Source organism: Pseudomonas sp. WC1 (assembly GCF_050586565.1).
Classification (GTDB): Bacteria; Pseudomonadota; Gammaproteobacteria; order Pseudomonadales; family Pseudomonadaceae; genus Aquipseudomonas.
Map to the genome: position 1 here is coordinate 1 of NZ_JBOBDQ010000028.1, position 57671 is coordinate 57671.

Sequence of the window (57671 nt, forward strand, 5' to 3'; positions counted from 1 at the left end):
TCTTTTTTTTCTTTCTTCTTCCCCCCCAGGGCCGGTAAAGGAAACCTCACACTCTAGGGACCACCATGAACCACCGCACCGCCCTCGGCGCCCTGCATATCGGCGCGCTGTTCTTCGGCCTGACCGGCGTCTTCGGCAAACTGGCCGCCAGTGCCAGTCCTACGATCATCGTCTTCGGCCGGGCCATGTTCGCCGTCCTGGCCCTGGGCCTGTTCGCCGGCCTGGCGCGCCAGGCCTGGCAACCACTGCGCGGCCAGGACCTGCGCCGGCTGCTGCTGGGGGGTGTGCTGCTGGCCGGGCATTGGGTGAGCTTCTTCATCGCGGTCAAGGTCGGCGGCGTGGCCATCGCCACCCTCGGCTTCGCCAGCTTCCCAGCCTTCACGGTGATCCTCGAAGGCTTGTTGTTCCGTGAACGCATCCGCCGCAACGAGGCTGTGCTGGTGCTGTTGGTGAGCATCGGCCTGGTGCTGGTCACCCCCGCCTTCGACCTGGCCAGCGAGGCCACCGGCGGGCTGCTCTGGGCGTTGCTCTCAGGCCTGCTGTTCTCGCTGCTGTCGCTGACCAACCGTGCCGGTTCCGGGCGCCTGCCCGCCGTGCAGGCGGCGCTGTGGCAGAACCTGGTGGTGAGCCTGTGCCTGCTGCCGTTCGCCGCGCCGGGCCTGACTGCCGTGGCGCCCATGGACTGGCTGTGGATCGCCCTGCTTGGCATCTTCTGCACCGGCGTCGCCCACAGCCTGTTCGTCGCCAGCCTGGCGGTGATCAAGGCGCGCACCGCCGCGGTGGTGTTCGGCATGGAGCCGGTCTATGGCATCGCCGTGGCCTGGGTGGTGTTCGCCGAACAGCCAACCCTGCGCATGCTCGCCGGTGGTGCCTTGATCATCTTCGCCATCGTCCTGTCCAGCCGTCTGGCCGCCGAGCAACCCACCCGGCAGTCCGTGGCCGAAAGCGCCTGATCAGCGATCGTTGTGACCCAGGTCGCGCTGCGGATCGATCTGGTCACGCACCCGCTGCTTGAGCGCCTTGGCCTCGGGGAAGCCGCCGTCAGCCTTGCGCTCCCAGATCTGCACGCCGTCGCAGGTGATGCGGAATACCCCGCCGGTACCAGGTTTCAGGGCGACCTGGCCGAGGTCGTCAGCGAAGGTGCTGAGCAACTCCTGCGCCAGCCAGGCGGCGCGCAGCAGCCATTGGCACTGGGTGCAATAAGTGATGACAATTTGTGGCTTGCTGTCGGCCATGTCGGGGAACTCCGTAGGAAGGGCCGCTTATACTAGCGGTCTTTACCCTCTGGTTTGAGACTCACGATGCGCCGCCTGCTGTTCTGCCTCCTGCTGATGCTCACTTCCATCACCTTGCATGCCGCGGAAACGGCGCGGCCGAAAATCGGCCTGGTGCTGTCGGGCGGTGCCGCCCGCGGCCTGGCCCATATCGGCGTACTCAAGGCCCTGGAGGAACAGGGCGTGCGCATCGACGCCATCGCCGGCACCAGCATGGGCGCGGTGGTCGGCGGCCTGTACGCCTCGGGCTACAGCATCGCCGAGCTGGAGAAACTGGCCACCACCCTGGACTGGCAACAGGCCCTGTCCGACGCCCCGCCGCGCAAGGACGTGCCGTTCCGGCGCAAGCAGGACGACCGCGACTTCCTGGTCAAGCAGAAGCTGAGCTTTCGCGACGACGGTAGCCTGGGCCTGCCGCTGGGCGTGATCCAGGGCCAGAACCTCGCCCTGCTGCTGGAAAGCAAGCTGGCCCATGCCGCCGACGTGCGCGACTTCGACAAGTTGCCGATCCCATTTCGCGCCGTTGCCACCGACATCACCAGTGGCGAGAAAGTGATCTTCCGTCGCGGCCACCTGCCGCAGGTGATCCGCGCCAGCATGTCGATCCCGGCAGTGTTCGCCCCGGTGGAACTGGACGGCCGGCTGCTGGTGGACGGCGGCATGACCGACAACATCCCGCTGGACGTGGTGCGCGAGATGGGCGTGGACATGGCTATCGTTGTCGACATCGGCACCCCGCTGCGCAACCGCAAGCAATTGGCCACGGTGGTGGATGTGCTCAACCAGTCGATCACCCTGATGACCCGGCGCAACTCCGAGGAGCAACTGGCCAGCCTGCGCCACGAAGACATTCTCGTCCAGCCGCCGCTGTCCGCGTTCGGCGTCACCGACTTCGGCCGCGCCCAGGACATGATCGATGCCGGCTACCGCGCCACCCGCGCCCTCGATCCGCGCCTGGCGGCGCTGCGCCAGCCCGAGGGCGACAGCAACCTGGCGGTGGCGCGCTCGCCGAAACAACGCACGCCGATCATCACGGCCATCAAGGTGGAGAACGACTCCAAGGTCAGCGACGACGTGGTCCGCTACTACATCCGCCAACCGATAGGCGAGCCGCTGGACCTCGGCCGCCTGCAGACCGACATGGGCACCCTCTACGGGCTGGACTACTTCGACCAGGTGCAATACCGCGTCGCGCACAAGGGCGATGAACATACCCTGGTGATCAGCGCCCGCGGCCGGCGTGGCGGTACCGATTACCTGCGCCTGGGCCTAAACCTGTCGGACGACCTGCGCGGCGACAGCGCCTTCAACCTTGGTGCCAGCTACCGGGTCAACGGCATCAACCGGCTCGGCGGCGAATGGCTGACCCGGGCCCAGATCGGCGACGACCAGGAGCTGTACAGCGAGTTCTACCAGCCGCTGGACGTGGGCTCGCGTTACTTCATCGCCCCCTATCTGGCCCTGGGCTCGCAGAATGTGGAGGCCATCCTGGACAACGACCCGGTGGCCGAATATCGCCTAGAACGCTACGGCTTCGGGCTCAATGTCGGGCGGCAGATCGGTACCTACGGCGAGGTGCGCCTGGGCGCGGGCAAGGCCTGGGGCAACGCCGAGGTGCGCATTGGCGACCAGGACTTGCCCAAGGTCAGCTTCAACGAGGGTTTCTACGAGCTCAAGTACTCCTTCGACACCTTCGACAACGTCTACTTCCCGCACAGCGGCGAAGACATCGGCCTGACCGTGCGCAAGTACGACAAGTCGCTGGATTCGGACCAGAACTACCGGCAGTGGCTGTTCAACCTGGACAAGGCCATCAGCAGCGGGCCGAACACCCTGGTGCTGGGCGGGCGCTACGGGCGCACCCTGGACGATGCCGAGGTGGTCACCTCAAGCTTCGTGTTCGGCGGGGCACGCCAGCTATCGGGCTTTCGCCAGGACTCGATCTCCGGGCAGAACATGAGCCTGCTGCGCATGGTCTACTACCGCCGCCTGACGCCACGGGCCTACCTGCCCCTGGACTTCCCGCTGTACCTGGGCGGGTCGCTGGAGCGCGGGCGGGCGTGGAACAACGACAACGAATTCGACAGCGGCTACATCAATGCAGCGAGTATCTTCCTGGGGCTGGAAACGCCGCTGGGGCCGTTGAACCTGAGCTATGGCGCCAACGATGCGCATGAGAAGGCGGTGTACCTGAACCTGGGGCATACCTTCTAAGCGGCAAGCGGCAAGCTTCAAGCCCCAAGAAAAAGCGGATCGCGTAGGTACACAGATCCGCTTTTTCTTGAAGCTTGAAGCTTGCAGCTGCTGTCAGGACTTCTCGAGATTATCGAGAATCTTCGCATGCACGCGCATGCACACTTCCAGGTCGGCCTCATCGACCCCGGTGAACAACTCGAGCCGCAACGTATTGGCGATGGTCTCGATCTGGTCGATCAGCGGCTTGGCCGGCGGGCACAGCAGGATCTTCTTGGCCCGACGGTCTTCCATCACCGCCTGGCGGCGCACCAATCCCTGGCTTTCCAGGCTGTCGAGCAGGCGCGCCAGGGTCGGGCCCTCGACGCCGACGCTCTGGGCCAGCTCGCGCTGGGTCGGCGCCTCCTCGAACCTGGCCAAGTGCAGCAGCACCAGCCAACGGGCTTGCGACAGGTTGAGCCCGGCCAGGCGGCGATCCAGCTCGGCGCGCCAGCCTCGGGACATCTGGGCCAGCTGCATGCCGAAGCGGTGTTGGTTGTCGGTCAGGGGCATAAGTAACTCAATGAATAGAACTAATTATTAGCCAGCTAACCATGGCCCGACCGATCAGGCAAGGTTCGACGCCACGGAAATGACTGATAATCATGTAAGGGTATGACAAAGGTCAGCAAATGGCACAAATGCCGGCAATCACACACCGAACTCCACGGCAAGCGCCGCCCGCACGCAGTGCAGCACACCTTCCGGCACCCGCTGGCCGAACAGCGGTGCCACAGCGGACACCGCAGGCAGCTCGCCCTCGCCGTCGAGGAAGGCGTCCTGCACTTCCATCATCAGCTCTTCGGGCAGGTCCAGTGCCTGCTCCAGGCTCAGCTCCTGGCGGCCGATGGCCTCGGCCAGCAAGCTGTAGACGTTCTTCTCAGTGCAGTTGAGTTGCCCGGCGATCTGTGCCGGTGTCATGCCAGCGCGGGCCAGGCTGACCAGTTCGTGGCGTAGGTCGAGCACCACCTTCGGCGCTTCATCGGTGCCACCGGCGCCATTAAGCACCTCAAGGAAGGCCTGGCCGTAGCGCTCCAGCTTGCGCGCACCGACACCACTGACCTGGGCCATGTCGCCGAGGCTGGTAGGCATGCTGCGCAGCATCTCCAGCAAGGTGGAGTCGGGGAAGATGACATAAGGCGGCACGCTGTGCTCTTCGGCCAGCTTGCGCCGCAAGGTGCGCAACGCCTCCCACAATTCGCGTTCCTCGGCGCGCACCAGCTGGCTGGCCGGGCTGCCGCCACTGCCGCCGGACGCCTTGGCCGCGGTCTGCGGCTTGAGGTCGCGGCGCAGTTGCAGGTTCACCTCACCGCGCAACAGTGGTCGGCAGCTGTCGGACAGGCGCAGGCCGCCATAGCCTTCCAGGTCGATGTCCACCAGGCCACGCGCCACCAACTGGCGGAACAGCGAGCGCCATTCGGCCTCGGCCAGCGTCTTGCCGACGCCGAACACCGACAGTTTCTCGTGGCCGAAATTGCGCACCTTCTCGGTGTCCTTGCCCAACAGCACATCGACCAGATGGCCGACACCATAGCGCTGGCCGGTGCGGAACACTGCCGACAAGGCCTGGCGCGCGGGCTCGGTGGCGTCCCAGGTCTGCACATTGTCGACACAGTTGTCGCAGTGCCCGCAGGGCTGCTCCAGCACCTCGTCGAAATAGGCCAGCAATGACTGGCGACGGCAACGGGTTTCCTCACACAGGGCCAGCATGGCGTCGAGCTTGTGCTGTTCGATGCGTTTATGCCGCTCGTCGCCCTCGGAGTTCTGCAGCATCTGCTTGAGCATCACCATGTCCTGCAGGCCGTAGGCCATCCAGGCGTCCGACGGCAGGCCGTCACGGCCGGCACGGCCGGTCTCCTGGTAATAGGCCTCGAGCGACTTGGGCAGGTCGAGGTGAGCGACGAAACGCACGTTGGGCTTGTCGATACCCATGCCGAAGGCGATGGTCGCGACCATGATCAGCCCTTCCTCGTTGAGAAAGCGATGCTGGTTGGCGGCGCGGGTCTCCGCAGCCAGGCCGGCGTGGTACGGCAACGCCGGGAAGCCCTGCTCGCAGAGGAAGGCCGCGGTCTCGTCGACTTTCTTGCGCGACAGGCAATAGACGATGCCGGCGTTGCCGCGCCGCTCGCCGAGGAACGCCATCAACTGCTTGCGCGGCGCCTCCTTGGGCACGATGCGGTAGAAAATGTTCGGTCGGTCGAAACTCGACAGGAAACGCTCGGCGCCCTGCAGGTGCAGGCGCTGGACGATCTCCTCGCGGGTACGCATGTCGGCGGTGGCGGTCAGGGCGATGCGCGGCACATGGGGGAACAGCTCGGCAAGCTGGCCCAGTTGCAGGTATTCCGGACGGAAGTCGTGGCCCCATTGCGAGACGCAGTGGGCCTCGTCGATGGCGAACAGGGAAATGTCCAGGCCACGCAGGAAGTCCAGCATGCGCGGCTGCACCAGGCGCTCGGGGGCCAGGTACAGCATTTTCACCTCACCGCGGCGCAGGCGCCCGGCCAGGTCGCGCTGCTGCTCGGCGCTGAGCGTGGAGTTCAGCGCAGCGGCGGCCACGCCCAGCTCGTCGAGGGTGGCGACCTGGTCGTCCATCAGCGCGATCAGCGGCGACACCACCACCGTCAAGCCGGGGCGCAGCAAGCCGGGCACCTGGAAACACAGGGACTTGCCGCCACCGGTGGGCATCAGTACCAGTGCGTCGCCGCCGCCCGCCACACATTCGATGATCGCTGCCTGGCGCCCGCGGAAACTGTCGTAACCGAAGACATCCTTGAGGACGCGCTGAGCCTGTTCGAGCATTTGCCACTCCAAAATCGCCGTACCATCCTGGACTCAGGCTGGACGATAAATCCGCCGCGCACACACCGAATGCGTAAGCGGTTTTTGCCGGATGGCCGCAAAACGCCACCTGGCACGAAAAACCGCGGAGTATACCCGACTGCCGCGCCCCCCGGCATGCCCCGGTGACGGACGTTCCCTTTGCCCCGCGAGCGCCGCAAGGTGCTAGAATTCAGCATCGTTTATTCCCCAAGGTAGCCCTGTAATGTCCTTCGCCGAGCAACTGACCCGCCTGCAAGCCTTCCTCGACGCCGATGAGCTGCACGAAGAAGCGCTGGACTACGTCGCCGCCCACGGCTACCTGACCGCGCTGTCGATCTGCTCTGAAGAAGTTCCAGAACGCGAATGGATCGATGCGCTGTTCGCCGAAGAACCCCATTACGCCAGCGATGCCCAACGCACCGAGATCGAGGCCACCCTGGTCGCGCTCAAGGGGCACATCGCCCGCCAGTTGGCCAGCGACGAGGAATTCGACCTGCCTTGTGAGCTTGACCTGACCGAAGAGCCGGACGACTCCGACCTGCGCGGCTGGTGCATCGGCTTCATGGAGGGCGTGTTCCTGCGTGAAGAGGCCTGGTTCGAGAACGCCGAGGAAGAAGTCAGCGAAATGCTGCTGCCGATCATGGTCGGCTCGGGCCTGTTCGACGAACAACCCGAGTTTGCCGACATTGCCGGCAACGCCAACCTGCAGGACGACATGATCGTGCAGATCCCCGAGGCACTGAGCGCGTTGTTCCTGCTGCTGCACGCCCCCGAAGAGAAGCCCGCCCTGCTCAAGCCACGCCACCACTGACCGAGGTGGTGCGCTACCTGCTGCTGGCCGTCGGCTGGCTCAGCGTCGCGCTGGGGGTGGCGGGGATCTTCCTGCCGGTATTGCCCACCACCCCGTTCCTGCTGCTGGCGGCGGCCTGCTTCGCCCGCAGCTCGCCGCGTTTTCACCACTGGCTGGTGAACCACCCGAAACTCGGACCGTGGATACGCGACTACCTCAGCGGTGAGGGGATCCCGCTCAAGGGCAAGGTGTATGCGATCGGCCTGATGTGGGCGAGCATCGGGCTGTCCTGCTACCTGGTGCCGTTGTTCTGGGCGCGGGCGTTCATGCTGACCAGCGCGGTACTGGTCAGTGCCTGGATCCTCAAGCAGAAGACCTTGCACCGGCCACAGTGACGCCATCGCGGGGCGGACTTGCCCCGCGATGCGCTGCTGGCTTACACCGTATCCACCTTCAACGAGTGGTCATTGAGCATGCCGTTGATGATGGTCGCGGTGTCATGCCCGGCCGCGATCAGCCCCCCTGCCCCGGCCGAAACGCCATAATGCTGCGCCAGGTCCACCCCAGCCAGGTCGATGGTCTGGGTCGGCGCCGCGCCGGCGACGCTGCTGACCTCGATGGTCGACACCACATTGGTGCCGGTGCCACTGATCTTGAAGTGCAGGTAGTCGTCCAGCGACGCACTGGTGGCGTTCTCGCCCTGTAGCAGTTGCGACAGATCCAGACGATCGCTGCCCGGGGTGAAGTCGGTCACGGTGTCGTGCCCGGTCTCGCCCTTCTGCCAGACAAAGCTGTCATTGCCACTGCCGCCGGTGAGCGTGTCGTTGCCCGGCCCGCCAATCAGGATGTCGTTGCCGGCACCGCCCTTGAGCACATCGTTGCCCACGCCGCCGTTGAGCAGGTTGTCACCGTCATTGCCGGTCAGGGTGTCGTTGTAGTCCGAGCCGATCAGATTCTCGATACCGCTGAGGGTGTCCAGCCCGGCACCGACGGTGTTCTGCTGCCCGACATGGCCAAGGTCCACGGTCACGCCGGCGGTGGCCTTGGCGTAGCTGGCAGTGTCATTGCCGGCTCCGCCGTCGAGCAGGTCGTTGCCAGGACCAACGATCAGCAGGTCGTCGCCATCACCACCGTGCAGGCTGTTGTTGCCCGCCCCCGCCACCAGCACATCATTGCCGGCGCCACCGTTGAGGGTGGTATCGCCGGCCCCGGCCAGCAGTACATCGTCACCGCCGGTGCCGGTAAGGGTGTTGCCGGCCTGGTAAGTGATATCCACCGCTCCGCTGCCGTTGCCGCCATGGTTGTCGCTGACGGTGTAGCTGCCGTGATAGTCCTCGTTGCTGGCATTGCTGTAGTCCACCACCAGGCTCAGCTTGTAGTTCTCGGCAGCCTTGCTGTTGCCAGCGGCGTTCTCGGTATTGATCACATGGATGCTGTACACCCCGTCATGGGTGGCCGTGAAGCTGCCGCCGTCGACGATGGACTGGTAGCTGCCGCCGGCATCCTTCCACTCCATCAGCAGGTTGCCCGCGGGCCGGTCATGGTCGAGGGTCAGGGTTTCGCCCTTGCGCAGGGTCACCGTCAGGGTGTCCTCGTCGTTGGCATTGGCGGTGCTGATCGAGCCCAGGTAACCAGCCACCACCAGGGCAGCGGTCATGCTGCCGTTGAGGCTGGTGAACTCGCTGCGGGCCAGATCGCGCAGCTGGTTCTCGGCCTTGCTGGCGGTGGCATCGAACTTGATGGTCTGTGCCTGGGTGCCCACCGTGAAGCCCGCACCCTTGTCGGCGAAGTTGGTATTGAAGGTGGTCGGCGCGGCACTCAGGGTGTCGTGGTCCGGATCGCGGTCATTGGCCAGCAGCGCCTCTGCCGGCACCATCAGGGTGGCGCCCTTGATATTGGTGATGATGTGGTCGGCACCAGCGACCGGCGCGCCATTGCTGTTGATGTTGATCGTCAGGCTGGCACTGCGAGTATCGCCGTCGTTGTCGCTGGCGGTGAAGCCGAACTTCTCCACCTGGCCGCTGCCGTTGTCCTTCGGTGGCGTGTAGGTGAACTCGCCGCTGTCCATGTTCACCACCAGGGTGCCGCCCAGGCCGGTCTTGATGTTCAGGCTGTTGCTCACGGTGTCGAAGGTGGCTTTGTCCACGCCGCCGCTGGCCGCGTAACCGCCCTGCCCAGCATTGGCCTTCGGATCGTAGGTGTAGGTGGTGCCATCGACCAGGAGCGCCTTGATGAAGCCGCCATCAGCCCCGAAATCACCGCCACTCATGAGGCTGCCGGTAATCGGTGCGCCCTGCACCGTGCCGGAGAGCACCGCGCCTAGCTGGCTGAGGTCGGTGACCACCACCGAGTTGGTGTCGGTATGGCTGCTGCCGTCGTAGGCCAGTGGGTCGAGGTTGCCCTCGTTGACGCCGCTGCCCATGCCGATGGCGTAGGACTTGATGCCGTTGCTGTCGAGGAAGGATTCCCAGGCGGCTTCCCGTGGCGCGGTCATGGCATGACCATTGGTGGGCTCACCGTCGGAGAAGAAGTAGCTGATGTTCTGCGCGCCCACCAGCTTGCCCGTGGTGGCGAAGGCTTCCTGGGCCTTGGTCGCTGCCGAATCGTAGTAGGTCGAGCCGCCTGGGCTGAGCCCGGCGATCAGGTTCTTGGCCTCGCTGATCGTGACCCACACCGGGGTCTGCACCTGCGCACCGGTGCCGAAGGTGACGATCTGCACCTTGATGTCGCCCATCTCGTCGTACTTGTCGAGCAAGGCATTGATCGCCTGCTTGGCCAGTTCCAGACGGGTCAGCCCCGGCACGCCGGAGCTTGCCGCCATGCTGCTGGACACATCCACCACCAGCAGGATGTTGGAGTCCACCTGGCCGGGCGTGATGCTGCGCACCGCGCACTGGACCGTCGGCACATCGTCGACGATGTTGATGGCAATGGTGCTGGTGACGCTGTTGCCCAAGGCGTCGGTAGCCTTGTAGGTGAAGTACTCGTTGACGGTGTTGGCGCCGTCGTTGGCACCACCCGGGGTCTTCGGCGCCGAGGTCAGGGTATAGGTGTAGGAACCGTCGGCATTGAGCTGGATCTGCCCGTACTGGCCCACGGCATTGCCGACCAGGCTGTAGGTCAGTGCGCCGACGCCGCCCTGGACCGACCCCACCAGGCTGCCAGAGGCTGTCTCGCCAGTGGAACCCGGCTCGCTGCCGGTGACGGTGCCGGCGGCCAGGTCATTGCCGTCCTTGTGCAGGTCCAGCGCTTTTTCGTACACGGTGACGTCGTTGTCCTCGCACGCCACCAGTTTGCTGTCCTGCACATTGATGCGAATGGTCGTGGTGCTCTCGTCGCCGTCGGCGTCACGGATGGTGTAGACGAAGCTGTCGGTCGCGCCGGCGGCCGGCACGCTGTCGGGGTTGGCGTGGTAGGTGGCGTTGCCCTGGCTGTCCAAGGTCAGGTAGCCATACTGGCCGACGATGGTGTCGCCGACATGGCCGATGGCCGAGGTCGAGGTGTCGGAGCCGGCGCGCACACCGACCACGTACTGCCCGTCGGCACGCACATCGGCGCCGACCACATCGTTGTCCAGCACGTTGCCGCTGACGCTGGCGCCCTCCTTGACCGAGGCCACGTCGCAATGGGCCTTGGGCACGTCATCGACGATGCTGACCACGATGGTACTGGTGGTGGTGTTGCCGAGCGAATCCTTGACCTGATAGGTGAAGCTCTCGGTGACCACGTTCGGGCCATCGTTGACGTGGTTGGGCGAGTTCGGCGCCGAGGTCAGGGTGTAGGTGTAGGAACCATCCGCGTTCAGCTGGATCTGGCCATACTGGCCGGTGGCATTGCCGACCAGGGTGAAGGTCAAGGCGCCGATACCGCCGCTGACCGAGCCTGCCAGTGAACCGCTGGTGGTTTCCGTGGTGGCGTGCGGGTCGCTGCCGGTGACGTTGCCCGCAGCCAGGTCGTTGCCATCCTTGGTCAGGTCCAGGGCTTTCTCGTAGACCTTGGCCGTCTCGTCCGGGCAGGCCACCAGCGAAATGTCGTGCACATCGATGGTGAGGGTGGTGGTGCTTTCATCGCCATCGGCATCGCGGATGGTGTAGACGAACACGTCCGTGGCACCGGCTGGCGCCACCGCATTGGGGTTGGCGTGGTAGGTGGCATTGCCCTGGGCGTCGAGCGTCAGGTAGCCATATTGCCCCGCCACGTTGCTGCCCAGCTGACCAATGGCCGAGGTCGAGGTGTCGCTGCCGGCACGCACGCCGACCACATACTGCCCATCGACACGCACATCGGCACCAACCACGTCGTTGACCAGCACATTGCCGCTGACCGTGCCGCCTTCGTAGACATTGACGAAATCGCTATGGGCCTTGGGCACGTCGTCGACGATGCTGACCACAATGGTGCTGGTGGTGGTGTTGCCGAGCGAATCCTTGACCTGGTAGGTGAAGCTCTCGGTGACCACGTTCGGGCCATCGTTGACGTGATTGGGCGAGTTCGCCGCCGAGGTCAGGGTGTAGGTGTAGCTGCCATCACTGTTCAACTGGATCTGGCCATACTGGCCGGTGGCATTGCCGACCAGGGTGAAGGTCAACCCACCGATACCGCCGCTGACCGAGCCTGCCAGCGAACCACTGGTGGTTTCCGCACTGGACTGCGGATCGCTGCCGGTGACATTGCCCGCTGCCAGGTCGTTGCCGTCCTTGGTCAGGTCCAGGGCTTTCTCGTAGACCTTGGCCGTGTCATCCGGGCAGGCGACCAGGGAGTTGTCGTGCACGTTGATGGTGATCGTGGTGGTGCTTTCGTCGCCATCGGCATCGCGGATGGTGTAGACGAACACGTCCATGGCACCGGCCGGTGCCACCGAATTGGGATTGGCGTGATAGGTGGCATTGCCCTGGGCGTCGAGCGTCAGGTAGCCATATTGCCCCGCCACGTTGCTGCCCAGCTGGCCGGTGGCCGATGTCGAGGTGTCGCTGCCTGCACGCACGCCGACCACATACTGCCCGTCGGCCCGCACATCGGCGCCGGTCACATCGTTGACCAGCACATTGCCGCTGACAGTGCCGCCTTCGTAGACATTGGCGAAGTCGCTGTGAGCCTTGGGCACGTCGTCGACGATGTTGATCACGATGGTGCTGGTGGTGGTGTTGCCGAGCGAATCCTTGACCTGGTAGGTGAAGGATTCCGTCAACACATTCGGGCCGTCGTTCACGTGATTCGGCGAGTTCGGCGCGGAGGTCAAGGTGTAGGTGTAGGTGCCGTCCGAATTCAGTTGGATCTGGCCATACTGGCCGGTGGCGTTGCCGACCAGGGTGAAGGTCAGCCCGCCCACGCCACCGCTGACGGAACTGGCCAACGAACCGCTGGCCGTCTCGCCGGTGGAGCCCGGTTCACTGCCGGTAACATTGCCACCGGCCAGGTCGTTGCCATCCTTGTTCAGGTCAAGCGCTTTCTCGTAGACCGTGACCTCGCTGTCAGGCCCGGCGATCAGCGAGCAATCGCGCACGTCGATGGTAATGGTGGTGGTGCTTTCGTCGCCGTCACTGTCACGCACGGTATAGACGAAGACATCCGTGGCGCCCGCCGGAGCGACGGCGTTGGGGTTGGCGTGATAGGTGGCGTTGCCTTGGGCATCGAGGGTCAGGTAACCGTACTGGCCCTGGACCGGATCGCCCAATTGGCCACTGGCCGATGTCGAGGTATCGGAGCCGGCTCGCACACCCACCACATAACGACCATCGGCCCGCACGTCCGCGCCGGACGTATCGTTGTCGAGCACATTGCCGCTGACCGTGCCGCCTTCGACGACGTTGGCCGCATCGGGATTGGCCTTGGGCAGGTCGTCGATGATGTTCACGTCCAGCGAGCCAGTGGCCGTGCTGCCATCGGTGTCCGTGGCGGTGACGGTGAAGTGCTCGGGCAGGCTGTTGGCGCCGTCGCCGCTGGCGTGGTTCTCGTTGTCCAGCAAGGTGTAGCTGTAGCTGATCACACCCGTGGCCGGGTTGAAACCGGTGATGGTCAGGGTGTTGCCCAGCGCAGTGGTGATCGACTGCGGGAAACTTGCCGCCACGCCGCCACTGACCACGGTGATGCCGCCGACGCTCAAGGTCTGCAGGCCATCGGGCGCCGCCACCGTGAAGGTGCCGCTCTGCGTCAGCGCACCGGGATTGGGCGCACTGCCGTCGGCCAGGTTCTTCTCGTAGACGGTCAGCTCGCCGCCATTGACGTCCAGCCCGCCGAGGGTCACCGGGTCATTGAGGTTGCTGACGTTGAGGGTCAGGGTCGCGGTGCTGGTGTCGCCGTCGGCGTCTTTCAGGGTGTAGGTAAAGTTCTCCACCCCACTGCCGCCACCGTGCAGGTTCTTGAAATCCGGATCGTTGGTATTGAGGGTGTAGGTGTAGGAACCATCCGCGGCCAGCACCAAGGTGCCGTAGGTTCCGACGAAGGTACCGGCCACCACCGGGCCGCTGGGAATGCGGTCCGCGCCCTGGATATCGTTGGTCAGCACATTGCCGCTGAGTTCCAGATGCTGCTCGGTAGCGGTGCTGGCATTGCTGTCGTTCACGGCGCGTGGCACGTCGTCACGGACGATCACGTCCAGCGTGCCGCTGGCCACATCGCCATCGGTATCGCTGACCAGCACCGGGAACTGCTCGCCCAACGTATTGGTCCCGGCACCGTCCGGATGATGTTCCGCGCCGGTCAGGGTGTAGCTGTAGCTCACCACCCCCGTGGCCGGGTTGTAGCCCGTGATGGTCAGCACATTGCCGAGCCCGGTGACGATGGACTGGCCGACGCCGGTCACCACGCCTGCGGTGACCACATTGATGCCACCGACACTGAGGTTGAACACGCCATCGGCGGCAATCACCGTGAAGCTGCCCGACTGGGTCAAGACCGCAGGATTGCTGGCCGAGCCCTGGGGCAGGTTCGCCTCGTCCAGGATCAACTCGGCCGGGCTGACATCCAGGCCGGTGAGGCTGACCGGATTGTCGGCGGGTGGCGCGCCGGCCGGCAGGGGCGCCGCGTCATTGCCATCGAGCCCACCAAGCTCGAGATTGGCCAGCAAAGGGAAGCCGTTGAAGCCCGCCGTAGGGAAACCAATGGTGGGATCCACCCGACCGGCCACCTCGGTCAGTATCACGAAACTGTGGCCGCCACCGAGCGCACCCGACACGCCACCAGGGTTGCCACCCGCCGCGGTCGCTTCGGCTTCCTGCGTGGGGTCGGCGCCTGCGGCAATGGCTTTTTGCAGTTGCTCGACGTCACTGAGCTGGGCGTTGCTGGGCTGCGCGTCCGGCGCCTGTACATGAGGAGCGCGATCGGCCAGCAGGTCGGGGGTCATCTCCAGGCTGCTGCCACGGCCCAGGGTCAGTTCGGCACCGTTTTGCAAGCGCACCGCCACCGCGCCCTCGCTCCCGGTCTCCAGTTGCTCGCCGGCGAACAGGCGATCCCCTTCCACCAAAAGACGGCGATGACCGTCATCGCCCACCGCGAATACCTGGCCGACTACCTTGCCGACCACACCGACTAATTTAGCCATGAGCGTACGCCTCCCCTGCCGATGGGCTTTTCGCAGATCAAGGCGTGCCGGGTAATGTGCGCAACGGTCCAAGTGCCATGGTTGTTGGAACCACTGCTGTCACGTTCGTGAGAAACCACGCTCCCTGTGACGACTGCCGCGATAGTGAACAGGGCGAATGGCCATTATTCAGTGCCATTTTTTTGTCGCCAAATTCCGCTTTCGCCTTCCTCCCCTGTCTCCTTAGCTGCAAAAAATCTGGAACTTTCACCAAGGCCCGAAAATCGCCTGTCCCAGCCAATTCCCGTAACCACCTGAATGAAACAATGTCCCGGATTCCTTAGACCGCATAAGTTTTTTTTCGCATATATCTTATGAAAAAATCTTCTTAGCTCGCCCGACAAATGTTCTTAGCTCTGTTGTTACAAACCTGAAACGGTTTGATTCTAATTTTTCGTCATTTTTTTGGCGAATAGCAGGACATTATTCAAGACCAGGGAGATGTACCCCATGCGCGCTTTAACCCCCATCACCAGTGCGATTTTGTTGGCCATGGCGTGTGCCAACAGTCAGGCGATGTCGATTACCGAGGCTGTCCAGAACGCCGTGGACCAGCATCCCGAGATCAGCGCCAGCCGCAACAGCAGGCTGTCGGCCGACGAGGATGTGAAGTTCGCCCGCGGGGGGTACTACCCAACCGTCGATCTGGTCGCAGGCTACGGCCGGCAACGTTCGGACAACACCAACACCCGCGGCTTCAACCCGGACGGCACGCGTAACCACAACAAGGAAACGCTCAACTACACCCAATCCGAGCTGCGTCTGCGGCAGATGCTGTTCGACGGCTTCAATACCTCCAACGAGGTCGCCCGCACCGAAGCGGTGGCCACCTCGCGTGCCTACTACACCCAGGCCACCGCCGAGAGCATCGCCCTGCGTGCCATCGAGGTCTACCTCGAGGTACTCAAGCGCCGTGAACTGGTAACCCTGGCCAAGAACAACCTGCAGGCCCACCTGCGGGTCAACGACCAGATCGGCCTGCGCAGCGAACGCGGCGTGGGCAGCACCGCCGACCTCGACCAGTCCCGCGCCCGTCGCGCCCTGGCCGAAAACAACCTGGACACCGCCGAGGTCGACCTGGCCGACGCCGAGGCCAACTTCTACAGCGTAGTCGGGCGCCTGCCCGATGAACTGGAAACACCCGTCACGATCAAGGGCGAAGTGCCGGGCGACCTGCTCAATGCCCGCCAGGGCATGCTGGAGAACAACCCCTACCTCAAGTCGGCGCAGGCTGATGTGCGCTCCGCCGAGCAGCAGTACGAAGTGGCCAAGTCGCCCTTCTACCCACGCCTGGACGCGGTGCTGGCCACCGGTGCCAACAACAACCTCGGCGGCCAGAAAGGGCATGACAACAATGACTGGCAGGCCGGCGTCGAGCTCAGCTACAACCTGTTCCGCGGTGGCAGCGACAAGGCCCGCCTGCAGTCGGACGCGCACAAGATCAACCAGGCGATGGACATCCGCAACAATGCCCTGCGCGAGCTGAACGAAAACCTCAGCCTGGCCTGGAACGCGATGAACAATGCCCGCAAGCAGACCCCGAGCGCCCGCGAGTACGCCGAGACCACCCAGCGCGTGCGCGCCGCCTACCAGGACCAGTTCGGCCTGGGCCAGCGCACCCTGCTCGACGTGCTCGACAGCGAGAACGAGTTGTACAACGCCAACCGTCGCTACACCGAGGTGCGCTATACCGAAGAGTTCTCCATGTACCGGGTACTGGCGACCATGGGCGAGCTGCTGAGCAAGCAGCGTATCTCGCTGCCGCCGGAAGCCATCGCCAAGACCGAAGTGCGCAACGAGGCGAAATTGCCTGACATGCGTTAGGTTCTGACGAGACAAGGGATTTTTCGCCAGCGCCCATTTCCCGTCCACCGCGGCAGGAGTAGGCCATCGTGACCAGTATGCAAAGCGCGCAACCGCGCCTGGATGTTGATGATCCGTTGCTCGATGGCCTGCTGATCCTGTGCAAGCTGCATGGCTGCATGGCCAGCCGTGCCAGCCTGTGCAGCGGCCTGCCACTGGCAGAGCAGCGCCTGGGGCTGGGCCTGCTGCCCCGCGCCGCCGCGCGCGCCGGGCTTCAGGCTCGTGTACTGCAGCGTGCCCTGGACGCCATCTCCCCGCTCAACCTGCCGGTGCTGCTGATCCTCAATGACGGCCGCAGCGCCGTGCTTCAACGGTGGGGTGAAAACGGCCGGGCATTGCTGCTGCCATGCGAGGCCGAAGGCGGTGAGCAGTGGGTCGAGCGCGAAGCCCTGGCCGAGGCCTACAGCGGCCAGGCCCTGTTCGCCCGCCCACGGCATACCCTGGAGGACGTGCGCGCGCCGCTCATCCCGCGGGTCAACGCCTGGTTCCGCGACACCCTGCGCCACTCCCGCTGGCTGTACAGTGATGCCCTGCTGGCCAGCCTGCTGATCAACCTGCTGGGCCTGATGGTGCCGCTGTTCGTCATGCAGACCTACGACCGCGTGGTCCCCAACCAGGCGCTGTCCACCCTTTGGGTGCTGGTCGCCGGCCTGTTCATCGGTACCGCCTTTGAACTGGTGCTGCGCATGGTCCGTGCGCACCTGCTGGACCAGGCCGGCAAGAAGACCGACCTGATTCTCTCCGCCACCTTGTTCGAACGCATCACCGGCATGAGCATGAAGGCGCGCCCGACCACCATCGGTGGCTTCGCCCAGAGCATCCATGACTTCCAGGGGCTACGCGAATTCCTCACCGCAGTGACCCTGACCAGCATCATCGACCTGCCGTTCGTGGCCCTGATGCTGCTGGTGATCGGCCTGCTCGGGGGCTGGCTGGTGGTGATCCCGCTGATCGCCTTCCCGCTGGCGGTAGGCCTGGCGCTGTTCATCCAGGTGCGCCTGCGCGACACCGTGCAAAAAAGCCTGAGCCTCGGCGCAGTGCGCCAGGCGCTGCTGATCGAGACCCTCGGCGGCCTGGAAACCCTCAAGGCCTGCGGCGCTGAAAGCGAACGCCAGTACCAGTGGGAACACACCAACGGCGCCATCGCCCGTCTCGACGCCCATGCCCGCAACCTGTCGTCGCTGGCCAGCAACGGCACCCTGTTCATCCAGCAGTTCTGCGGCATGGCGACGATCGTCGCCGGGGTGTACAGCATCATCGCCGGCAACCTCAGTGTCGGCGCGCTGGTGGCCAGCTACATGCTCGGCAGCCGGGTGCTCGCCCCGCTCGGCCAGATCGCCGGGCTGATCACCCGCTACCAGCAGGCCCAGCTGACCATGCGCAGCACCGATGCCCTGATGAGCCTGCCCCAGGAGCGGGAGGCCGAGCACCAGGCGCTGGAACACACCGCGCTGCAAGGTGGCATCACCATCAACCACGCCACCTTCCGCTATGCCGGGCAAACGGCGCCAGCCCTCAACGACGTGAGCGCCACCCTCAAGCCGGGCGAACGCATCGGTATCATCGGCCGCAGCGGCTCGGGCAAGAGCACCCTCGCCCGGCTGTTGATGGGCTTCCATCACCCCGACGAAGGCCAGGTGCTGCTGGACAACCTCGACCTGCGCCAACTGGATATCAGCGACCTGCGCAGCCAGCTCGGCTACGTGGCACACGACCTGCCGCTGCTGGCCGGCAGCCTGCGCGACAACCTCACCCTCGGCGCACGGCACGTCAGCGACGCGCGCATGCTCGAGGTGGCCGAACTGACCGGCGTCAGCGAGCTGGCCCGCCAACACCCGCAAGGCTTCGACCGCCCGGTGGGCGAGCGCGGCCAGCTGCTCTCCGGCGGCCAGCGCCAGGCCGTGCTGCTGGCCCGGGCCCTGCTGCTGGAGCCGCCGATCCTGATACTCGACGAGCCCACCAGCCACATGGACAACAGCAGCGAGGAACAGCTGCGCCAGCGCCTGCTGAACTGGGTGCCCGGCAAGACCCTGCTGCTGGTCACCCACCGCACCTCGATGCTCAGCCTGGTGGACCGGCTGCTGGTGCTGGACAACGGCAAGATCGTTGCCGACGGGCCGAAGGATGCGGTCATCGACGCGCTGCGCAAGGGCCGTATCGGCGCGGCGCTGTGAACCAACACTCTTGAATCCCTGTGGGAGCGGGCCCCGGCCTGCATCGGAGGTAGAACATGCCCATCAGCCACAGCGTGCGCAGCTACCTCCAGGGCGGCGACAGCCGCGCCGAACGCGACTATATGCCAGAGCTGGCCGGCGCCACCCTGCAGGAATCCCCCAGCCTGTCACGGCTGACCGTGTGGCTGGCGGCGATCCTGCTGCTGGTGGCACTGGTCTGGGCCAACTTCGCGGTGCTCGACGAAGTCACCGTCGGCGAAGGCAAGGCCATCCCGTCGAGCAAGGTGCAGGTGGTGCAGAACCTCGAAGGCGGCATCGTCACCGAGATCTTCGTGCGAGAGGGGCAGATGGTCGACAAGGGCGCCACCCTCCTGCGCCTGGACGACACGCGCTTCAAGTCGAACAAAGGTGAAAGCGAGGCCGACCGTTACGCACTCAGCGCGCAGGTGGAACGCCTGTCGGCCGAGTCCGAAGGCCGCCCCTTCGTGCTGTCGAGCGAAGTCCGCGCCAAGGCCCCGCAGGTGGCCGAGGACGAGGCCGCGCTGTACGAATCACGCCAGCGCCGCCTGACCAGCGAGAAGCAGACCCTCAATGAACAGCTGCGGCAGAAGACTCAGGAGCTGGCCGAGTTCCGTTCCAAGGTCGACCAGTACCGCTCGGCGGTGGGCTTGTTGCAGCAAGAGCTGGACATGTCCTCGCCGCTGGTGAGCAAGGGCGCCATCTCCCCGGTGGAGATCCTGCGCCTCAAGCAGCGCAGCGTCGAGGCGCGCGGCCAGCTGAATGCGACCAACCTGGCCATACCCCGCGCCGAGGCGGCGATCGCCGAGATCCGCAGCAAGATCCAGGAATCGGACGCGAGCTTTCGCTCCGACGCCGCCAAGGAACTCAACGACAAGCGCACCGAACTGTCGAAGATCACCGCCACCAGCATCGCCATCGACGACCGGGTCAACCGCACCACCGTGGTGTCGCCGGTGCGCGGCATCGTCAAGCTGCTCAAGGTCAACACCATCGGCGGCGTGGTGCAGCCCGGCAGCGACCTGGTGGAGATCGTGCCGATCGAGGACAACCTGCTGATCGAGGCCAAGGTACGGCCGCAGGACGTGGCGTTCCTGCATCCTGGACAGACCGCGATGGTCAAGTTCAGCGCCTACGACTACACCATCTATGGCGGGCTCAGGGCCAAGCTGGAACTGATCGGCGCGGACACCGTCACCGACGACAAGGGCAATGCGTTCTACCTGATCCAGGTGCGCACCGACAAGAACCATCTGGGTGGCGACAACAAGCCGCTGCTGATCATCCCGGGGATGGTCGCCACGGTGGACATCATCACCGGGCAGAAGAGCGTGCTGGACTATCTGTTGAAGCCGGTGATGAAGGCCCGGACCGAGGCCTTGCGCGAGCGCTGACCGCGATCTGGATATCAGTGGGCGCGGGCTTGCCCCGCAATAAGGCCGGCACGGCCAACCAGTTGATCACCCCTGGCCGTGATTACGCTCGAAGGTTTCGGCGCCCATGGCTGCGATCTGCCCGTCGATCAACGCCTCGAACGGCCGCAACAACGCATCGAAGCCTGCAGGCGCTTCCAGTACGTTCAGCGCCTGCACGATCGCCTCGAGGGTGGATACGGCGCCCGGCTCAGGTGCCTTGCGCAACCGGTAGCGCGAAGGCAGGACCGCGCCCAGCGTCACCCGTGGCAACGCTTCCAGCTGCGGGTTCAGGTAGAGCATCTTGCGTGCCTTGCGCCAGGTACCGTCAGGTACGATCAGCAGCAACGGCAGATCATCACCCTGCCCGTATGCCTGCAAGACCTCTGCCTCATCACCTGGGAACAACAGGACCGGGCGATAACCCGGTGTCGCCAGCAAGGTCTCCAGGTCATCGAACACCTCGCCGATCCGCAGCTCGGCATTGACCAGCCCAAGGGCCGCCAGGCGCGCCGTGTTCAGGGCGTGGGCGGTTTCACTGGGGTGTTGCAGCACGACCACGCGGGTACGGCTGTCCAGGTGCGGGATCAGTGCGCAAAGGCAATGGGCGAGCGGGCGCTGGCAGCGCTCGCAGCGGGGTCTTGGCATGGGGGTCTCCGTTGGCGGAGGGATTTTGCCACAGGCTGGAAATTTGGGCCCGCTTTGCGGGCCTTTCGCCGGCAAGCCGGCTCCCACACCGACCGCGCAAACCTCAAGCCTTGCACTGTCCCTGTGGGAGCCGGCTTGCCGGCGATGAAGGCAACGGGCATCAGCGGTTGAACCGCTCCGCCAGGCTGTGCAGGTACTCCGCCATGCGCTCCAGGTCCTGGCTGATCTCGGCGCCCTGCTTGGCCTGCCCCGCGCTCTCGTCGCACAAATGAGCGATGCGTACGATCTGCTGGTTGATGTCCTCGGCCACATGGCTCTGCTGCTCGGATGCCGTGGCCATCTGCTGGCTCATGCCGGTGATGCGGCTGATCGCCTGGGCGATGCCCGACAACGCCTCCTGCACCGCCTCGACGCTGTGCACACTGTCGCTGGAGATCTGCTGCCCGCGGCTGGCGCTGGCCACCGCGCGGTCGGCACCGGAACGCAGGGTGGAGATGATGTGGTGGATCTCCTCGGTCGAGGCGCGGGTGCGCTGCGCCAGCGACCGCACCTCGTCGGCCACCACGGCGAAGCCCCGGCCCTGCTCGCCGGCCCGCGCCGCCTCGATGGCAGCATTGAGCGCCAGCAGGTTGGTCTGCTCGGCAATCGAGGTGATCACGTCCACCACGCTGCCAATGGATTGGGTCTGCTCGGCCAGGGCGTTGACCGCCTGGCCGATGTCGCTGACCGCCTCGTTCATGCTGCCCATGGCGCGCAGGCTCTGCTGCGCCAGGTCGCTGCCCTGCTGGGCCAGTTGGTCGGCGTCGCTGGCGGCGTGGGCGGTGGTCTGCACGTTATGGGTCACCTGCTGGATGGTCGCCGCCATCTGCGCGATGGCGGTGGCCGACTGATCGGTCTCGCTGCGCTGGCGGTCGAGCATCTGCGCCTGGGCATCGGACAGCCCGGCGGACTGCGCGGCCCGTGACTTGACCCCGACACCGGCATCCACCAGGCGGGTCAGCGCGGTCTGCAAGCGCGCCTCTTCGCTGATGATGGCCAGGTCGAGCTGGCCCTGCAGGCCGGGGTTGTCACTGTAGGTCAGGGCCACCAGCGGGCTGGTGAAGGCCTTGGGGTGCTCTTCGAGGGTGCGACGGATCGACTGGTTCTGCCGGTGCTCGACCACGTACCAGGCCGCCAGCAGGCTGGCCATCAGCACCCCCAGCGCCGCGTAGGGCGGCAACCACAGGTAGGCGGCGGCCGAGAGCAGGCCCGCGCCGATCAATGGCCAGCCGTGGCCGATCCCGTGTCCCAGGCGCGCCGCCAGGGGTACCGGCGAACGCCCCGCGCGCAGACGGGCATACAGCTGCTCCGCCCGGCGGATCTGCTCTCGACTCGGCACTGAGCGCACCGATTCGTAGCCACTGATGCGGCCGTTCTCGTACACCGCCGTGACGTAGGCGCTGACCCAGTAGAAATCGCCGTTCTTGGCGCGGTTCTTGACCACGCCCATCCAGGGCTTGCCTTGCTTGATGGTGTCCCACATATGCCCGAAGACCGCTGGCGGCATGTCGGGATGACGCACCAGGTTGTGCGGCTGGCCGACCAGTTCGTCGTAGGTGAAGCCGCTGATGGCCACGAATGCGTCGTTGCAATAGGTAATGCGACTGTTCAGGTCGGTGGTGGAGATCAGCCGCTGGTCTTGGGGAAAGGTTCTTTCGTGCTCGGTGACGGGCAAATTCATGCGCATCGTTGGCGATCCCTTGCTTATCCAGATGAGTGGGAAAATCATCAAAGCAAGTAGATATTTAGCAGAAGGCCAGCACGCCAGCGGTCAAGTTTTGTAGGAAATTCGCTCGACCTGACCGAGCGGATTGAACAACGTCTGCTTCAGCCCACGTTGAGCTGGCTTTTGAGCAGGTCGCGGAACGTCTGGATCAACGGTTCCCGGCTGCGGCCACGACGAATGATCAGGGAAAACGGCGCCTGGTAACCGAAGGTGGCCGGCGACAAGACCCGCAGGTCGCCCTTGTCGACCCAGGCCTGGGCATAGTGCTCGGGCAGGTAGCCGATGTAGGCGCCGGAGAGAATCAGAATCAGTTGTGCCTCCATGCTCTCCACGGTAGCGGCGCTGTGCTTGAAGCCATGCCGGGCCAGCTCGGCCTGGCTCCAGTAGCCACGCCCGACCATGCGCTGCTGGGTGACCACCGGTTCGGGGATGCGTCGTTCGGCGAACAGCGGGTGGCGGCTGCTGCAATACAGCCAGTGCTGCTCGCGGTACAACGGCTGGTAGAGCAGCCCGCTCATACGCGAGGAAAACGCGCCGATGGCCAGGTCCAGACGATTGTCCTGCACGCCGAGCTGCAATTCATAGGGACTGGACACCGACAGGTGCAGGTGCACCGCCGGGTGTTCCTGGCTGTAGGCGCCGATGGCCTCGGCCAGCGGCAGGGCGCTGTCGCCAACGGTGGAATCAATCACCCCCAGGTTCAGGGTGCCGCGCAGTTCGCCCTTGAGCGCGGCGGCGTACTGCTCGAAGCCGTCCAGCTCGCCCAGCAGGCGCAGGGTCTCCTGATGGAACAACTCGCCCTTGCTGGTCAGGCTGAAGCCGCCCCGGCCACGGTGACAGAGCACGATCCCGAGGGCGCCTTCAAGCTGGCTCATGTAGGTACTGATCGCCGAGGTCGACAGGTTGAGGTCTCGCTGGGCGTTGGCGAACCCCTGGTGGCGCACCACGCTGGCGAAGATGCGCAGCAGTTTCAGGTCGGGCAGCGATGAGGCCATGGCGCAGGCTCCGCAGGGTGGAAATCGCCAGAGTCTAACCCGGTTGCCGGCCGATAGTTCAGAGAATCCTGAAGTAAGTATTTGTCGGTAGCGATTCTTCCCAGCCACTACCTTGCGCAGACTGCGGCGAAATGTCCCTGCCCGCCAGCATGACCAGATGATCCAGGCGCGCGGCGGCACAGGTTCGAACAAACAGAACAATCGACCGACTGATGAGGCCCACCGTGGACAAGATTCTCCACCAACCACTGGGCGGCAACGAAATGCCGCGTTTCGGCGGCATCGCCACCATGCTTCGCCTGCCCCACCTGCAAAGCGCCGAAGGCCTGGACGCCGCGTTCATCGGCGTGCCGCTGGACATCGGCACCTCGCTGCGTTCCGGCACCCGCTTCGGCCCGCGGCAAATCCGCGCCGAGTCGGTGATGATCCGCCCCTACAACATGGCCACTGGTGCCGCCCCGTTCGACTCGCTGTCGGTGGCCGACATCGGTGACGTGGCGATCAACACCTTCAATCTGCTCGACGCCGTGCGCATCATCGAAGAGGCCTACGACGAGATCGTCGAGCACAATGTCATCCCGCTGACCCTGGGCGGCGACCACACCATCACCCTGCCGATCCTGCGTGCCCTGCACAAGAAGCACGGCAAGATCGGCCTGGTCCACATCGATGCCCACGCCGACGTCAACGACCACATGTTCGGCGAGAAAATCGCCCACGGCACCACCTTCCGCCGCGCCGTGGAAGAGGGGCTGCTCGATTGCGACCGCGTGGTGCAGATCGGCCTGCGCGCCCAGGGCTACACCGCCGACGACTTCAACTGGAGCCGCCGCCAGGGCTTTCGCGTGGTGCAGGCCGAGGAGTGCTGGCACAAGTCGCTGGCGCCGCTGATGGCCGAAGTGCGCGAGAAGGTCGGTGGCGGCCCGGTGTACCTGTCGTTCGACATCGACGGCATCGACCCGGCCTGGGCGCCCGGCACCGGCACCCCGGAGATCGGCGGCTTGACCACCATCCAGGCGATGGAGATCATCCGCGGCTGCCACGGCCTGGACCTGATCGGCTGCGACCTGGTCGAGGTTTCCCCACCCTATGACACCACCGGCAACACCTCGTTGCTGGGCGCCAACCTGCTGTTCGAAATGCTCTGCGTGCTGCCGGGCGTGGTGCGCCGCTGAGATACCCCATCGCTGGCAAGCCGGCTTCCTGTGGGAACTGGCTTGCAGTGATGAAGACGTCACGACACCAGCAGTGAAACACCCCGGCAGGAGCCATTCGGGAGGGCCATAGAGGCCCGCCAACACAAGACAGAACCGCCGGGCGCCTTGCACCGTCCGGACGGCCGATCTCGCCATAATAAAGATAATCGGGAGACCCCCAATGGCCTTGGACATCATCGTTGTACTGATCTATGCCGCCGGCATGCTCGCGCTTGGCTGGTACGGCATGCGGCGCGCGAAGACCCACGAAGACTACCTGGTGGCCGGGCGCAACCTCGGCCCGACCCTGTACATGGGCACCATGGCCACCACCGTGCTCGGCGGCGCCTCCACCGTCGGCACCGTGCGCCTGGGCTATGTGCACGGCATCTCCGGCTTCTGGCTGTGCGCCGCCCTGGGCCTGGGGATCATCGCGCTCAACCTGTTCCTGGCCAAGCCGCTGCTGCGCCTGAAGATCTTCACCGTGACCCAGGTGCTGGAGCGCCGCTACAACCCGATGGCCCGCCAGGCCAGCGCGGCGATCATGCTCGCCTACGCGCTGATGATCGCGGTGACCTCGACCCTGGCCATGGGCACCGTGCTGCAGGTACTGCTCGACGTGCCCTTCTGGATGGCCCTGCTGTTCGGCGGCGGTGTGGTGGTGGTGTACTCGACCATCGGCGGCATGTGGTCGCTGACCCTGACCGACATCGTCCAGTTCGTGATCAAGACCGTGGGCCTGATGTTCATCCTGCTGCCGGTGTGCCTGTACAAGGCCGGTGGCTGGGATGCCCTGGTGGCCAAGCTGCCGGCGGCCAGCTTCAGCTGGACGACCATAGGCTGGGACACCATCATCACCTACTTCCTGATCTACTTCTTCGGCATCCTGATCGGCCAGGACATCTGGCAGCGGGTATTCACCGCCCGTGACGAGAAGGTCTGCCAGCGCGCCGGCACCACCGCCGGTGTCTACTGCGTGCTGTACGGCCTGGCCTGCGCGCTGATCGGCATGGCCGCCCACGTGCTGATGCCGGACCTGGCCAACCCGAACAACGCCTTCGCCGAGATGATCAAGGGCCAGCTGCCCGAGGGCATCCGTGGCCTGCTGATGGCCGCCGCCCTGGCCGCGATGATGTCCACCGCCAGCGCGGGCCTGCTGGCCGCCTCGACCACCCTGACCGAAGACCTGCTGCCGAAACTGCGCGGCGGCAAGCAGTCGAGCCTGGGTATCAACCGCCTGTTCACCCTGTTGACCGGCCTGGTGGTGCTGGGGATCGCCCTGGCGGTGAACGATGTGATCAGCGCCCTGACCCTGGCCTACAACCTGCTGGTGGGCGGCATGCTGATCCCGCTGATGGGTGCGATCTTCTGGAAGCGCGCGACCACCGCCGGCGCCATCGCCAGCATGACGCTGGGCTTCGCCACCGCCTTGTTCTTCATGTTCAAGGACGGCCTGGACGCCAACTCGCCGATCTACTACAGCCTGGCCATCGGCCTGGCGAGCTTCGTGCTGGTCAGCCTGGCGTCACGCAAGCCGGTGGCAACGGTGAACATGGCCTGACACCTGGAACCTCATCGCCGGCGGTGCGGCCCCTTTTCGTACGGGCCGCCTACCGGCGAATGGCCCACAGGCGACCCTTCATCTTATATAACGGATCGATCTAAAAACTCTCGCATCCTGCCCCGGTCACTACCTAAGTGCCCACTTTCGCGGCACACCCTCCCCAACGGCAAAACCGGTTAATGTTTGGACGGTGCCTGCGCACAAATGCTCTGTGCCAAGTTCTCCCTCAACTGCAACAGCCAGGCGTGAGCCTGAACGAAATCCTCCACCAGCAACTGAGCCTGAAGGTCTTTCAGGCACAGGATCAGGCTGGAGTATCCCATCACCGCACAGGCGCCTAGTAACCGATGGGCGATAAAAAGCGCCGTTTCCTTGTCGCGGTGTTCGATGGCACCACCGAGGGCATCGGTATCGACCCACAGCGATTCGATGGCCGCTTCCAGGCTGCTAATGGACAACGATTCCTGCGCCGCTTCGATAAGGGGCATGTCAGCCCAGAGCTGCAGCGTGTCGCGCAGCTTGCCCAGCCTGATCGGCTTGCTCAGTACCCCGTTCATGCCGGCATCGAAACAGGCAATCGTATGTTCGGCATCGTTCTGTGCCGACAACGCGACGATCGGCGTCGGCGCCACCCCCCGCACGATCTCGGTTTGCCGCCAACGCCCCGCTACTTCATAGCCAGTAGTGTCCGGCAGGTGGCAATCGAGCAGGACGATGTCGTAGCGGTTCTGCTCCAGCGCCAGCAGGGCGTCAGCGCCGGTCGCCCTCAGGGTCGACTGGCACCCCAGCACTTCCAATTGGGCTTGCAGCACGATCTGGTTGGCAGGCGTATCCTCCACCAGCAACACGCGAAGCACATGCTCTACCGGGCGTACCTCTATTGCACGTGGGTCCGCTAATGTGTGGGGCGCGCGCCGAGTGCGAGGCCCATGACTCTTGCAAACAAGCTTCACCGTTACCTGCGTGCCATTGCCTGGCTCACTGTCCAGCTGAATCGACCCGCCCATGAGTTCGCATAACTGGCGGCAGATCAACAACCCCAGCCCCGTACCGCCGTAGCGGTGGGTCGCCTGCTCATTGGCTTGCGCGTAGGGTTGGAACAGTTTTTCCAGGTTCTTGGGATCTATACCAACTCCGGTATCGCTAACCTTTATCTGCAACTCGCCAACGCCTGTCGAAGCGGCATCTGCGTTCAGGCCCACACTCACGGTCACCCCGCCCACGGAGGTGAACTTGATTGCATTGCTGATCAGGTTCTGCAGAATCTGCTCCAGGCGCAGCCTGTCCAGCATCAGCAGTTGCTCGATGGGAGAAGCCTGTACAAGTTCCAGGGTCAGCCCTTGCTCGCAGGCCTTGATGGCGAGCCGGTCGATGATAGAGCCCATCAGTTCGACAACATCCGTGGGCACACAGTCGAGTTGCAACCGCCCCGCCTCCAGCTTCGACACATCCAGCACATTGTTGAGCAGGTACAGCAGGTTTTCAGACCCACCTCTGGCCAAGTCCAGCAAGTGACGCGACTCCCGCGACAGCTCATCGTCTCGCCCCAGTAACTCGATGGCTGCAATGATTGCATTCATGGGCGTGCGTATCTCATGGCTCAGCACGGCGATAAACATGCTTTTCTCACTTTCGCTGCGAATGGCCAGCAAGCGTTCCTTTCGGGCATGCCACGCAAAAAAGACGACCAACAACAGGCTGATGACAACCAGCGCAATGACCGTCCCGTAGTAACTTAGCATCACCCTCAAGGTCGGCGCACCGTAGGTGGCATCGTCGAAACTGTGCTCCTCGATCTCATAGGCGTGTTCTGCTGTGATCGCAGCGAGCGCCTTGTCCACAATACCGTGCAATATCATTAGGTCGCGCCTGACGCCCATCCTCAGCTCGACGGAAAGGCTGGCGATGCCACCAGACACCTGCAGCAGCCCGTCGTACTTCCTACGCAGGTAAGGCAGCATCGTCTGCCCTGCACCCAGTGCAACATCGGCACGCCCTTCGATCACTGCGATCAAGGCATCCTCAGGCGTTCGGGCGCCCAGCAGCTTGATCTTGGGGTAACGCGCCCGCAGCTTGGCTTCGTATTCCCCCCCACCCTTGATCGCGACGACCTGCCCTTCCAATTGCTTCACATCGAAGATCATCGGATTGTCTTCACGTGCAAAGATGAAGCTGTTGCCGATGTAGTAGGTGCGGGTCTGCGTAATCAGGTCTGCGAACGCGGGCTGCGCAAAGCCACGCACCAGCGAAAGCACCATGTCTACTTCATGGCGCTGGAGCATGCCAGCCACGGCATTTAAGTCCGCACCGAAAACAGGCTCGAAACGCAGCCCCGTACTTTGCGCAATGACAGTAAGAAACTCGGCGGAAAGCCCCTTGAGCTTACCGTTCTCGAAGTACTCGATCGGCATCCAGTTGCGGTCGGCCGCCACCCTGACAACCGGGTTCATCTGAATCCAGGCGCGCTCTTCTGCAGTCAGTACCAGTTGGGCCAACGCCGGTTCAGCCCAGGTCAACAGAGCGAAAAAGCCGAGCAGTACCAGTACTCTCAAAAGCCCCTCAATTGATGCTTGAGCTTGAACAGCTCGGCATCTGACATCACGCCAAGTTTGCGAAAGGCCGCCCACTTCTGTGTGCTAATGGTTTTTTCGCTGCGTTCAAATTTTTTAGCGATTTCGCGAACGCTCAACCCTTCCAGGAAACAGCGAATGACTTCGCTTTCCTTGGCGGACAGCCGCACACCTTCCAGCCTGACCGAACTGCATTCCGTGGCCTGTACCGAGGGTTGCCTTATCGGGGAATCGACACTCGCTTGTGCCAAGCGGAAGGTCATGTCGGTGTCGAGGTAGGTCTTGCCCCGGCTCGCACTGCGGATTGCAGTGACCACCTGCCCCAGATCCTGGTTCTTGCTGACAAACCCCCGCGCCCCCACCCGCAATACCAGGTTTACAATCGATAACTCATGGTGCGAAGAAAACACCACGATCGCGCAGGTGGGGAACTTGGCCATGAGCCCGCGTATCAGCGAAACCCCATCCACTTCGTCAGGGCCAAGCGAGTAGTCGACCAGCAGCACATCGGCAGGGGCACCGCGCAAACCTGCGATCATCGAGCAGCTGGACGCGTAGCTTCCCACCACGTGGATATCCGCTTCCTCGGCCAGACGCGCGAGCACGCCGCAACGTACCACGGCATGATCGTCCAGCACGGCAACACGAATGGTGGCCAATGAACTGCCCATGTTGACTCCATTGAGAGCAAAGACTACGAGACACCCAGATGATTTAAAAGTCGAGCTGCAAGCTTGGGCCGTGGCCTTTGCACGGGCATTTGGCTCCAGCGCATATGACAGTAACGCGCCATCCCCCTGTCACTTGAAGTCCCATTGCATCTGTTCAGTGATTGGCACCCCCTTGGACGACTCTACGCACACGTCTATGTAGTCGGTAAAGCAGGGGGGCGCCGTGAAACCTTCATCGAGCAGTCGACTGTTGTCGAACACATAACCGAGCGTGGCAAAACGGCTGTACCGGCGTAAAGCGCACAAGATCCTGCGCGCATTACTTGGCCCGAACATTGATTTCAAGCTGCCCGCCAAGGCGTGCAGATCGTCAACCGGCCGTTGCCGGCAGCGTTCGCCTGCCGGCTCAGTGCCACAAGCCAAAGCGAACGCCCGATCGATATCGGCGAAGGCACAGGTACCATCTATACCTGCACAGATGTGATAAAGGTCGTGGGCCAAGTGCGGCCTGATCGCCAAGGCGATCAGCACCTCGGCACAATAGTCGACCGGAATCACATCGAGCTTCTGGTCGCGCTCACAGGTGAAGCACTCCAGCATGAAGGCCATTCGGTATAGCCAGAAAAGGCTTCCCGAGGCCTGACACCCCAATCGGCGGTGCCCTACAACCATTGACGGGCGCGCAGTGAGCAACGGCAGCCCGGGCAACGCCTTGCGCATGCGCCGCTCAACCTCGGCCTTGGCAGCCAGGGAGGGCGCCAACTGCCGCTGAGCATCGGGAAAATGCCAAGATTCGCTGACAGGTGATGCACAGCCAAAGCCGCAGCTCATAGCCGCCCCTACATGCACAAAGCGCTTCAGGCGCAATGAGTTACTCATGACTTCGGCGAAGGCGAAGGTACCCTCAACGTTGACCGGCCACAGGCTTGGGCTCTTTGAAAGCGACGACACAGCAGCACAATGGATAACCCGGTCAACCTTCATCAGCCTAGGCATCGTGCACTTAAGCCACGATCGGTCGAGCAAATCACCACAGATGATCTGAGCTGGACTGAGCGCTCGGCAGCTCCCTCCATCGAGGCCATGCAGGTAAAGGTTGGCAAGCAAGCGCTGCAGCCCTTGCTCAGGGGTGGCGGCACGCACCAGGAAACACAACTGACTGCCGCAGCCCTCGGCAATCAACTGGGCCGCCACCGCACCGCCGATGAAGCCTGTGGCACCGGTGATCAGAAGACATTCCCCAACCGCTAGCCCCCTGTTCGACTTACCGTATACCTGCATGCTCGTCCAACGCTCGCCTTTGAAGAGTGAGTCGAATGCACTACCACTGATAACCGACACCCACCGCCGCGCCAGCATCGTTGCGGGTATTGGTTGTACCCATGAAGTTGCCAGACCAACGACCGCTGTTCGACACGTACGAGACACCGACCGCCAGCGCTGACTCACCGCGGTAGTTACCCATTGCCACCGACGTCATGCTGCTGCCGGCGACCAGGGAGCGCGGTAGGCTGGCCATGGCCATGGCACCGGCGATACCTGCACTAAGGGTGTTGTCCTGCTCCTTCAGGTCATGGTGGATCTGTGCAAAGCGCTGGTCGGTATAGGCGTGCGCCTGCTGGGTGGCCGACGCCGTGGCACCTGCCAACTGCGACACACTCACCGCATCCGTACCCCGAGTGCCCGCAGCCACGTGGGTGATCTGCCTCTCGCTCCCGGCATGTCCCACCGCAACAGTGTTGTTGCGCTCGGCAACGGAGCCCGCGCCCAGCGCAACGCTGTTATCGGCCACGGCCACCGCGCCGCGCCCTACCGCACTGGCTTTGCTGCCCTCGGCGTGGGCCTGGGCGCCCATCGCCACACTGCCCTCACCCACCGCACGGGCACCGCCACCACCGGCCACGGCGTCACTGCCGGAGGCCTGGGGCTTGCTGAGCGTGCTCTTGGCATCAGTCTGGTAGGCTTTGCCGACCCCTTTGCGCAGCTCTGCGACCTCGGCGCCTACTTTGCCCGCTGTGCGCGCCGCATCGGCAGCAACGCCCTCCACTGCCTGGATGGATTCGCGCACGGCGACCACATTCGAATCGGTATGCGCCCTGGCAGCTGCTATGTCATTACCTGTACGCGTGGCGAGTTCACTGAACTGCGCATCCAGTTGGCCAATACGCCCGTTTGAAGAAGACAGCTGGCTGCCATTGACCGCATCTGTACTGTCAGCCGTCAACGCGCCCGCTTGTACATTCGCAAGCCGGGTAGCTTCGCCGCCGGGGTTCAGGGTTAACTGGGCCTTGCTGCCTGGGTTGTCGTACTTGACCGCTGCGTTGGCCGTGTTCTTGATACTTTCCCCCAAGCCATCCACGGCGCCAGCTACACTATTACTGCTGCCAGGTATCGCATGGATATTGCCTGCTGAATCAACCTGCGTAATGCCAAATACTGGCAGCTCAAAGTTTGTGTTACTCGTAGTACTCGGATCAATCTTGACCTTACCCCCTCCGCCAAGTGCGTTAGCAAGATGATCGAATCCAGCGTCAGTTGCGTCCAAACGCGCGTCTATACTAGCCATCAGGAAATTTACGTGCGGCGCCATATAACTTACCCACGTCTTACTAATCTGGAAAAGCTCCTCATCAAATTGGTTAACCATTTTGGTATAGAGGCGCTCTTCTAGCTCTGTTTCTCCTGCCGCGGCAGCTACTTGTGAACTACCGGCAGCAGTCAATAATACAGCAAATACACTTCCAGCCCCGCGCCGCTTAGACACAACGGCCAATGCCTCTAACCTTGACAGCATAACTCACCCTCCCTCTTGACACGAAATCGCCGTAGCCATGCAAGGCCGAACGACGCGCTACGCACCAAAAAATCACTCAGTTGAAATATAGATTCAGCTTGCCGCCTCAAACGCGCCGCAGAGCTAAAACGTGAGTGCAATAATCTAGGTGAAGTCTTGCTAGAGATATCGGAACTTCCCTAAAAATCAATGATTGCTGACTGATAGAGATCATCGCTGTTCTGAGCATGCATTTTCGCCTGGTTTTTCACAGGCCATAGCACGTTCGGACTTTACCTGCCATAAACTGCCACAGAGGTAGCGGTACGACTGCTAGACTCCGTCTGAAAAAGCCGTCGCATACACCGCATGACACAAACCAGCGAGACGATGGCAGCATAACTTTTTGTGAGCTTGTCGACGCGACTGACGATTCGGCGGCTCCCTTTTATCCAGCCGAGCATACGCTCGATGATGCTGCGCTGTTGATATTTGGGGCGAACAAACATCCTCGGCAAGCCAAGCTTAGGTTTGCGTTTAATTGAGCGAAGCGGGATGACCGGCTGTATTCGATATCCGTCGACGTGTACGCTCTGTCCAATCACGGACCTCGACACCACCAGCGATATGTTTCTGCTATTTTTTTGCAACGTGATTTGCGAGCTTGGTCGGGTCATATGTTGAAGCGACGCCAACATCTCCTGGAATCCCCGTAGCCTCCACTTATCCACCTTTCCCGATCACACTTACTGGAAAATCAAAGCGATCGGCTACGCGCAGAAAGCCACTAGTGGCTTTCTGGCGTTAAGCCTGTCAGCGCGCGCCAGTACGTCCTTTGAAAGCTCAGATTTACCCACGCGGGAGACATCAGGCAGGGCATGCAGTTTTCTCAAAACCTATAAGGCCCATCTAGTTCTTGAAGGGGCCAGAATGGGCCTAGCAAGCGGCTACGAGGGAAGCTCGTGATGTTCGCTGTGCTCAATCCTACGCTGTCGACCGTGATAATCTGCTCCGCCATACCGTTGAAGTAGGCTCGGAAATGGTTAGCCCCCTTGATTGCAATGATTTTGTGTCCGCTAACGTCCAAACCATGCAGCGCAAACGGCTCCGTGTCATAGATCTGCTCTGCGCGTGAAGCGACGATGACATCAATTCCCTGGATGATCAGTCGACACATCGCGCCCAGATCGAATTTCACCCCCGCAAACATAGCGCCTGGCCGATTGGCAAAGCGTCCATCGGTAATGGATTTGACGTATGCATCAACTTCGATAGGGCTTCCCTGTAATTCACCCTGTTTACCACCGAGAGAGACACGGATGGTTGCGCCTACACCTGCATGCTGCGCTTGACGGACAACCGCTGCATCATTAATAGCGGCGAAACAGCACTCCCCAGGTGGAGGGTTCGCGTCAAGCAACGCCCTCAAGAGATGCGTGCCATCACCCGGTGTGCCGCCCCCAGGATTATCGGCGTATTCGTTGATCACGATCGGCTTGCCAGCATGCTCAAGCGCCATGGCCACACCCTTTTCAGGGGACGGGTACTCAGGCCTGAACGTTTCTCGGTTGGCCCAGATCCACTCGGCTACTTTATCGACACAACGCTGAGCTAACTGCTCATCACCGTTGGTGGTACAGATCACGGTTGGGCACGGTGCTGCAATGTCGGCATAAGGAAAACCGTGGAACCCTGAACAGTCAACGACTCCTGACTGCTCCATCAAACGCCGACAAAGCTCATTTACCTGAAACGGTATGTATCCCTCTTGTGTAGCGACGATATAGGGAAGCATGGGCAAACGGCGAATGACACTAACCGGCTTAAGCTCATCATCGAGCATGCGCAGGATCAACTCCACTGCCTCGACGCCACGATCACGAAAATCAGTGTGCGGATACAAACGGCATGGTAGGGAAATATCGCAGGTCTCTTGCATCTGTATAGTGACGTTGCCATGCAGGTCATACACCGCAGCGATAGGCACGTTCTGCCCCACAAGGTCACGTACAGCCTGGGCAATGTCCCCTTCGATGTCTTCAACCCCCTCCGCTACCCCTGCGCCATGTAGCGCCAACAACACACCATCAATTGGCAGGACGCGCTGAATCTCGCTCACGATCGCCTGCTTCATTGCGGCATAAGCGTTTGTAGAGATGGTACCCGACGGGGTCGCCTGCCCCAGGTAGCACGGTTCAAGGCATGCGCCAAGCTTGCTGGCACCTTCAATGAAGCCACCAACCTGGTGGTTTGCACCAGCAAATGCCTCAACAATCTCCTGTCCTTGATATTGCTCGAAGCTTTTCAGCTCTGTAGCACCTGTAACGCTGGTGGTGTAGGTATTAGTTTCATGGATGATCCCGGCGACTGCCAATCGGATCGGTGCTTTCTTATTCATCAATCTGCCTCCGCGACAGAATTTGAACGGCCATGATTACTAAACCTTTTATTACTAAGCGTAAGCGAAATAATCGCGCCGATAATCAGGGCAATTGCAACCAGGTAAACAGCAGGAGTAGTGCTCTGATAGGTATCACGGATCCAACCGATCATATAAGGCGAAACGAAGCCACCCAAGTTAGCCAAGCTGTTAATCACACCAATGCAAGCAGCTGCCGTCGCCCCCCCAAGAAACGCGGTAGGCAATGTCCACATTATTGGAGAAAAGCTGATGATCCCTCCTGCAGCAATGGACAGGCAGATCACTGCCAAGACCAAATTCTGCCCTGCAAACGTACTGCCAATAAGCCCAAGTGCACCAACCAGCATCACCCCAGCCAGATGCCAGCGTCGTTCCCCGTGCTTGTCGGAGCTACGCCCTACCAGCACCATGGTAATTATTGCTACAAAATAGGGAATTGCGCTGAGCACTCCGATTTCAGTGGCGCCCGTCGCACCGGCATCACGGATCAAGGTCGGCAGATAGAAGCCCAGTGTGTACAGCGCCATCATGGCTGCAAAGGTCATCAGAATGATGCGGATGATTCGAGTGTCCCGCAGCACCTGCATGAAAGTCATGTGCTCTTTACCCCGATCATCCTGAGCCAAATCATGCTCAATCAGGCTCCTCTCTTCTGCACTGAGCCACTTCGCATCTTGAACCCGGTTCGACAAAATCAACAAAACACCGATGGCCAGCGGCAGAGTTGGCAAAGCCTCAATCACGAACATCCACTGCCAACCAGGATGACCACCCATCATGTGGAAGTGCTCCATGATCCAACCGGACAGAGGACTACCGACCAGACCCGCAACTGGAATACCTGCTTGAAAAATCGCCGTCATTTTTCCCCGTCGATGGTTGGGAAACCAGTAGGTCAGGAACAGAATTACCCCTGGATAGAAACCGGCCTCAGCCACGCCGAGAAGAAATCGGAGGGTGTAAAAATGCCAAGGCTCACTTACGAACGCCATCATTCCGGACAGGATGCCCCAGGTTATCATGATCCGCGCGATCCATATGCGAGCGCCCACCCTGTGCAGAATCAAATTACTCGGAACCTCAAACATAAGATAACCGATAAAAAACAGGCCTGCTCCTAAACCATAAGCGGCTTCGCTAAACTGTAGATCCGCCTGCATGTTTAGCTTTGCAATGCCGATGTTAATTCGATCCAGATAGGCGATCACATAACATAGCATGAGAAACGGGATAAAACGCAACGCCACTTTGCGATAGGTCTTATCCGCAAAGCTTTTAGCGGCTTGATCGCTGATGGCGCATGATGAGTGTTCCATGAGACTGCTCCTTGTAATTTTTGGCATTTTGGCAGTTTAGGGAATTGGCACTGGTCAATCGTTATTACGTACCCGCATCCACCGATGAAATAGTAATCAACGGCTGATGCTTTGAGCGTATTCAATGAAGCGATTAAGCTCCTGACGAGGAACGAGAGAGCCGCCAGTGGCCCAGATCACATGAGTGGCATTTTGTAAATTAAGACTTAAGGCTTCAACATAAGCCTGCCCCTCCACACTTTTGACCAGCCAGCCGGGGCCGTCGATCGCCGCTGCCGAAGAAGGTTCGATCTCTACGCCCATGGCGTCTCTTAGTGACAGCATGTTCAGGTAGAGCTGGTCGTCGGCGACCGTATACACACCAGAAAGCCGATCAACCATCAACGGACAAACGAACTCCGATGCAAGGCCAACAGCCAATCCATCAGCCTCCGTCTGGTTATCCAACCCGATGTCGTACACCGAGACAGGTTCTTCGCAACCCGCCGCCATTTGCACCAGTACACATGGGGAAGCCACAGGTTCGGCGAAGAAGCAATGAACATGATCACCAAATATTAGCTTGAGGCCATAGGCGATTCCCCCTGGTGCACCACCTACGCCACAGGGTAGGTATACGAATAGAGGACTCTGGGCTTCAACCCTTCGGCCGTGCTCGGCTAATTGCTTGGCCAAGTGTTCAGCAGCAGCGGCATAACCGTAGAACAACAACGGCGACCGCTCATCGTCGACGAAATGGCTAAGCGGAGACTGATCTGACTGTGCCCTACCGGCGGCAACCGCTTGGGCGTAATCACCAGCATGCTCGACAACCCTGACGCCACGATTGCGCAGGCGATCTTTCTTCCACTGCTTCGCATCAGCAGACATGTGCACAACAGTGTCGAACCCCAATGCCGCAGCCATCACACCAATACTCAAACCTAGATTTCCGGTGCTTCCGACTGCTACCGCATAGCGCGAGAAAAGCTCACGGGCTTTTTGGCTCGCCATCGCGCTCCGATCATCAGAGTCACGCAGCAAGCCATTCTCCAGTGCTACTTTTTCTGCAAAAGCCAAGACCTCATGAAACCCACCGCGGGCCTTGATGGAGCCCGCTACCGGCAACTGATCATCTCGTTTGATGAACCAATGCCCTGCAGCTGTGTCATCTGCGAACACCGCTTGCTGAAGAGGCCCGGCAGGTTGCAGCTCGGACTCCACCACGCCATTACAAGGCTCAAGCTCAGGAAATAACTTGGCCAACAGGGGGGCACAGCGTGCAAGACGCAGCCGGGCATCCTCGATCTGTTGATCCTCCTGCATGTCGCTCGAGCCTGCCCGGCCAAGGGTTGGGTTGACCCATAGCATAGGCTGCCTTGATCTAAGCTGTTCTAATATACTGCGTTCAATCTTCGAGATAGGCATCGTCTGATCCTGCACCGTGATGCTTGGAATACTAGAGCTCCACGACAATTGCCTATAACGATTTTTTCTAACAAATGCATTAGGACACCTTATGGCTATCACTCTCGATTCGTCCCTGTTGGGTAGCCTCAGGTGCTTTGAGGCCGCCGGCCGAACCCTGAGCTTTACTCAGGCTGCAGCCCATCTGAATTTGACTCAAAGTGCGGTGAGCCAACAGATCCGCCACTTGGAGGAACGGCTTGGTTACCCTTTGTTTATACGCAAACCTCGGGCGCTGACACTCACACCGAACGGTGCCGTATTGTTCGAAGTGAGTACGCGTCTGATCAATGAGATGCAGCAGACGATCAACCGTCTTGCAGCGCCCAATGCACCGCTGCAAATAAATTGCCTACCGTCCTTCACGCTGCAATGGCTGATGCCGCGTTTGCCGGAGTTTAATCGCTTGGAGACCAGCATACAGGTGCGTTTGAAAGCAGAGTTTCAGGCGCTGGATCGGCAATTAATGGACGAACAAGAAATTGATCTAGCGGTCCGCTATGATCCCGAGAGCTACAGCCATCTGCATACTGATTTCCTGATGGACGAATATCTAGTACCCGTCGCCACGCCTCGTTATGTGGAAAAAATTCTAAAACATGATAACGGGCTGGCGCTTGATAAAGCCGTGCTGCTACACGATGCGACGCCTTGGTCAGGAGCACCGGAGTTTATCGAATGGAAGACCTGGCTGGATGCACACATGCCTGAATATCACGGCCACATAGAGGGGCCACAATTCAACCTCTCCTGCCTGGCAATCAGCGCAGCGCTTAACGACCAAGGGATTGCTATGGGACGGGCTACATTGGTCTACGACGACTTGATCAGTGGTCGGCTAGTCAACCCCTTTGGGAAATATGTCAAGGCTCCAGCGCGTTACGTGATGCTGCGACGCAGCGCGGAGGACCACCGCGTTAAGGTGTTCGCGCAATGGCTTTCATCCGTCTGCACTCAGTTCGTAACGGCTCGTGACATAATACTTGGGCGTTAAGCAACGCGACTAAGCTGATCTATCCGATTGAGCAACCTGATTGAGCAGCAGAACTTGCAGCTTTACTCGAAAGTCATAGGATTATCTCACGCTCTTGAGATGCAGTAGCCATTTTTAATGGCTGGCATGATTATTAAAAATTTATCGAATTACGCAACGCCGCCTGAACATTTTTGCATTTTTACAGCACTTGAAAGCACTCCCTCAATCGCAGGCACAATTCTCAGGCCCTTCACCTGAACAGAAATTCATTCTTAAATGGGACCCGAATACACCGGCCTACCCCTACAAATACGGTATTCCTGGTGACAAAGATCCAGGGCCTTCCTAGGGATGCTCGGAAAAAGTCACCAGATATCCGGCCCCTGATCGCAGACAGCGTCGGTTCAGCGGGTTTTTCAGCCGCGCATTACACAAAAAAACTGAGACGCCTCCGGTTTTTCTGCATGCACAGACAACATGCTTTGTCACCGTGCAACAGATGGGCAACTTCCGTCACGTCAGCCACGTTGGCGGCGGTGCCATGAACATGATGTACCAGACCCGATTCAGCGTCGGCTCCGATATGCGCTTTCATGCCGAAGAAGTACTGGTTTCCATTCTTCGTCTGGTGCATTTCCGGGTCGCGTTGGCCTTCCTTGTTCTTGGTCGAACTGGGCGCGTGGATGATCGTGGCATCGACGATCGTGCCCTGGCGCAGCGATAAGCCTTTGTCTCGCAGGTACCCGTTGATGGTCTCCAGGATACCTCCCGCCAACTGGTGCTTCTCCTGCAGGTGTCGGAAATTCATGATCGTCGTGTCCTCGGGGATCGGGGCGCTGAGCGTCAGTCGACCAAACTGGCGCATCGAGGTGATCTCGTACAATGCTTCTTCCATGGCCGGGTCACTCAGTGAAAACCAGTTTTGCAGCAGATTAATGCGCAACATGGTTTCCAATGGATAGGGTTCGCAAAGATGAGGCGGATTCGATCTTTACCCACCTGTACGAAACGACGAACGGCATGACGGCAATTTACGCAGCCTATTTCGAGTAATGCTTCTACACCGGAATGCGGCCAGGCGAGGTGATGGCCCTGCGCTGGAGCGAGATCGACAGGCGCGGAAAGACGGCCAACGTGTGCCGCACTCAGATCCGTGGTGTGATCCAGGATCGCCCTAAAACGAAGCGCACCCGGAAAGTTCTATTGAACGATCGCGCGCTTCATGCGCTCGAAAAAGCCAGACCGCTCACCGAGGCTCGTTCAGATTACGTGTTCGCGCCCAGTGGGACGGGTGACCACTCGGAGATGTTCATTCGCTCCGAGACGAGTCAAAAACGCTACTGGCTGGCAGCACTGCGAAAGCTTGGTATCAGGCGCCGCAGGATGTACGACACGCGCCACACGTACGCGACCATGTGCCTGATGGCCGGCATGAACCCGGCATTCATCGCCGCGCAACTCGGGCATAGCGTGCAGGTTTTGCTTTCCACGTATGCCAAGTGGATCAACTCGCCTATCGACTGGGCTGAGCTTGATAAGCTGAAAATGCTGGAAAGTGGTACTAAAGTGGTACGAGCTGAAAGCCAGTAACGCCAAGAGTGCCGAAACTCAAAGGGTTTACGTTACATGTGCGGATTAGCAGGAGAGTTACGTTTCACCCCCATCGACCAAGCACCTCGCCCGGCGGACCTCGCCGCGGTGGAGCGCATCACCCATCACCTGGCGCCCCGCGGCCCGGACGCCTGGGGCTTCCATAGCCAGGGCCCGATCGCCCTCGGGCATCGACGCCTGAAGATCATGGATCTGTCCGACGGCTCGGCGCAGCCCATGGTCGACAATGATCTGGGTCTGGCCCTGGCCTTCAATGGCGCCATCTACAACTTCCCCGAACTGCGCCAGGAACTGCAAGACCTGGGCTACCGCTTCTGGTCGGACGGCGACACCGAGGTGCTGCTCAAGGGCTATCACGCCTGGGGCGCGGCACTGCTGCCCAAGCTCAACGGCATGTTCGCCCTGGCCATCTGGGAGCGCGACAACCAGCGCCTGTTCCTGGCCCGCGACCGTCTGGGCGTCAAGCCCCTGTACCTGTCGCGCAATGGCGAGCGCCTGCGCTTCGCATCGACCTTGCCGGCGCTGCTCAAGGGCGGCGATATCGACCCGGTGATCGACCCGGTGGCGCTCAATCACTACCTGAACTTCCACGCCGTGGTACCCGCGCCGCGCACCCTGCTGGCCAATGTGCAGAAGCTCGAGCCCGGCACCTGGATGCGCATCGACCGCCATGGCGAAGTCGAGCGCCAGACCTGGTGGCAGTTGCACTACGGCCCGAACCCTGACGAACGCGAACTCGACCTGGAGGGTTGGACCACCCGCGTGCTCGACGCCACCCGCGATGCCGTGGCCATCCGTCAGCGCGCGGCGGTGGATGTCGGCGTGCTGCTCTCCGGCGGTGTCGATTCCAGCCTGCTGGTCGGCCTGTTGCGCGAGGCCGGGGTAGACGACCTGTCGACCTTTTCCATCGGCTTCGAGGACGCCGGCGGCGAACGCGGCGACGAGTTCCAGTACTCCGACCTGATCGCCCGGCACTACGGCACCCGTCACCACCAGTTGCGCATCGCCGAGCACGAGATCATCGAACAACTGCCGGCGGCATTTCGCGCCATGAGCGAACCGATGGTCAGCCACGACTGCATTGCCTTCTACCTGCTGTCCCGGGAAGTGGCCAAGCATTGCAAGGGTGTGCAGAGCGGCCAGGGCGCCGACGAACTGTTCGCCGGCTACCACTGGTACCCGCAGGTCGATGGCGCCGAGGATGCCTTCGCGGCCTATCGCGAGGCTTTCTTCGACCGCAGCCACGCCGAGTACCGCGCCACCGTGCAGGCGCCCTGGTGTCTGGATACCGACGCGGCCGGCGATTTCGTGCGCGAACACTTCGCCCGCCCCGGCGCGCCAGACGCGGTGGACAAGGCGCTGCGCCTGGACAGCACGGTGATGCTGGTGGACGACCCGGTCAAGCGGGTCGACAACATGACCATGGCCTGGGGCCTGGAGGCCCGCACGCCGTTCCTCGACTACCGTCTGGTGGAACTGTCGGCGCGCATCCCGGCGCGCTTCAAGCTGCCTGATGGCGGCAAGCAAGTGCTCAAGCAGGCGGCGCGGCGGGTCATCCCCCACGAGGTGATCGACCGCAAGAAGGGCTACTTCCCGGTACCCGGCCTCAAGCACCTGGAAGGCGCAACCCTGGGCTGGGTACGCGAGCTGCTGACCGACCCGAGCCAGGACCGCGGCCTGTTCGACCCGGCCATGCTCGACCGCCTGCTGAGCAATCCCCACGGCCAGCTCACGCCGCTGCGCGGCTCCAAGCTGTGGCAGCTGGCGGCCCTGAACCTGTGGCTCAGCGAACAAGGAATCTGACCGATGAAAGCCCAAGAGATCGCCTACGGCCAGCGCTTGCTGCGCGGCCAGGCGCCGTCCTACGAGCGCCTGCAGGCGCGCCTGGCCGGAGATGGCAGCGAGCCTCACGACCGGCCACGGGCACTGCACTGTGGATGGGGGCGGCTGCTGATCGGGCATACCTACCCCGATCCGCTCAGCCTGGCCGAAGACCTGCTGCAGGAGCAGGCGGGCGAGCGCGACATCGCCCTGTACGTCGCGGCCCCCCAGCAGGTGCTGGCCCAGGCCCCGCAGCAACTGTTCCTCGACCCCTCCGACACCTTGCGCCTGTGGTTCACCGACTACCGCCCCGCGCAACGGGTGTTCCGCGGCTTCCGCATCCGCCGGGCGCAGGGCCCGGCGGACTGGCAGGCAATCAACACGTTGTACCAGGCCCGTGGCATGCTGCCGGTCGACCCTGAGCTGCTCACCCCGCGCGAGCTCGGCGGGCCGGTGTACTGGCTGGCCGAGGACGAGGACAGCCAGGCGGTGATCGGCAGCGTCATGGGCCTGGACCACAGCAAGGCCTTCGACGATCCCGAACACGGCTGCAGCCTGTGGTGCCTGGCGGTGGACCCGCAGTGCACGCGGCCCGGCGTCGGCGAAGTGCTGGTACGCCACCTCATAGAGCACTTCATGAGCCGCGGCCTGGCCTGCCTCGACCTGTCGGTGTTGCACGACAACCGCCAGGCCAAACGGCTGTACAAGAAGCTCGGCTTTCGCAACCTGCCGACCTTCGCCATCAAGCGCAAGAACGGCATCAACCAGCAACTGTTCCTCGGCCCTGGCCCCGAGGCGACGCTCAACCCCTATGCGCGGATCATCGTCGACGAAGCGCTGCGGCGCGGCATCGAGGTACAGGTCGACGATGCCGCCAGCGGCCTGTTCACCCTCAGCCTGGGCGGTCGGCGGATCCGCTGTCGCGAATCGTTGAGCGACCTGACCAGCGCCGTGACCATGACCCTGTGCCAGGACAAGCGCCTGACCCGCCACGCCCTGCACAATGCCGGGCTGCAGGTGCCGGCGCAGCAGCTGGCGGGCAACGCCGACGACAACCTGGCGTTTCTCGACGAACATGGCGCGGTGGTGGTCAAGCCGGTTGATGGCGAGCAGGGCCAAGGGGTGGCGGTCAACCTCACGACGATCGATGAAGTCAGCCATGCCGTGGAGCAGGCCAGGCGTTTCGACAGCCGTGTGCTGCTGGAGAGCTTCCATGCCGGCTGCGACCTGCGCATCGTGGTGATCGGCTTCGAAGTGGTAGCCGCGGCGATCCGTCACCCGGCGCAGGTGGTCGGCGACGGCAAGCACAGCATCCGTGCGCTGATCGAAGCGCAGAGCCGTCGGCGCCAGGCCGCCACGGGCGGCGAGAGCCGCATTCCGCTGGATGACGAAACCGAACGTACGCTCAAAGGCGCGGGCCTGGGTTACGACGACATCCTCCCCGCCGGGCAACGCCTGGCCGTGCGCCGCACCGCCAACCTGCATACCGGCGGCACCCTGGAGGATGTCACCGAACGCCTGCACCCGGTGCTGGCCGACGCCGCCGTGCGCGCCGCCCGCGCCCTGGAGATCCCGGTGGTCGGCCTGGACTTCATGGTCCGCGATGCCGAGCACCCGGACTACGTGATCATCGAAGCCAATGAGCGAGCCGGGCTGGCCAATCATGAACCGCAACCGACGGCCGAGCGCTTCGTCGACTTGTTGTTCCCGCATAGCCGGGCTTTGGCCTGAAATCCATCGCGGGGCAAGCCCGCTCCTACGCAATCACGTGGGAACGGGCTTGCCCCGCGATGAGGCCCTCGAAACGAAGGAGTGATCCTGATGCCTGAGAAACACCCCGAACCCGATCTCGACTACCTCAAACGCGTCCTGCTGGAAATGCTCGCCATCCCCAGCCCCACCGGCTTCACCGACACCATCGTGCGCTACGTTGCCGAGCGCCTGGATGAACTGGGCATCCCCTTCGAGCTGACCCGTCGCGGCACCATCCGCGCCACCCTCAAGGGCCGCCAGAGCTCGCCTGACCGTGCCGTTTCGGCGCACCTGGACACCATCGGCGCCAGCGTTCGCCAGTTGCAGGACAATGGCCGCCTGGCCCTGGCGCCGGTGGGCTGCTGGTCGAGTCGCTTCGCCGAGGGCAGCCGGGTCAGCGTGTTCACGGATACCGGCGTGTACCGCGGCAGCGTACTGCCGCTGATGGCCAGCGGGCACGCCTTCAACACCGCCATCGACCAGATGCCGATCAGCTGGGAGCATGTGGAGGTGCGCCTGGACGCCTACTGCACCACCCGCGCCGACGCCGAAGCACTGGGCATCGCCATCGGCGACTTCGTCGCCTTCGACCCCTTGCCGGAGTTCACCGAAAGCGGCCATATCAGCGCACGCCACCTGGACGACAAGGCCGGTGTCGCTGCGTTGCTGGCGGCGCTCAAGGCCGTGGTCGAAAGTGGCCGGCAGCCGCTGATCGACTGCCACCCGCTGTTCACCATCACCGAGGAGACCGGCTCGGGTGCCGCGGCCGCCCTGCCCTGGGATGTCAGCGAATTCGTCGGCATCGACATCGCACCGGTGGCACCGGGACAGGCATCCAGCGAGCACGCGGTGAGTGTGGCCATGCAGGACTCGTCCGGGCCCTACGACTATCACCTGTCGCGCCACCTGCTGAAACTGGCCAGCGACCGCGACCTGCCGGTGCGCCGCGACCTGTTCCGCTATTACTTCAGCGACGCCCACTCGGCGGTGACCGCAGGCCATGATATCCGCACCGCCCTGGTGGCCTTCGGCTGCGATGCCACCCACGGCTATGAGCGCACCCATATCGACAGCCTGGCGGCGCTCAGCCGGCTGCTCGGCGCCTACCTGCTCAGCCCCCCGGTGTTCGCCAGCGACTCGCAGCCGGCCAGTGCGTCTCTGGAGCGCTTCAGCCACCAGCTGGAGCACGATGCGCAGATGGAAAGCGACACCCGGGTGCCGGCGGTGGACAGCCTGGTGGGCAACAAGGGCTGAGAGCAATCTGCAGGAGCGGCGCTGCGCCGCTCCTGCACAGGCTTCCTACGCCAATCGACTGCGCATGACAGAGGATTTCACGTAGCATGCGCACATCCCCATCACCACTGCCCAAACCCATGCTGATCCCCCACGACCAACTCGAAAGCGAAACCCTCACCCGCCTGATCGAGGACTTCGTCACCCGCGACGGCACCGACAATGGCGACGACACGCCGCTGGAAACCCGAGTGCTGCGGGTACGCCAGGCGCTGGCCAAGGGGCAGGCGTTCATCCTGTTCGACCTGGAAAGCCAGCAATGCCAGTTGCTGGCCCGGCATGAAGTACCACGGGAACTGCTGGAGTAACGGCTCATCAGGCTCGCTGCTTCTCCAGTTCCAGGGCCTTGATACGTTTGTAGACTTCTACCCGGTGCACCTCCACCTCTCGAGGTGCGCAGATGCCGAAGCGCACCTGGCCGTTCTCCACCGACATCACCTGAATCCTGATGCCCCCGTCAATGACGATGACCTCGCCCACTTCGCGTCCGATAACCAGCATCTCCGTTGCCTCTCGCTCAAGGGAAAATCGGAGACTGCCTCGCCAGCTTTCGCCTACTCAATCCTTCGCCGCAGAAATAGACATTTCCTACTTGTGAAGGTAAAGAAAGCCTACAGAAATTCTCTGATTAGTTAGCTTTACGTGACTTTGCCCGCATCTTGACCGCCATGTCCGCCATTTCGTCGTATAGCCGCTCGGGTGCCTGGCACTTGAGTTTCCAGGCCTGACGCCCGGCTTCATGGGGAAGGATCAGGAACTCGTCGGCAGCCACCCGCTCATGAATATACTCGGCGATGTCGGCCGCATTGATCGGCGAGCCTTCCAGCAACTTGCCCACTTGCGCCTTCATCGCCGGGTCCGGCCCACGGAACGAGTCGAGCAGGTTGGTCTGGAAGAACGACGGGCACACCACATGCACCGCCACCTCCACCTGGCGCAGCTCCACCAGCAGGCTTTCGGACAGTGCCAGCACACCGGCCTTGGCCACGTTGTAGTTGCTCATGCCCGGTCCCTGCATCAGCGCCGCCATCGAGGCGATGTTGATGATCCGCCCACGGCTGCGTTCGAGCTGTGGCAGGAACGCCTTGCAGCCCTTGACCACGCCCATCAGGTTGACTGCGATCTGCCAGTCCCAGTCTTCCAGGGACAATTCGGCGAAGAAGCCGCCCGAGGCCACCCCGGCGTTGTTGACGATCACATCGATGCCGCCGAACTTTTCCTCGCAGGCCTGGGCCAGGGCTGTGAGCTGGCTGTAGTCGCGCACATCGCAGCGCTGGGTGAAGCCGTCGCCTCCGGCCTGGCGCACCAAAGCCAAGGTTTCGCGCAGGCCCGCCTCATTGACGTCTGCCAGGGCCAGCTGCCAGCCCTCGCGGGCCCAGCGCAGGGCAATCTCGCGGCCAAGGCCGGAGCCGGCACCAGTGATCATCATTCGGTTGTGCATGGTGGAGCGCCTTGAACAGTGGGAATGGCTGGAGTCTAGCCACAACACCCTGGCTCCCGGTACGGCATCAAATTGCTGAATACGCCAGTATCGGGCGGCAGGTATTTCAATCGCCAGGCAGGCGGATGGAATTTTTAGCCAAGGGCACCGGTCGGAACCATTAAGCGGCTACCGCTGCGCTCCAGCCCTTCCATCACGCAAGGACTCCGCCATGACCACGATCCTCATCATCATCCTGATCCTGCTGCTGATCGGTGGCTTACCGGTCTTCCCTCACTCCCGCTCATGGGGTTACGGCCCGTCCGGCATCATCGGCGTGGTGCTGGTGGTCCTGCTGATTCTCTTGTTGCTGGGCAGGATATGAACCTGGCCTGGCATGACGCTCAGGCCTGAGCGCGGCTGCCCAGATAGTGCTCCAGGTCTTGCATAACCGCATGCAAGACCTGGACATCACGGTGCAGTCGCTCAAGATGCAAGGGGTCGCTGGCACAACTGGCCTCCAGCCGCTCGCAGGCGCTGATCAGGTCGCCCGCGCGCAAGATGCGTGCCCCGCCCTTGACCCGATGTGCCAAGGCAGCCAGAGCCTTCGGGTCCTCGCCCGACTCCGCCAAGCGGGTCAGATCATCACGATTGCTGCGACGCAGATCGGCCAGCACTGCCTCCAACGCGCCCTGGTCATTGTCCGCCAACTGTCGCAGATGCTCGAAATCGAATACCGCCTTGCGCGCCTCCCCATCCGGCAGACGCTTGCCCTGCCGGGCAACACTGCCGCCCAGTGCGCCAATCAGCGCCTGCAATCCGAGGGGTTTGAACAGGCAGTCATCCATGCCTGCAGCACGGCAGCGCCGCCGTTCGTCCGCCAACGCGCTGGCGGTAAGCCCGACTAGCCGACACGCTGTCCGGCCCCTGCGCCGCTCATGCAGGCGAATCGCCCTGGCCAGGCCATAGCCGTCGAGTCGCGGCATGCTGCAATCGCTGATGACGACATCGAAGTGCTCGTCCAACCACAGCCGTAGGGCCTGCGCCCCATCTTCGGCAACCCGGGCCTGATGCCCCAGGTAGTCGAGCTGCTGAGCCAACAGCACTCGATTGGCCGGGTAGTCGTCCACCACCAGCACGTGCAGCGGTAGTTCGTCCGCCGGAACATCGCTGGGTGGTGCTACCACAGGCTCTGACAGATCCAGCGGGTGGATCGGCAGCTCAAGGTGGATTTGCGCCTGGGTGCCCCTGCCCAGCTCGCTGTTCAACTGCAAGTGGCCGCCCATCAACTGGCACAAGCTGCGGCAGATGCCCAAGCCAAGCCCCGTGCTGCTGCGCGGCGACTGGCACTGGTTGCTGGCCTGGCGAAAGGGCTGGCCCAGCTGGGCCAATTCGGCCTTGGCAATGCCGATACCGGTGTCATCGACGATCAGCCGCGCCACCAGGCAATCGCCGCGGGCCTGAGCACAAATGCTCACCTGTACCCGCCCCTGCGGGGTGAACTTGATCGCATTGCTCAACAGATTGGCCAACACCTGCCGGAAGCGCACAGGGTCAAGCAGCACCGGGCGGTCAACCTCGCCGTCAACAGTGAGGTCAAGCCGCAATCCCTTGCCACGGGCCTGATGGTCGAACAACTGGATAACCTGCGTCACTTGTTCGCGCAGGCATGCCACGGTCGGCGTCAACTGCAACTCGCCCGCCTCGATACGGGTTACATCGAGGATATCGCCGATCAGTTCCTGCAGTCCCCGGGCAGCGTCGGCGGCCACCTCGATGGCCAAATGATCGAGCATGCCCTGGCCCGCCTTGCGCTGGGCAAGCTCCAGCATGCCCAGCAGGGCATGCAGCGGCGTGCGGATTTCATGGCTCATGGCGGCCAGGAAATGGGTCTTGGCGTGGTTTGCCGCCTCGGCCCCTCTCTTGGCCCGCCGCAGTTGCACCTGCAGACGGCGCAGGTAGCGGATCCACAGCAGCGCCACGACCAGTGCAGCAAAAGCGCCGAGAAATCCCAGCAGCAGGTGGGTCCGGTACCGCTGCCAGGCACTGGCGGCAACGATCAGCGGGCTGCGCCAACGCCGGACCAGCGCATCGATTTCGCGCGGGGCCAGGTCGAGCAACGCCTTGTCGAGGATGCTCTGGAGATGGACCGCCCCCGGGCTGCTGGCAAACGCGAAATGCGCCGCTGGCAAGGCCAGGCTGCTGATTCGCAGCCGCCCCGGGTACCATCGCGCAACCAGCAACCGGGCCTGGTCGAGGGGAAGCACGGCTGCCGCGACCCTGCCGGCGGCCACCGCGTGCACCGCCTCCAGCGCACCACTGACCGGTGACTGCAGGACCCTCGGGTACGCCTTGGCCAGCAGCTCCTGGGCCACACTGCCTTCCTCCAGTGCCAGCCGGCGCCCGTCCAGTTGGGCCAGATCATCTGGCCGGTCGGCGTGCCCCTGCATCACCAGCACATACGCAGAGCTCAGATAGCTACGACTGAATCGCAGGCGCTCTCCACGCGCCGGGCTGTAGGGCAGGCCGGCAATCAATTGTGCCTTTCCCATGCGTACCTGCTCGACCATCTGTGCCGCGGTGCCGCCTGCCTCGGCCTGAAACTCCAGGCCCGTTCGCCGGCCAAGCAATTGCAACAGATCAAGGCTCAGCCCTTGTAATTGCCCTCTACCATCGCGATAGCTCAAGGGCATCGCCTGTTCATTCACCAGCACTTTGATGCGTGGGTTTTCGGCCAGCCAGTGCCGCTCGGCATCGCTCAGCGGGATACCTGGCGACCTGTGCACGACAGCAGGTCGTGCATGCCAACGCTCGTGAACATCCGCATGCTGATCGCCGAGGCTTTCCAGTACTCGATCAACCAGGCCGATCAACGCCTTGTTGTCACGGGCCATGGCAAAACCGACAGCTTGGCGCGCCAGGGCCGCATGGCCAACTTCCTCGGCACCGTTCCATTGGTTGCGGCCCAGGAGATAACGGCTTCCCAGCGTGCTGCCCAGATAAAGGTCGGCATCACCCAGCGCGAGCGCCGCCAAGGCACTCAAGGGCGAGGGATGAAGCTGGATTTCGGCCAAGGGATACAACGCTTGAACCTGTTGACGCGGCCGGTACCCGTCGACCATCGCCAACCTGAAGCGGGCGCCGCTGCGGATCCGTTCCCGCGCATGCTGCTGCGGGGCGATCAGCAAGGGGCGATCCTGGGCATAGGGAGCTGACAGATGCAAACCTGCCTCGAGCGCCTGCTGCGTACTGACGGACCCGAGCAGGTCGATACTGCCTTGGCGCAGGGCAGCCGCCGCTTCGGCGAACGATGCAAACACCTGCAGCTGCACGTCAAGGCGCAGTTGGCTCGCCAGCAGCCCGACGTAGTCGGCGGTGATGCCCTCGTAGGCCTGCCCTGTGGTGAGCATGTCGAACGGCGGGTTGTCACGGGCAATCACACCCAGGCGTAATTCGCGGTGCTCCCACAGCCAGCGCAGCTGCGCGTTATCCAGGGCCGGCGGCGGCGTCTGTGTGGCGGGACGCGCATGCAGTTGCACGGCGGCGCAGGCTGGCAGGTAGCTCAGACACCCCAGTATCCCTATCAGCAAGGCACGCAGGAACACGGGCCTACAGCGCTCAGATGAGCGCGTTACGACGGGCGAAATCCGCCAGGTCGATCAACGAGCTGAGCCGCAGCTTTTCCAGCAGTCGGATCTTGTAGGTGCTGATGGTCTTGTTGCTCAGCAACATGGCCTCGCCGATGGCCTTGTTGCTATAACCTCGCGCCAGGTGCTGCAGGACCATCAGCTCGCGATCGGTCAAACTGGCGATGCACTGTGCTTCGGTTGCCTGCAGGTCCTGGCGGTTGACCGAGCTGAGCGCAACTTCGGGAAAGTAGCTGTAGCCAGACAGCACGGCGCGCACTGCTTTGCCGAGTTCATCGAGGTCATCGGTTTTGGACACATACCCAACGGCCCCGGCCTGCATGCAACGCAACGAGTAGGACTCGGCCAATTGCGAGGTCAGTACCACGATACGCGTGCGCGTCCCCAGCGCCTTGATCCGGGCGATCACTTCCAGCCCGTCCAGGCCCGGCATGGCGATATCGAGAATCACCAGGTCTGGCGCCTGCTCACGGGCCAGGCGCACCGCGTCGATGCCATTGTCGGCCTGGCCGATGATCTCCAGGCGTTGCTGGCGCAGCAGCATGCAGACGGTACTGCGGATGAAGGGGTGGTCGTCGACCACCAGGGCGGTGTGCATAGTGTTTACCTCGCGAACCATGACAACCACTAAAGTTCGGCATCAAAGACCACGGTAACCTGGCCGGTATAAGTGCTCCCAGGATGCTTGAGCATGTCCTGTACATCATTGCGCCCCACTTCAAAGTGCAGTTGTCCGGGACGGTTGAGTGTCGGCATCGCGGCCTCGAACTGCAGCGCCGCAGGCCGTCCCGTCGGCAACGCCAGTCGCTCCACCGACTGGCCAAGATGCTGAACACCCGCAGGCAGGCTCATGGCGACATCAACAGGTACCTGCTCACCGCCATCGTTTTTGATGGCACACTTCGCGCCCGTGTCGTACTGGCAGAGCTTGTAGACCTTGAACGGGCCAGTGGACCACACCCTGAACGGCAAGTCGCGATAAAGGCGTTGCGGCGCCTTGCCACCTGCCAGCCATGCCTGCCAGCCATTTCTGGGTTCCAGCACCGCCCGCTCAGAGCCAGGCGGGAACTCGAACATGAAGGCATGCTGTACATCGAGTTCGAAATTGACGGTGAGGCTGTCACCACTCAGGTTGCTGACATCGTTGCCGAAATCGAAATCACCGCCTGGGCCGATGCGGTAGGTGATGCTGCCTCGGTAAGTGCCGGCCTTTAGCCGATAAGGGGGAGGTATGTTCATGTCGAAGCCGATGCTGAGCTCTTCCACGTCAGCCTGCATCACGGTACCTGCAGGGGCATAGATGCTACGTGACCAGCATGGCTGGGGACTGGCTGAATCGCTCAGGCGCCACAGCACTTTCGCCCTCCCATCCCCCCAACTGCCGGACGCCCCACCACCGGAAACGCATCCTCCAAGTATCCGTCTATAGGTCGGGTTGAGATCGAGCCTTGCGCTTTTGGCAGTCACGCTGAACAACGTCCACTCGAAGCTCATTCGCCGCGGCTCACCTGTTTCATCGTGGTAGACATCCACCTCACCCCGCCCGGGAAGCTGCAGGAAGAACTCGTCGCGCGGATCCGCCGCTTCCTGTACCGCTTTTTTCGTGAAGGTAATCGGCAGGTCGACCGTCGTGGCCCCTCGGCACGTTACAGGCCAGTACCTGCACACCCCACCCGGCGGAGTTGTATTTTCGAACCGACCTGATCCGCCACCCCGATACTGAGCGCTTATGGTCACTTCCAATGCGCTGGCCACTGGCATGACCCCGCACAGAACTATCGCGCAGGCCCAGCGCGCCCACCTTCGCTGACTTGTGGAAGAAAAAAGCATGATCATCCCTCCACCACCATTGCCTTGGTACTAGCGCCCTCGATTAAGTCGAACTGGTGCACTTTGCCTGCCTCCCCGTTGAACTGCCGGGTGCGACCCGGCAGGAGGTGGTGCTTGGTGGCGGGAGCACAGCCCTGCCCTGCGGCCTGGCACAGGCGGAAATGATCGAGCACGACCGTGGCATTGCCCTGGTTCACGACAGTCAGTTGCCCGCCTGCGCGCCGTACCTGGGTCTGGTAACGTGTCTCGGCAGGCCGGACGAACAACAGCGAGCCATATCCGGCCAGCAGATTGACCCCGGCCTTGAGGCTGTCACGGTACTTTTCCGCCTCCTGCTCATCCAGCGCGAAACCATCGCCCAGTTCCGGCAGCACCGGCACGAAGCGCAGTCGGAAGTACCGCTCCTGCTCCCGTGAGCCACGGTAAAGCAGGCGTACCGCCTGCATGCCCTGGGCCGGCACGATCAGCCGCGCCGGGCTGGCGACCAGGCCACGCTGCTCCAGTGGCAGCCCATCGGTGTCGATTTCACGGGCAACGCCAGTTGCGTCATACACCAGTTCGGCGACGCTGACCTTGACGAAAGCGGTGGTGTCGCCGCTGTTGCGTACCCGCTTGAGCAAGGTGCTCTTGTCCCCGTCAAGGTAGTCGTAAAGTGCGCCGACATTGAGCTCGGGGGCGGCACTGGCGACCAGGGGCAGCGCCAGCAGTGTCGAGGCCAGCAGGCGGAAAATATTCATGATGCGAAGCTCCGTGCGTCGTTGGCGGGAAAGTATTGATGGGGAGTGGCTCTGTGGTCATGGCGGAACCAGCGGGATCCTTCCCGCATAGCACCCAGAAACGTCCTAAACCGCAGTAGGCCTTTGCTCTGAGCAGCGCTATCGACCGAGCGGTGCCTTGCCGGCCGGGTTAACCCTGCCCGTTGCGTGCAACCGCTGCGGCCTGCGCCACGCCAGGTGCACAGCGCTGGTCGCCGGCCAGCAGCACGTCGTCCTCGCGCTCCAGGGTGTTGATGTCCAGGCTGAGCAGGCACACCGGCTGCCCCTTCTGACGGATCTCCAGTGTAGGGGTCGATTCGCTCATTTCGACCGCGAAGAAACCATCGGCCTCGCTGACACTGCGACTGGCATGGTTGATCACCTGGGCACCGCGCAGCGGCCGCCCCTGTCCATCAAGCAGCCGCCCCAGCACCGTCACCGTGCGCAACACCCGGAGTTGCCGGTATTCGATGCCGCCGCGGTTGAGGTGATAGTCCAGACTCGAAGGCTGGATCACCGCGGCGGTGGCCGCGCTACCCTCGAAGTCGAACTGCACATGCCCTGCCTTATAGGCTGCCACCGGGATCACATTGCGCCCTGGGTGCAAGCTGGCGGTACTGCCGTGACGGTCGTCGGCGCGTAGCTTGAGGCCGTCGATGTCAGTGTCCACATCGACGATGAGTCCCGCCTGGTGAGGCAGGTACTGGCCACTCACCGCTGCCCTGCCCGCGCCCACGGCAATCAGGCTTTCCAGGTTGATGCCACCACTGAAGTCGCCGTTGTACGACGAGCGCTGGACATAGGCATCACCGTGCAGCAACGGGTTCTCGAACTGCGTGTCACCGCCCAGCCCTGCGCCATAGCGATCCGCGCTGACCGTGGCGCCCACACTGCGCAGCGGGCCGATGTCGACATCCTGCTGGTAGGCCAGCGAGGCGTTGAGGTCGCGCCCACCATCTCGCGAGGTCCGGCTGCCGACACTGGCGGATACACGCCGGCCGCTGCCGCTCCCCAGGCTCATGCTCAGGCTCAGGTTGACCCCTCGGCTGCGGGAGTCGCCCGTGGCCGCCGTACCTGGACGATCGAACAGCGACAGTCGCCAGCTGGCGTCCGAGCCCAACAGACGACCGTAGTACGACCAACCCAGGTCGAGGCCAGTGCCAGCATTGGCGCCTTCAGCATGCGCAAGCCGCACGCTGGCGGTGTTGCGTGGGTCGAGACGGTGGCTCAACGACAGCGACGATTGTGTTTGGCGCGCCTGGAATGATCGCGACGGTTCATCGTCAAAGCGGCTCCAGTCGGGACGCGCCAGCCAGGTTCGGCTGTGGCTGGCAACCAGCGAGCCACTGTCGTAGGCATGGATAAGCTGGAAGTCGTAGCCGTTGCCCTGGCCTTGGGTCTGGAACAGGTTGGCGTACAGCTTGAAACGTTCACGCAGGTCCCAGTCCAGCGAGGTGCCGTACTGCATGGTGTCATCGACACGCTGCGCCGACAAACCCAGGATTGCCCGTGGATGCAGCATGTAGTTGGCCAGCACGCCAGCGGCGAGGCTGTCGTCGGTGTCACGCTCCCAGTTGCTCAGCAACGTGCTCTGGCGCCCCAGGTAAAGGTTGTAGCGCCAGGGCGCGTCGGTACTGCGCCAGTTGCTGGGTTTGTAGATGAACTCCTGACTGCGCGAGGTCTCCTGGCCGTCTTCGATCAGGCGTACCTCGACTTCGTAGATGCCCCCGGGCAGGACCTTGGTGTCGAGGGTCTGCAATCCAGGCTGCACCGGTTGGCTGTTGATCAGCACGCCGTTGCGGTAGACCTCGGCGACGGCGGGACGATTGGGAGTAACGTAGATCGGCGTGGCACTAGGAGCGCCAGTGTCGATGGCCAGGCTGTCGCTGCTGCCCAGCATCAGACCGAGGGTGGTATCGGCCGTGCTGCCCATCAGCCGGGGCTGGCGGGTCAACCCCTGGGCGCTGGGGGTGAAGTAGCCCAACCGATAGAACTGGTTTTCCACCAGGCGCTCGGCATACAACTGGTCGACCCGGTGGCGCGTGCCCTGGCGACTGTCGCTGCCCCGGTCGAGCTGGCCGTCGGCCAAGGTCGTCCAGTTGCCCACGCTGCCCTGGCCCTGCAAGGCATAACGACCACTGGTGGCATCGCCGTCATTGACCAGGTTGAGCTGGTTGCGCAGCAACAGCCCATAGCTGCCCTGCTCCGGCTGACGATGAAAACGCTCATTGACCTCGGCGATCTCGGCCTGGTCGGTCAAGAGCGACAGCTGCGAGTTCACCAGGCTGTAGTGCATCGCGCGCAGGCCGTCGGGGCAATCGGCGCGGCAGTCACCCAAAGGGCGGCCGTCAATCAGGCGCTCGCGCCAGCGGCGGCGCAGGCTTTCCGGTTCACGGCTGTCGAGGGTATCGGTGAACTCCAGCAGTTGCACGCGTTGATCGCGGCTGAGCACCACCATGGCATCACCGAGGTAGCGCCCATCGAGGTCGACCCGGACCGCCAGCGGCACATCGAAAAAATGCGCTTCGAACTCACGCGGCAGGCCCTCGACGGCGCTCAGGGCAGTACCGGCTGCCTGGCCGGCGGGCGAATGAACGGCCAGCCAGGCCAGCAGCGGCAACCAGCGGCCCATGGCCGCCAAGGTGGAATGATTGGTCATGAGGCGTCGCTTGCAGGCAATACCCACCCACCCCTCGGCAGCCGAGGGTCAGGGCAGGCAACAACGGATGAACGAAGAGGGAGGGCTCAGGGTGCGGCGGTTTCGAAGATCATGCTCACCAGACCCTGGTAGTTGCCAGGCACATAACCGGTGGCCGGCGCGGGCTGGGCCGCCACCTCGAAGCCGATGATCGCGCCCGGTGCCGCCTGGGTGGCACTGACGACTTCGGCCGGCGTGGTCTGCAACACGGTGTCGCCGACCTTGACGTCGAGGCCGATGTTCTCGCTGCCACTGGCGATGACCGCCGGCGAAACCAGATAGGCGGTGATCGGGCCCACAGTGCTCTTGACCTGCAATTCCTTGCGGATCGGATCGAGCTTGGCCTGATACGAGTTCCAGGCCATTTCCTGCGGGTCGTTCATCCAGTTGCCGCCCACCGGTTCGACGAAGAAAGCGTCGGTCGGCACCTGGGCGGTCACCTGGACCTGCTTCTCGATCGGGTCCAATGCAAAAGCGGAGCCCGCGAAGAACATGGCCAGGGGAAGGGCAAGTAACGTACGTTTCACGAATCTGATCTCCTTGAAGTGGTCAATGCCTGCCGGCGCATGGCCAGCGGGTGAGGAGAAGTATTGGTGAACACGTCGCGGCGATGACTAAGACCGTTCCGAGCGAGCCTAAGAAATTTCCTAGCGGCAAATAATGCGACAACTCTGGAAGCACAATGCCCCGGCATGGGCCGGGGCATTGTGTGTTCAGCTCAAGGTATCAGTGCGATACCGCGCCACTGGCCCCAAGGCCCGTCTGCGAGCGGACGAACTGCGGGAAGAACAGCGCACGTTCGTTCTCGGCGGCCTTGGACTTGTCGGTGACCGAGAAGAACCAGATGCCGGCGAAGGCGATGATCATCGAGAACAGTGCCGGGTACTCGTACGGGTAGATGGCTTTCTCATGACCGAGGATCTGCACCCAGATGGTCGGGCCGAGGATCATCAGGCCCACCGCACTGACCAGGCCCATCCAGCCACCGATCATGGCGCCGCGGGTGGTCAGTTTCTTCCAGTACATCGAAAGCAGCAGCACCGGGAAGTTGCAGCTGGCGGCGATGGAGAAGGCCAGGCCAACCATGAAGGCGATGTTCTGCTTCTCGAACAGGATCCCCAGGCCGATCGCCAGCACGCCCAGGGCGATGGTGGTGATCTTCGACACGCGGATCTCGTCCTTGTCGTTGGCCTTGCCCTTGCGCCAGACGCTGGCGTACAGGTCATGGGACACCGCCGAGGCACCGGCCAGGGTCAGGCCCGCGACCACCGCGAGAATGGTGGCGAAGGCCACTGCCGAGATGAAGCCGAGGAACACGCTGCCACCCACCGCGTCGGCCAGGTGTACTGCCGCCATGTTGTTGCCGCCGATCAGGGCGCCAGCGGCATCCTTGAAGTCGGGGTTGGTGCTGACCAGCAGGATCGCGCCGAAGCCGATGATGAAGGTAAGGATGTAGAAGTAACCGATGAAACCGGTGGCGTAGAGCACCGACTTGCGGGCTTCCTTGGCGTCGCTGACGGTGAAGAAGCGCATCAGGATGTGCGGCAAGCCGGCGGTGCCGAACATCAGCGCCAGGCCCAGCGAGAAGGCCGAGATCGGGTCCTTGACCAGGCCGCCCGGGCTCATGATCGCCTCGCCCTTGGCGTGCACCTTGATCGCCTCGGAGAACAGGGTGTTGAAGTCGAAGCCGACATGCTTCATCACCATCAGTGCCATGAAGCTGGCACCGGACAGCAGCAGCACCGCCTTGATGATCTGTACCCAGGTGGTGGCGAGCATGCCGCCGAACAGTACGTACAGGCACATCAGGATGCCGACAAGGATCACCGCCACATGGTAGTCCAGGCCGAACAGCAGCTCGATGAGCTTGCCGGCCCCGACCATCTGCGCGATCAGGTAGAACGCCACCACCACCAGCGAACCGGAAGCCGACAGGGTGCGGATTTCCTTCTGCCCAAGGCGATACGAGGCCACGTCGGCGAAAGTGTACTTCCCCAGGTTGCGCAGGCGTTCGGCAATCAGGAAGAGAATGATCGGCCAGCCGACCAGGAAACCGATGGAGTAGATCAGGCCATCGTAGCCGGAGGTGAACACCAGCGCGGAAATCCCCAGGAACGAGGCTGCCGACATGTAGTCACCGGCGATCGCCAGGCCGTTCTGGAAACCGGTGATCTTGCCGCCGGCGGCATAGTAGTCGGCCGCCGACTTGTTGCGCTTGGAGGCCCAGTAGGTGATACCCAGGGTGAAGGCGACAAAGGCCACGAACATGGCGATGGCAGCAACGTTCAGCGGTTGTTTCTGCACCTCGCCGGTCAGGGCATCGGCGGCCCACACGGCGGG

At 62.7% G+C, this 57671-nt stretch carries 39 protein-coding genes and 3 pseudogenes (1 of these 42 running past the window's edge); 16 read left to right on the forward strand and 26 right to left on the reverse strand.

All coding sequences use genetic code 11. The annotated features are described in order from the left end of the window. The first annotated feature begins 65 nt into the window (after positions 1-65). Entirely contained in the window at positions 66-953 is an 888-nt protein-coding gene (locus ACQ4OD_RS14355; RefSeq protein ID WP_430944476.1) for a DMT family transporter, read from the forward strand. Here ACQ4OD_RS14355 and ACQ4OD_RS14360 read toward each other — a convergent pair whose 3' ends face one another. Then, positions 954-1235, reverse strand: a complete 282-nt coding sequence (locus ACQ4OD_RS14360; RefSeq protein WP_430944477.1) for a SelT/SelW/SelH family protein — start codon at positions 1233-1235, stop codon at positions 954-956. It lies immediately after the preceding gene. 66 nt (positions 1236-1301) lie between these two features. Here ACQ4OD_RS14360 and ACQ4OD_RS14365 point away from each other — a divergent pair, with 66 nt between their 5' ends. Beyond that, on the forward strand, positions 1302-3488 hold the full coding sequence (locus ACQ4OD_RS14365) for a patatin-like phospholipase family protein (RefSeq protein ID WP_198754035.1): 2187 nt from the start codon (positions 1302-1304) through the stop codon (positions 3486-3488). Between the two features lie 93 nt (positions 3489-3581). Here the strand turns inward: ACQ4OD_RS14365 and ACQ4OD_RS14370 are convergent, their stop codons facing one another. Continuing rightward, positions 3582-4019 (reverse strand): MarR family transcriptional regulator, encoded by a 438-nt coding sequence (locus ACQ4OD_RS14370; protein WP_430944478.1) that lies wholly within the window; start codon positions 4017-4019, stop codon positions 3582-3584. A gap of 138 nt (positions 4020-4157) precedes the next feature. Next, positions 4158-6305 (reverse strand): DNA helicase RecQ, encoded by a 2148-nt coding sequence (gene recQ / locus ACQ4OD_RS14375; RefSeq protein ID WP_102684305.1) that lies wholly within the window; start codon positions 6303-6305, stop codon positions 4158-4160. Between the two features lie 244 nt (positions 6306-6549). On the opposite strand from recQ, the gene ACQ4OD_RS14380 reads away from it, so the two are divergent. Both ACQ4OD_RS14380 and ACQ4OD_RS14385 read left to right on the forward strand, forming a co-directional pair. Continuing rightward, complete coding sequence (locus ACQ4OD_RS14380; protein WP_023630694.1) at positions 6550-7137, forward strand: YecA family protein; 588 nt, start codon at positions 6550-6552, stop codon at positions 7135-7137. An 8-nt stretch (positions 7138-7145) separates the two neighbouring features. After that, positions 7146-7511 carry a YbaN family protein gene (locus tag ACQ4OD_RS14385; protein WP_110701035.1) on the forward strand — a complete coding sequence of 122 codons (366 nt, stop codon included), beginning with the start codon at positions 7146-7148 and terminating at the stop codon, positions 7509-7511. Positions 7512-7552: 41 nt separating this feature from the next. Here the strand turns inward: ACQ4OD_RS14385 and ACQ4OD_RS14390 are convergent, their stop codons facing one another. Beyond that, positions 7553-14656, reverse strand: a complete 7104-nt coding sequence (locus ACQ4OD_RS14390) for a retention module-containing protein (RefSeq protein ID WP_430944479.1) — start codon at positions 14654-14656, stop codon at positions 7553-7555. 489 nt (positions 14657-15145) lie between these two features. Between ACQ4OD_RS14390 and ACQ4OD_RS14395 the strand changes: the two genes are divergently transcribed. The 3 genes from ACQ4OD_RS14395 (at position 15146) to ACQ4OD_RS14405 (ending at position 20144) form a co-directional block, all read left to right on the forward strand. After that, positions 15146-16519 (forward strand): TolC family outer membrane protein, encoded by a 1374-nt coding sequence (locus ACQ4OD_RS14395; protein WP_102684321.1) that lies wholly within the window; start codon positions 15146-15148, stop codon positions 16517-16519. A 77-nt stretch (positions 16520-16596) separates the two neighbouring features. Continuing rightward, a complete protein-coding gene (locus ACQ4OD_RS14400) occupies positions 16597-18732 on the forward strand; it encodes a type I secretion system permease/ATPase (protein ID WP_198754058.1) in 2136 nt (711 codons plus the stop codon). A gap of 56 nt (positions 18733-18788) precedes the next feature. Then, positions 18789-20144, forward strand: coding sequence for an HlyD family type I secretion periplasmic adaptor subunit (locus tag ACQ4OD_RS14405; RefSeq protein WP_198754033.1), 1356 nt, complete (start codon positions 18789-18791; stop codon positions 20142-20144). A 66-nt stretch (positions 20145-20210) separates the two neighbouring features. On the opposite strand, the gene ACQ4OD_RS14410 is transcribed toward ACQ4OD_RS14405, so the two are convergent. The 4 genes and pseudogenes from ACQ4OD_RS14410 to ACQ4OD_RS14425 form a co-directional block, all read right to left on the reverse strand. Continuing rightward, a complete protein-coding gene (locus ACQ4OD_RS14410) occupies positions 20211-20810 on the reverse strand; it encodes a tRNA-uridine aminocarboxypropyltransferase (protein WP_198754032.1) in 600 nt (199 codons plus the stop codon). Positions 20811-20970: 160 nt separating this feature from the next. After that, positions 20971-21999 (reverse strand): methyl-accepting chemotaxis protein, encoded by a 1029-nt coding sequence (locus tag ACQ4OD_RS14415; protein WP_371041529.1) that lies wholly within the window; start codon positions 21997-21999, stop codon positions 20971-20973. A 228-nt stretch (positions 22000-22227) separates the two neighbouring features. Further along, positions 22228-22578, reverse strand: a pseudogene (locus ACQ4OD_RS14420) (PAS domain-containing protein); the annotation flags it as partial. Between the two features lie 98 nt (positions 22579-22676). Further along, on the reverse strand, positions 22677-23570 hold the full coding sequence (locus tag ACQ4OD_RS14425) for a LysR family transcriptional regulator (RefSeq protein ID WP_102684298.1): 894 nt from the start codon (positions 23568-23570) through the stop codon (positions 22677-22679). A gap of 224 nt (positions 23571-23794) precedes the next feature. On the opposite strand from ACQ4OD_RS14425, the gene speB reads away from it, so the two are divergent. Both speB and ACQ4OD_RS14435 read left to right on the forward strand, forming a co-directional pair. Then, positions 23795-24745 (forward strand): agmatinase, encoded by a 951-nt coding sequence (gene speB / locus ACQ4OD_RS14430; RefSeq protein WP_046854594.1) that lies wholly within the window; start codon positions 23795-23797, stop codon positions 24743-24745. 202 nt (positions 24746-24947) lie between these two features. After that, entirely contained in the window at positions 24948-26327 is a 1380-nt protein-coding gene (locus ACQ4OD_RS14435) for a sodium:solute symporter (protein ID WP_430944480.1), read from the forward strand. Between the two features lie 179 nt (positions 26328-26506). Here the strand turns inward: ACQ4OD_RS14435 and ACQ4OD_RS14440 are convergent, their stop codons facing one another. From ACQ4OD_RS14440 to ACQ4OD_RS14475, 8 genes and pseudogenes are all read right to left on the reverse strand, one after another. Further along, positions 26507-28882 carry an ATP-binding protein gene (locus ACQ4OD_RS14440; RefSeq protein WP_430944481.1) on the reverse strand — a complete coding sequence of 792 codons (2376 nt, stop codon included), beginning with the start codon at positions 28880-28882 and terminating at the stop codon, positions 26507-26509. After that, a complete protein-coding gene (locus ACQ4OD_RS14445) occupies positions 28879-29571 on the reverse strand; it encodes a response regulator (RefSeq protein WP_430944482.1) in 693 nt (230 codons plus the stop codon). Before ACQ4OD_RS14445 ends, ACQ4OD_RS14440 begins: the two co-directional genes overlap by 4 nt. Before the next feature lie 129 nt (positions 29572-29700). Then, the gene (locus ACQ4OD_RS14450; RefSeq protein ID WP_430944483.1) at positions 29701-30852 is read right to left on the reverse strand and encodes an SDR family oxidoreductase; all 1152 of its coding nucleotides are present in this window, start codon (positions 30850-30852) and stop codon (positions 29701-29703) included. A 40-nt stretch (positions 30853-30892) separates the two neighbouring features. Beyond that, positions 30893-32335, reverse strand: coding sequence for a YadA family autotransporter adhesin (locus tag ACQ4OD_RS14455; protein ID WP_430944498.1), 1443 nt, complete (start codon positions 32333-32335; stop codon positions 30893-30895). Positions 32336-32637: 302 nt separating this feature from the next. Continuing rightward, positions 32638-32931, reverse strand: a pseudogene (locus tag ACQ4OD_RS14460) (hypothetical protein); the annotation flags it as partial. 302 nt (positions 32932-33233) lie between these two features. Further along, on the reverse strand, positions 33234-34742 hold the full coding sequence (locus tag ACQ4OD_RS14465) for a M81 family metallopeptidase (RefSeq protein ID WP_430944484.1): 1509 nt from the start codon (positions 34740-34742) through the stop codon (positions 33234-33236). Beyond that, positions 34742-36082 carry an MFS transporter gene (locus tag ACQ4OD_RS14470; RefSeq protein ID WP_430944485.1) on the reverse strand — a complete coding sequence of 447 codons (1341 nt, stop codon included), beginning with the start codon at positions 36080-36082 and terminating at the stop codon, positions 34742-34744. The genes ACQ4OD_RS14465 and ACQ4OD_RS14470 overlap by 1 nt, the downstream gene beginning before the upstream one ends. A 96-nt stretch (positions 36083-36178) precedes the next feature. Next, positions 36179-37489 carry a D-serine ammonia-lyase gene (locus ACQ4OD_RS14475; RefSeq protein ID WP_430944486.1) on the reverse strand — a complete coding sequence of 437 codons (1311 nt, stop codon included), beginning with the start codon at positions 37487-37489 and terminating at the stop codon, positions 36179-36181. 91 nt (positions 37490-37580) lie between these two features. On the opposite strand from ACQ4OD_RS14475, the gene ACQ4OD_RS14480 reads away from it, so the two are divergent. Next, positions 37581-38522, forward strand: coding sequence for a LysR family transcriptional regulator (locus ACQ4OD_RS14480; protein WP_430944487.1), 942 nt, complete (start codon positions 37581-37583; stop codon positions 38520-38522). A 463-nt stretch (positions 38523-38985) separates the two neighbouring features. Here the strand turns inward: ACQ4OD_RS14480 and ACQ4OD_RS14485 are convergent. Next, positions 38986-39465: pseudogene (locus ACQ4OD_RS14485) on the reverse strand (IS5 family transposase); the annotation flags it as partial. Positions 39466-39572: 107 nt separating this feature from the next. On the opposite strand from ACQ4OD_RS14485, the gene ACQ4OD_RS14490 reads away from it, so the two are divergent. The 5 genes from ACQ4OD_RS14490 to ACQ4OD_RS14510 all read left to right on the forward strand — a co-directional run bounded on the left by ACQ4OD_RS14490 (position 39573) and on the right by ACQ4OD_RS14510 (position 45289). Next, positions 39573-40094 (forward strand): site-specific integrase, encoded by a 522-nt coding sequence (locus tag ACQ4OD_RS14490; protein ID WP_430944488.1) that lies wholly within the window; start codon positions 39573-39575, stop codon positions 40092-40094. 36 nt (positions 40095-40130) lie between these two features. Continuing rightward, entirely contained in the window at positions 40131-41918 is a 1788-nt protein-coding gene (locus ACQ4OD_RS14495; protein ID WP_430944489.1) for an N-acetylglutaminylglutamine amidotransferase, read from the forward strand. A gap of 3 nt (positions 41919-41921) precedes the next feature. After that, on the forward strand, positions 41922-43667 hold the full coding sequence (gene ngg / locus ACQ4OD_RS14500; RefSeq protein ID WP_430944490.1) for an N-acetylglutaminylglutamine synthetase: 1746 nt from the start codon (positions 41922-41924) through the stop codon (positions 43665-43667). A 90-nt stretch (positions 43668-43757) separates the two neighbouring features. Then, positions 43758-44942, forward strand: coding sequence for an osmoprotectant NAGGN system M42 family peptidase (locus ACQ4OD_RS14505; protein ID WP_430944491.1), 1185 nt, complete (start codon positions 43758-43760; stop codon positions 44940-44942). A 119-nt stretch (positions 44943-45061) separates the two neighbouring features. After that, a complete protein-coding gene (locus ACQ4OD_RS14510) occupies positions 45062-45289 on the forward strand; it encodes a YheU family protein (RefSeq protein ID WP_023630058.1) in 228 nt (75 codons plus the stop codon). A gap of 7 nt (positions 45290-45296) precedes the next feature. Here the strand turns inward: ACQ4OD_RS14510 and ACQ4OD_RS14515 are convergent, their stop codons facing one another. Together ACQ4OD_RS14515 and ACQ4OD_RS14520 are read right to left on the reverse strand one after the other, a co-directional pair. Further along, positions 45297-45482, reverse strand: coding sequence for a carbon storage regulator (locus ACQ4OD_RS14515; protein WP_102684290.1), 186 nt, complete (start codon positions 45480-45482; stop codon positions 45297-45299). Between the two features lie 127 nt (positions 45483-45609). Next, positions 45610-46422, reverse strand: a complete 813-nt coding sequence (locus ACQ4OD_RS14520; protein WP_139673464.1) for an SDR family oxidoreductase — start codon at positions 46420-46422, stop codon at positions 45610-45612. A gap of 211 nt (positions 46423-46633) precedes the next feature. Here ACQ4OD_RS14520 and ACQ4OD_RS14525 point away from each other — a divergent pair, with 211 nt between their 5' ends. Further along, positions 46634-46786, forward strand: coding sequence for a DUF3309 family protein (locus ACQ4OD_RS14525; RefSeq protein ID WP_046854586.1), 153 nt, complete (start codon positions 46634-46636; stop codon positions 46784-46786). Positions 46787-46805: 19 nt separating this feature from the next. Here ACQ4OD_RS14525 and ACQ4OD_RS14530 read toward each other — a convergent pair whose 3' ends face one another. The 7 genes from ACQ4OD_RS14530 to ACQ4OD_RS14560 form a co-directional block, all read right to left on the reverse strand. Beyond that, the gene (locus tag ACQ4OD_RS14530; protein ID WP_430944492.1) at positions 46806-50006 is read right to left on the reverse strand and encodes a transporter substrate-binding domain-containing protein; all 3201 of its coding nucleotides are present in this window, start codon (positions 50004-50006) and stop codon (positions 46806-46808) included. A 13-nt stretch (positions 50007-50019) separates the two neighbouring features. Beyond that, a complete protein-coding gene (locus ACQ4OD_RS14535; RefSeq protein WP_430944493.1) occupies positions 50020-50646 on the reverse strand; it encodes a response regulator in 627 nt (208 codons plus the stop codon). Positions 50647-50675: 29 nt separating this feature from the next. Continuing rightward, on the reverse strand, positions 50676-51326 hold the full coding sequence (locus tag ACQ4OD_RS14540) for a hypothetical protein (RefSeq protein ID WP_256659334.1): 651 nt from the start codon (positions 51324-51326) through the stop codon (positions 50676-50678). A 554-nt stretch (positions 51327-51880) separates the two neighbouring features. Continuing rightward, complete coding sequence (locus ACQ4OD_RS14545; RefSeq protein WP_430944494.1) at positions 51881-52615, reverse strand: fimbrial biogenesis chaperone; 735 nt, start codon at positions 52613-52615, stop codon at positions 51881-51883. A 169-nt stretch (positions 52616-52784) separates the two neighbouring features. Further along, positions 52785-55292: a CS1-pili formation C-terminal domain-containing protein gene (locus ACQ4OD_RS14550; RefSeq protein WP_430944495.1), complete on the reverse strand. Its 2508-nt coding sequence runs from the start codon at positions 55290-55292 to the stop codon at positions 52785-52787. An 86-nt stretch (positions 55293-55378) separates the two neighbouring features. Beyond that, positions 55379-55858 carry a CS1 type fimbrial major subunit gene (locus ACQ4OD_RS14555; protein WP_139673479.1) on the reverse strand — a complete coding sequence of 160 codons (480 nt, stop codon included), beginning with the start codon at positions 55856-55858 and terminating at the stop codon, positions 55379-55381. 199 nt (positions 55859-56057) lie between these two features. Beyond that, a protein-coding gene (locus ACQ4OD_RS14560; RefSeq protein WP_102684288.1) for a cation acetate symporter crosses the window boundary here: on the reverse strand, positions 56058-57671 show its 3' portion. The gene runs 51 nt beyond the window's last position; only the last 1614 of its 1665 coding nucleotides appear in the window; its start codon lies off the right edge, out of view — the gene reads right to left on this strand; the stop codon is at positions 56058-56060.

What these genes read in the sequence shown, in the direction of transcription:
- ACQ4OD_RS14355 (WP_430944476.1), top strand. Translation starts at nt 66, where the DNA reads ATGAACCACCGCACCGCCCTCGGCGCCCTGCATATCGGCGCGCTGTTC.
- ACQ4OD_RS14360 (WP_430944477.1), bottom strand. Translation starts at nt 1,235, where the DNA reads ATGGCCGACAGCAAGCCACAAATTGTCATCACTTATTGCACCCAGTGC.
- ACQ4OD_RS14365 (WP_198754035.1), top strand. Translation starts at nt 1,302, where the DNA reads ATGCGCCGCCTGCTGTTCTGCCTCCTGCTGATGCTCACTTCCATCACC.
- ACQ4OD_RS14370 (WP_430944478.1), bottom strand. Translation starts at nt 4,019, where the DNA reads ATGCCCCTGACCGACAACCAACACCGCTTCGGCATGCAGCTGGCCCAG.
- recQ (WP_102684305.1), bottom strand. Translation starts at nt 6,305, where the DNA reads ATGCTCGAACAGGCTCAGCGCGTCCTCAAGGATGTCTTCGGTTACGAC.
- ACQ4OD_RS14380 (WP_023630694.1), top strand. Translation starts at nt 6,550, where the DNA reads ATGTCCTTCGCCGAGCAACTGACCCGCCTGCAAGCCTTCCTCGACGCC.
- ACQ4OD_RS14390 (WP_430944479.1), bottom strand. Translation starts at nt 14,656, where the DNA reads ATGGCTAAATTAGTCGGTGTGGTCGGCAAGGTAGTCGGCCAGGTATTC.
- ACQ4OD_RS14395 (WP_102684321.1), top strand. Translation starts at nt 15,146, where the DNA reads ATGCGCGCTTTAACCCCCATCACCAGTGCGATTTTGTTGGCCATGGCG.
- ACQ4OD_RS14400 (WP_198754058.1), top strand. Translation starts at nt 16,597, where the DNA reads ATGCAAAGCGCGCAACCGCGCCTGGATGTTGATGATCCGTTGCTCGAT.
- ACQ4OD_RS14405 (WP_198754033.1), top strand. Translation starts at nt 18,789, where the DNA reads ATGCCCATCAGCCACAGCGTGCGCAGCTACCTCCAGGGCGGCGACAGC.
- ACQ4OD_RS14410 (WP_198754032.1), bottom strand. Translation starts at nt 20,810, where the DNA reads ATGCCAAGACCCCGCTGCGAGCGCTGCCAGCGCCCGCTCGCCCATTGC.
- ACQ4OD_RS14415 (WP_371041529.1), bottom strand. Translation starts at nt 21,999, where the DNA reads ATGGCCAGCCTGCTGGCGGCCTGGTACGTGGTCGAGCACCGGCAGAAC.
- ACQ4OD_RS14425 (WP_102684298.1), bottom strand. Translation starts at nt 23,570, where the DNA reads ATGGCCTCATCGCTGCCCGACCTGAAACTGCTGCGCATCTTCGCCAGC.
- ACQ4OD_RS14435 (WP_430944480.1), top strand. Translation starts at nt 24,948, where the DNA reads ATGGCCTTGGACATCATCGTTGTACTGATCTATGCCGCCGGCATGCTC.
- ACQ4OD_RS14445 (WP_430944482.1), bottom strand. Translation starts at nt 29,571, where the DNA reads ATGGGCAGTTCATTGGCCACCATTCGTGTTGCCGTGCTGGACGATCAT.
- ACQ4OD_RS14450 (WP_430944483.1), bottom strand. Translation starts at nt 30,852, where the DNA reads ATGCAGGTATACGGTAAGTCGAACAGGGGGCTAGCGGTTGGGGAATGT.
- ACQ4OD_RS14465 (WP_430944484.1), bottom strand. Translation starts at nt 34,742, where the DNA reads ATGAATAAGAAAGCACCGATCCGATTGGCAGTCGCCGGGATCATCCAT.
- ACQ4OD_RS14470 (WP_430944485.1), bottom strand. Translation starts at nt 36,082, where the DNA reads ATGGAACACTCATCATGCGCCATCAGCGATCAAGCCGCTAAAAGCTTT.
- ACQ4OD_RS14475 (WP_430944486.1), bottom strand. Translation starts at nt 37,489, where the DNA reads ATGCCTATCTCGAAGATTGAACGCAGTATATTAGAACAGCTTAGATCA.
- ACQ4OD_RS14480 (WP_430944487.1), top strand. Translation starts at nt 37,581, where the DNA reads ATGGCTATCACTCTCGATTCGTCCCTGTTGGGTAGCCTCAGGTGCTTT.
- ACQ4OD_RS14490 (WP_430944488.1), top strand. Translation starts at nt 39,573, where the DNA reads ATGCGGCCAGGCGAGGTGATGGCCCTGCGCTGGAGCGAGATCGACAGG.
- ACQ4OD_RS14495 (WP_430944489.1), top strand. Translation starts at nt 40,131, where the DNA reads ATGTGCGGATTAGCAGGAGAGTTACGTTTCACCCCCATCGACCAAGCA.
- ngg (WP_430944490.1), top strand. Translation starts at nt 41,922, where the DNA reads ATGAAAGCCCAAGAGATCGCCTACGGCCAGCGCTTGCTGCGCGGCCAG.
- ACQ4OD_RS14505 (WP_430944491.1), top strand. Translation starts at nt 43,758, where the DNA reads ATGCCTGAGAAACACCCCGAACCCGATCTCGACTACCTCAAACGCGTC.
- ACQ4OD_RS14510 (WP_023630058.1), top strand. Translation starts at nt 45,062, where the DNA reads ATGCTGATCCCCCACGACCAACTCGAAAGCGAAACCCTCACCCGCCTG.
- ACQ4OD_RS14515 (WP_102684290.1), bottom strand. Translation starts at nt 45,482, where the DNA reads ATGCTGGTTATCGGACGCGAAGTGGGCGAGGTCATCGTCATTGACGGG.
- ACQ4OD_RS14520 (WP_139673464.1), bottom strand. Translation starts at nt 46,422, where the DNA reads ATGCACAACCGAATGATGATCACTGGTGCCGGCTCCGGCCTTGGCCGC.
- ACQ4OD_RS14525 (WP_046854586.1), top strand. Translation starts at nt 46,634, where the DNA reads ATGACCACGATCCTCATCATCATCCTGATCCTGCTGCTGATCGGTGGC.
- ACQ4OD_RS14535 (WP_430944493.1), bottom strand. Translation starts at nt 50,646, where the DNA reads ATGCACACCGCCCTGGTGGTCGACGACCACCCCTTCATCCGCAGTACC.
- ACQ4OD_RS14540 (WP_256659334.1), bottom strand. Translation starts at nt 51,326, where the DNA reads ATGCAGGCTGACGTGGAAGAGCTCAGCATCGGCTTCGACATGAACATA.
- ACQ4OD_RS14545 (WP_430944494.1), bottom strand. Translation starts at nt 52,615, where the DNA reads ATGAATATTTTCCGCCTGCTGGCCTCGACACTGCTGGCGCTGCCCCTG.
- ACQ4OD_RS14550 (WP_430944495.1), bottom strand. Translation starts at nt 55,292, where the DNA reads ATGACCAATCATTCCACCTTGGCGGCCATGGGCCGCTGGTTGCCGCTG.